At 52.7% G+C, this 57,671-nt stretch carries 44 protein-coding genes and 1 riboswitch (2 of these 45 cut by a window edge); of the genes, 24 read left to right on the top strand and 20 right to left on the bottom strand.

Annotation, left to right across the window (positions count from 1 at the left end; all coding sequences use genetic code 11):
- The 3 genes from WC593_10690 to WC593_10680 form a co-directional block, all read left to right on the top strand.
- Positions 1-5: the 3' end of a hypothetical protein gene (locus WC593_10690; protein MFA4825609.1), read on the top strand. The gene continues 199 nt to the left of window position 1, outside the view; the window shows 5 of its 204 coding nt (coding positions 200-204); the start codon falls outside the window, past its left edge; its stop codon occupies positions 3-5.
- A gap of 114 nt (positions 6-119) precedes the next feature.
- A complete protein-coding gene (locus tag WC593_10685; protein MFA4825608.1) occupies positions 120-458 on the top strand; it encodes a hypothetical protein in 339 nt (112 codons plus the stop codon).
- Positions 459-620: 162 nt separating this feature from the next.
- Entirely contained in the window at positions 621-1,691 is a 1,071-nt protein-coding gene (locus WC593_10680; GenBank protein MFA4825607.1) for a substrate-binding domain-containing protein, read from the top strand.
- 177 nt (positions 1,692-1,868) lie between these two features.
- Here WC593_10680 and WC593_10675 read toward each other — a convergent pair whose 3' ends face one another.
- Entirely contained in the window at positions 1,869-2,990 is a 1,122-nt protein-coding gene (locus WC593_10675) for a putative sulfate/molybdate transporter (GenBank protein ID MFA4825606.1), read from the bottom strand.
- Between the two features lie 249 nt (positions 2,991-3,239).
- Entirely contained in the window at positions 3,240-4,130 is an 891-nt protein-coding gene (locus WC593_10670; protein ID MFA4825605.1) for a 4Fe-4S dicluster domain-containing protein, read from the bottom strand.
- Positions 4,131-4,266: 136 nt separating this feature from the next.
- On the opposite strand from WC593_10670, the gene hisD reads away from it, so the two are divergent.
- The gene (gene hisD, locus WC593_10665) at positions 4,267-5,520 is read left to right on the top strand and encodes a histidinol dehydrogenase (protein MFA4825604.1); all 1,254 of its coding nucleotides are present in this window, start codon (positions 4,267-4,269) and stop codon (positions 5,518-5,520) included.
- Between the two features lie 449 nt (positions 5,521-5,969).
- Here the strand turns inward: hisD and WC593_10660 are convergent, their stop codons facing one another.
- From WC593_10660 to WC593_10610, 11 genes are all read right to left on the bottom strand, one after another.
- Complete coding sequence (locus WC593_10660; GenBank protein ID MFA4825603.1) at positions 5,970-6,503, bottom strand: hypothetical protein; 534 nt, start codon at positions 6,501-6,503, stop codon at positions 5,970-5,972.
- 52 nt (positions 6,504-6,555) lie between these two features.
- On the bottom strand, positions 6,556-7,857 hold the full coding sequence (brxD, locus tag WC593_10655; GenBank protein ID MFA4825602.1) for a BREX system ATP-binding protein BrxD: 1,302 nt from the start codon (positions 7,855-7,857) through the stop codon (positions 6,556-6,558).
- The gene (locus WC593_10650; GenBank protein MFA4825601.1) at positions 7,838-9,664 is read right to left on the bottom strand and encodes a hypothetical protein; all 1,827 of its coding nucleotides are present in this window, start codon (positions 9,662-9,664) and stop codon (positions 7,838-7,840) included. The genes brxD and WC593_10650 overlap by 20 nt, the downstream gene beginning before the upstream one ends.
- Positions 9,661-10,365 (bottom strand): dolichyl-phosphate beta-glucosyltransferase, encoded by a 705-nt coding sequence (locus WC593_10645; GenBank protein MFA4825600.1) that lies wholly within the window; start codon positions 10,363-10,365, stop codon positions 9,661-9,663. The genes WC593_10650 and WC593_10645 overlap by 4 nt, the downstream gene beginning before the upstream one ends.
- Positions 10,366-10,494: 129 nt before the next feature.
- A complete protein-coding gene (locus tag WC593_10640) occupies positions 10,495-10,725 on the bottom strand; it encodes a hypothetical protein (protein MFA4825599.1) in 231 nt (76 codons plus the stop codon).
- 139 nt (positions 10,726-10,864) lie between these two features.
- Complete coding sequence (locus WC593_10635) at positions 10,865-12,397, bottom strand: hypothetical protein (protein ID MFA4825598.1); 1,533 nt, start codon at positions 12,395-12,397, stop codon at positions 10,865-10,867.
- Positions 12,394-13,344 carry a VWA domain-containing protein gene (locus WC593_10630; protein MFA4825597.1) on the bottom strand — a complete coding sequence of 317 codons (951 nt, stop codon included), beginning with the start codon at positions 13,342-13,344 and terminating at the stop codon, positions 12,394-12,396. Before WC593_10630 ends, WC593_10635 begins: the two co-directional genes overlap by 4 nt.
- Positions 13,328-14,221 (bottom strand): DUF58 domain-containing protein, encoded by an 894-nt coding sequence (locus WC593_10625; GenBank protein ID MFA4825596.1) that lies wholly within the window; start codon positions 14,219-14,221, stop codon positions 13,328-13,330. Before WC593_10625 ends, WC593_10630 begins: the two co-directional genes overlap by 17 nt.
- 49 nt (positions 14,222-14,270) lie before the next feature.
- The gene (locus WC593_10620; protein MFA4825595.1) at positions 14,271-15,257 is read right to left on the bottom strand and encodes a MoxR family ATPase; all 987 of its coding nucleotides are present in this window, start codon (positions 15,255-15,257) and stop codon (positions 14,271-14,273) included.
- A 164-nt stretch (positions 15,258-15,421) separates the two neighbouring features.
- Entirely contained in the window at positions 15,422-15,976 is a 555-nt protein-coding gene (locus tag WC593_10615) for a hypothetical protein (GenBank protein MFA4825594.1), read from the bottom strand.
- A 206-nt stretch (positions 15,977-16,182) separates the two neighbouring features.
- Positions 16,183-18,426: a beta-propeller domain-containing protein gene (locus WC593_10610; GenBank protein ID MFA4825593.1), complete on the bottom strand. Its 2,244-nt coding sequence runs from the start codon at positions 18,424-18,426 to the stop codon at positions 16,183-16,185.
- 166 nt (positions 18,427-18,592) lie between these two features.
- Here WC593_10610 and WC593_10605 point away from each other — a divergent pair, with 166 nt between their 5' ends.
- Together WC593_10605 and WC593_10600 are read left to right on the top strand one after the other, a co-directional pair.
- On the top strand, positions 18,593-19,072 hold the full coding sequence (locus WC593_10605) for a hypothetical protein (GenBank protein ID MFA4825592.1): 480 nt from the start codon (positions 18,593-18,595) through the stop codon (positions 19,070-19,072).
- 42 nt (positions 19,073-19,114) lie between these two features.
- Positions 19,115-19,939, top strand: a complete 825-nt coding sequence (locus WC593_10600; protein MFA4825591.1) for a winged helix-turn-helix transcriptional regulator — start codon at positions 19,115-19,117, stop codon at positions 19,937-19,939.
- Between the two features lie 139 nt (positions 19,940-20,078).
- Here WC593_10600 and WC593_10595 read toward each other — a convergent pair whose 3' ends face one another.
- Positions 20,079-21,542 carry a hypothetical protein gene (locus WC593_10595; GenBank protein MFA4825590.1) on the bottom strand — a complete coding sequence of 488 codons (1,464 nt, stop codon included), beginning with the start codon at positions 21,540-21,542 and terminating at the stop codon, positions 20,079-20,081.
- Between the two features lie 293 nt (positions 21,543-21,835).
- Between WC593_10595 and WC593_10590 the strand changes: the two genes are divergently transcribed.
- Positions 21,836-22,339, top strand: a complete 504-nt coding sequence (locus WC593_10590; GenBank protein ID MFA4825589.1) for a PaaI family thioesterase — start codon at positions 21,836-21,838, stop codon at positions 22,337-22,339.
- Positions 22,340-22,460: 121 nt separating this feature from the next.
- On the opposite strand, the gene WC593_10585 is transcribed toward WC593_10590, so the two are convergent.
- Positions 22,461-23,168, bottom strand: coding sequence for a tetratricopeptide repeat protein (locus WC593_10585; protein MFA4825588.1), 708 nt, complete (start codon positions 23,166-23,168; stop codon positions 22,461-22,463).
- Positions 23,169-23,360: 192 nt separating this feature from the next.
- Between WC593_10585 and WC593_10580 the strand changes: the two genes are divergently transcribed.
- The 8 genes from WC593_10580 to thsA all read left to right on the top strand — a co-directional run bounded on the left by WC593_10580 (position 23,361) and on the right by thsA (position 32,471).
- Complete coding sequence (locus WC593_10580; protein ID MFA4825587.1) at positions 23,361-24,941, top strand: CTP synthase; 1,581 nt, start codon at positions 23,361-23,363, stop codon at positions 24,939-24,941.
- A gap of 9 nt (positions 24,942-24,950) precedes the next feature.
- Complete coding sequence (gene guaA, locus WC593_10575) at positions 24,951-25,868, top strand: glutamine-hydrolyzing GMP synthase (protein MFA4825586.1); 918 nt, start codon at positions 24,951-24,953, stop codon at positions 25,866-25,868.
- A 35-nt stretch (positions 25,869-25,903) separates the two neighbouring features.
- Positions 25,904-27,040: an acetylornithine/succinylornithine family transaminase gene (locus tag WC593_10570; GenBank protein ID MFA4825585.1), complete on the top strand. Its 1,137-nt coding sequence runs from the start codon at positions 25,904-25,906 to the stop codon at positions 27,038-27,040.
- Positions 27,024-28,082, top strand: a complete 1,059-nt coding sequence (gene hisC, locus WC593_10565; protein ID MFA4825584.1) for a histidinol-phosphate transaminase — start codon at positions 27,024-27,026, stop codon at positions 28,080-28,082. The genes WC593_10570 and hisC overlap by 17 nt, the downstream gene beginning before the upstream one ends.
- A complete protein-coding gene (locus WC593_10560) occupies positions 28,079-28,588 on the top strand; it encodes an adenylate kinase family protein (protein ID MFA4825583.1) in 510 nt (169 codons plus the stop codon). The genes hisC and WC593_10560 overlap by 4 nt, the downstream gene beginning before the upstream one ends.
- Complete coding sequence (locus tag WC593_10555; protein ID MFA4825582.1) at positions 28,589-29,185, top strand: CDP-alcohol phosphatidyltransferase family protein; 597 nt, start codon at positions 28,589-28,591, stop codon at positions 29,183-29,185.
- Between the two features lie 123 nt (positions 29,186-29,308).
- Positions 29,309-30,031, top strand: a complete 723-nt coding sequence (locus WC593_10550; GenBank protein MFA4825581.1) for a hypothetical protein — start codon at positions 29,309-29,311, stop codon at positions 30,029-30,031.
- Positions 30,032-30,597: 566 nt separating this feature from the next.
- Positions 30,598-30,661: riboswitch (Fluoride riboswitch) on the top strand.
- A 166-nt stretch (positions 30,662-30,827) separates the two neighbouring features.
- Positions 30,828-32,471, top strand: a complete 1,644-nt coding sequence (thsA, locus tag WC593_10545; protein MFA4825580.1) for a thermosome subunit alpha — start codon at positions 30,828-30,830, stop codon at positions 32,469-32,471.
- Between the two features lie 117 nt (positions 32,472-32,588).
- On the opposite strand, the gene WC593_10540 is transcribed toward thsA, so the two are convergent.
- The 4 genes from WC593_10540 to WC593_10525 form a co-directional block, all read right to left on the bottom strand.
- Positions 32,589-33,551: an ATP-binding protein gene (locus WC593_10540; protein ID MFA4825579.1), complete on the bottom strand. Its 963-nt coding sequence runs from the start codon at positions 33,549-33,551 to the stop codon at positions 32,589-32,591.
- Between the two features lie 95 nt (positions 33,552-33,646).
- Positions 33,647-34,294 carry a TfuA-related McrA-glycine thioamidation protein gene (locus tag WC593_10535; protein ID MFA4825578.1) on the bottom strand — a complete coding sequence of 216 codons (648 nt, stop codon included), beginning with the start codon at positions 34,292-34,294 and terminating at the stop codon, positions 33,647-33,649.
- The gene (locus WC593_10530; GenBank protein MFA4825577.1) at positions 34,257-35,468 is read right to left on the bottom strand and encodes a YcaO-related McrA-glycine thioamidation protein; all 1,212 of its coding nucleotides are present in this window, start codon (positions 35,466-35,468) and stop codon (positions 34,257-34,259) included. The genes WC593_10535 and WC593_10530 overlap by 38 nt, the downstream gene beginning before the upstream one ends.
- A gap of 99 nt (positions 35,469-35,567) precedes the next feature.
- On the bottom strand, positions 35,568-36,233 hold the full coding sequence (locus WC593_10525) for an MBL fold metallo-hydrolase (protein ID MFA4825576.1): 666 nt from the start codon (positions 36,231-36,233) through the stop codon (positions 35,568-35,570).
- Positions 36,234-36,464: 231 nt separating this feature from the next.
- Between WC593_10525 and WC593_10520 the strand changes: the two genes are divergently transcribed.
- From WC593_10520 to WC593_10500, 5 genes are all read left to right on the top strand, one after another.
- A complete protein-coding gene (locus tag WC593_10520) occupies positions 36,465-40,568 on the top strand; it encodes a PAS domain S-box protein (GenBank protein MFA4825575.1) in 4,104 nt (1,367 codons plus the stop codon).
- Positions 40,569-40,649: 81 nt separating this feature from the next.
- Positions 40,650-40,790: a hypothetical protein gene (locus WC593_10515; protein ID MFA4825574.1), complete on the top strand. Its 141-nt coding sequence runs from the start codon at positions 40,650-40,652 to the stop codon at positions 40,788-40,790.
- Between the two features lie 24 nt (positions 40,791-40,814).
- Positions 40,815-42,080: a histidine kinase dimerization/phosphoacceptor domain -containing protein gene (locus WC593_10510; protein ID MFA4825573.1), complete on the top strand. Its 1,266-nt coding sequence runs from the start codon at positions 40,815-40,817 to the stop codon at positions 42,078-42,080.
- Between the two features lie 61 nt (positions 42,081-42,141).
- A complete protein-coding gene (locus WC593_10505) occupies positions 42,142-47,628 on the top strand; it encodes a PAS domain S-box protein (protein ID MFA4825572.1) in 5,487 nt (1,828 codons plus the stop codon).
- 55 nt (positions 47,629-47,683) lie between these two features.
- Positions 47,684-49,456 (top strand): PAS domain S-box protein, encoded by a 1,773-nt coding sequence (locus WC593_10500; protein MFA4825571.1) that lies wholly within the window; start codon positions 47,684-47,686, stop codon positions 49,454-49,456.
- On the opposite strand, the gene WC593_10495 is transcribed toward WC593_10500, so the two are convergent.
- Positions 49,434-49,607, bottom strand: a complete 174-nt coding sequence (locus WC593_10495) for a hypothetical protein (protein MFA4825570.1) — start codon at positions 49,605-49,607, stop codon at positions 49,434-49,436. The two genes, WC593_10500 and WC593_10495, sit on opposite strands and share 23 nt — an antisense overlap.
- Before the next feature lie 1,553 nt (positions 49,608-51,160).
- Here WC593_10495 and WC593_10490 point away from each other — a divergent pair.
- The 4 genes from WC593_10490 to WC593_10475 form a co-directional block, all read left to right on the top strand.
- Positions 51,161-51,343 (top strand): hypothetical protein, encoded by a 183-nt coding sequence (locus WC593_10490; GenBank protein ID MFA4825569.1) that lies wholly within the window; start codon positions 51,161-51,163, stop codon positions 51,341-51,343.
- Positions 51,344-51,488: 145 nt separating this feature from the next.
- Entirely contained in the window at positions 51,489-53,276 is a 1,788-nt protein-coding gene (locus WC593_10485; GenBank protein ID MFA4825568.1) for a PAS domain-containing sensor histidine kinase, read from the top strand.
- Positions 53,277-53,688: 412 nt separating this feature from the next.
- Positions 53,689-55,941 (top strand): MASE3 domain-containing protein, encoded by a 2,253-nt coding sequence (locus WC593_10480; GenBank protein ID MFA4825567.1) that lies wholly within the window; start codon positions 53,689-53,691, stop codon positions 55,939-55,941.
- A gap of 124 nt (positions 55,942-56,065) precedes the next feature.
- A protein-coding gene (locus WC593_10475; GenBank protein ID MFA4825566.1) for a PAS domain S-box protein crosses the window boundary here: on the top strand, positions 56,066-57,671 show its 5' portion. It continues 638 nt past the right edge of the window; the window shows 1,606 of its 2,244 coding nt (coding positions 1-1,606); its start codon is at positions 56,066-56,068; its stop codon lies beyond the right edge, outside the window.

Raw genomic sequence — 57,671 nt, 5'->3', positions numbered from 1 at the left:
ACTAACCTTTTTTTTTGAACAAAAATTCCAGCTGTGCTGGCAATGCAGAATTCTGATATCACGAGTATTTGCTAAGCCTCTTTATGGAAGTATGTACAATTATTCCATGAAGATCCACTATGGCCGCCCTTTCCGTTGATATCCTGTTTGACGCCGCAGTCCGGATCCAATTGCTGGAGCGCTCGATCACCGTCACCTATGCCGATAATTCCATCCGGCTGAAGTTCCCGACAACACGAAGACTTGCAGAATTTCTCAATGTCCAGCATTATTATGTCCTGCCCTATTTTGCCATGATGGAGCAGGACGAGCTGGTCACCCGGGCTGAACGGGTTGGGATCATTACAACCGCAAAAGGCAGCCGTAAAATGATAGGGCTCATGAAGGACAAATACCATAATGAATGCAGTGAAATTCTCGGCGCGGCAATTTTCGAAGAATTGCTCAAAAAATGCTGAAGAGATTAACCAACCCAGATATAATTTAATGTTAACAAATATCGAATGTCAATAATAAATCATTGAAACCATCTGATAACCAATTGGTAAGCAGATGTTTTTAACTCGTGCGAAAAAGAAACATTGAATAATGTTCCTATCGACCGGTATTCCGGTTTAACTATGACAAAAAATGTGCATGTAGGATTAATTGCAGCAGTATGCGTACTGTTGCTCCTTGCAACCTGCTTTGCAGGATGCACGAGCCAGACACCGGCCACCCCCGCTACCCCAACCGCGGTTGCAACGGCGGCTGCACCCCAGACGCTCCTCATCGCAACGACCACGAGCCTGTACGACACCAAGCTTCTCGACTATCTCCAGCCAATATTTGAGAAGAAGTACAATGTCCAGCTCAAAATAACCTCGCAGGGAACCGGCAAGGCAATCGAGCTGGCCCAGCGCGGTGACGCCGATGTCCTGCTCGTTCACTCGCCAAGCCAGGAACTGACATTCATGAAAAACGGCTATGGCCTGAACCGGCGCTCGTTTGCCTCAAACTCATTTATTATTGTAGGCCCGGCAAATGATCCCGCAGGGATCAAGAATATGACTCCCGAGAAAGCAATGACAACGCTGCGCCTGAAAGGCACCAACAAGACGGCAGGTATTTACTTCATATCCCGTGGCGATGGTTCCGGCACTCACTCTGCTGAGAAGACCGTCTGGTCCAAGGCCGGATACAACTACACAACACAGGTCCAGAAATCCGGGGACTGGTACATAGAAGCCGGCAAGGGAATGGGAGAGACCCTCCAGATGGCAAGCGAGAAAGGCGCTTACACGCTGACCGATGAAGGAACATTCCTTGCGTACAAGACCAACCTCAACCTGGTACCGGTTGTCAGCAAAGGTGCAAGCCTGTTGAACATCTACAGCGTGATGACCGTCTACAACGACAAGCAACCTGCTGATAAGATCAAGATGGCTAACAACTTCGTCAACTTCCTCATTGACCCGCAGACCCAGAAGGACATCGGCAGCTTTGGAGTCGACAAGTACGGAAAGGCCCTCTTCATCCCCATGAGCGTCGAAGTTCCGACTGCAACAGCAGGATGGGTAGGGGATTACAGCACGCCGGCAACCGCGATTGCACCGGCAACCGCTTCAGCAACCGGTGCATCTTCTGCAGCATCTCCCGCTGCAACAACGGCAGCGGTAACCACGGCAGTCCGTGCACCCGGGACAAACTAATCCTTTTTTTTAAAAAAACCCGCATGAAGCCAAAGACTTCGCACCAGAGCAATGAAAATATTGCTCTCCAAACTCAATTTCTATGTGTTTGCACTATCGTCAACAGATTTTAAAAATTTTCATGACAAAATGCAGATGCCCTGAATATTTTCCTATCTTGAAAGAAGACAGAAAATATCAGTTGATATCCTGTGAACCCTTCTTCTTAATCAAATCGGCACTATACGCAAGGACCATCCCCACAATAAAAGCCAGCGTCATCGAGCTGACCAGCGCGAGGATCCCGATGACCCCTGTGACAATGAGGGAATCAGTCTTAAAACTGTGCCGGCTCATCTCGATCCCGACAAAGATAAGGAGTGCCCCGAGCACACCAACCGCGATGATAGAGAGGACCTGCGGTGAGGAAAAGAAAAGGGCGAGGATGATGAAGATCAGGCCCGCATACACATTTGCCCCCCCGGTCCGTGCGCCGTACCGGTACTGCCCGGCCATCCCTCCGGCTCCATGGCACATCGGAAATCCGCCGAACGGGACGGAGAAGATGTTCATAAGACCAATGCTTGTCGAGAATTTCTTTGGCGGGACATCCTGCTTGAACAGATCTTTTGTCAGGAGAGTGGTTGCAAGGATGGCATTGGTGATGGTAAGAACAACCTGGGGTAGCACCAGGGTTGAAAAAGCAGATGAGAAATCCGCAGGCACGGGAATCACAAGCTGCGGGGCCGGGATCAGGCTGAGGGGAGGAACACCAGATAGTGCGATTCCTGCGACAAGACCAACACCTATGACCACGATCGCAGAGAGGTCCGGGATCGACCGGTAGCGTGCAAGGAGGTAAAAGCCGGCGATGATGCCGATACCAATCATAAAGAACAGGGGATCCTTCACCACGAACCCCAGGGATGAGCGGAACAGGAGCAGCGCCAAGCCGAGCTGGATTCCCCGCACAACACTCTGCGGTACCCATTTTTCGATAACTGCGAAGAACCGGCCATAGCCGAGTACGAGAAATATGACCCCGAGGATAATACCGGCTGCCGCGATCTCCCCGCTGCTGATGGAGCCGGCGATAACGATCACCGCAACTGCCTTCATTGGCTCCAGCGGAATAGGCAGACGGTAATACAGGCCGGTGAGAATGAACCAGATCCCAAAGAAGAGGAGGATATACCGGGCATTGACATCCGAGACCAGCGCAACGGCAAGGATGAGCGGGATGATCGTCCCGAAATCCCCGAGCGATCCCGCCAGCTCGGAGAGGTTGAATCGCAGGGGTGGCAGGGAAGTATCGGACACGGTTATCAGGGGCCTGGCTCACGTACGGGTATGCTTCTGGGTTCAGCCATTACAGGGCGGATAACTTGCTGGCAATCAATCATGATCAACTATTTTGCTAAACTTCTGGTTTCGTTCTAACAGTTGAATGATTTTTGCAATCTTTATCCTTTCTGGATCAGTCCATTGCATGTTACGGACGATAAACACCAAATCTCTTTTTTTTTATTATCCATCTGTCGATTTTAAAAAAAGAGGGACCCTGCACCCTTATCGTGTTTTTGCTGAAGTATTGTTTGCCGCAGGTTTTGCCTGGGTAATAATATCCTGCCGGAATTTTTCGAAATGGAGTTCATCGAGCTGCTCTGACAGGAGCCTTCCGCTCCAGGCACGGCGGTACACCCAGTTGACTATTTTATCAATGGTTGTCAGCACCTCTTCTTCAGTCTCTACCGTCAACAGTACCCTGCCGATCCGGGGATGTCTCCCTCTCCTCCCGCCAACCGTGATGAGAAAATGCCGGTGTTCCGCTTTCAGGAGATCAAAATGGCAGGACTGGATGCATACCCCGCACTCGACACATTTCGTTTCATCGAGTATCGAGATGCCGTTTTTAATCCGTATCGCCTTCTCTTTGCAATACTCGACGCAGGTCCCGCACCCGGTACAGAGACCGGGAGTCCTTAAGGGGCGAACTCTCCCAATGACACCGATCTCGTTGAGCATGGGACTTGTGCAGGCATTCGGGCAGGCCGACAAAGCGATGCGCATCTTTACCGGCATCTCCTTGCCAAATAATTTCTGGTCGATTTTTTTTGCGAGACTGATGGTGTCGATATTTGCAAATTTGCAGCGCTCAATCCCGGGACATGCGATGATATTGACAATCTCATCTTTTTCCGAACCAACCGGGGTTTCGTTCTTTGCAAGCGCTTTTTCGACTTTTTTTAGCAGAACCGGATTGACATGCGGGATCTCCAGGGTCTGGCGGGTGGTGCAGTGAACCGTGCCCGTGCCGTATTTTTTCGCAATGTGTGCAATCCCCCGTATCTGTTCAACGGAAAAAATACCCGCCGGGGCCCGGATGCGGATCGTGCAGAAATCTGCATCTCGTTCGGTGATGACGCCCCCTTTCATATGAATGCCAAAATCCGTGCGCATTGATCAGTATTAGGTAAAATCGGGTAATTAATGATGGGGTGTTGACACGAAATACTGCCACAGAACGGATTTCAGTCAATACCTGTTCTAACCTGACGAAACCTTAACAACCTTTCCTGCCGAAAATAATGGCACTATGTGGAAGGCAGTGGAGATCGATGCGTGGATCGCGGGGAGGCAGTCAAGCCTTGAGGATGTCCGGACCACCGTAACAGAGATCATCAGCCGTGTGCAGAACGAGGGGGATGCTGCACTTATTGACCTGGCAAAGAAGCACTGTGTACTGACTGACATCGCGGTGTCGGATGACGAGCGCGAGGATGCCTATGAGCAGGTCGATGCAAAGATTATCGAAAGCCTGATCGAGGCCCATGCACGCATCGAGCGCTTCCACGAACTCCAGAAACCCCGGGATCTCTGGCTGCAGGAGATGGAACCGGGCGTCGTGCTCGGTGTCAAAACCACGCCCTTAAACCGCGTCGGGCTCTATATTCCCGGAGGCCGTGCTGCCTACCCGTCATCTGCTCTCATGTGTGCGGTGCCTGCCCGTGTTGCGGGAGTAAAGGAGATCTGCGCCTGCTCCCCGCCACCGATCAAGCCCCTGACGCTTGTCGCCCTCGACATTGCCGGGGTCACCGAGATCTACAATGCCGGTGGTGCACAGGCCGTTGCCGCAATGGCACTCGGCACTGAATCCATCAGGCCCGTGCAGAAAATTGTCGGGCCCGGCAACGTCTATGTCACCCTGGCAAAGATGATGCTCCGTGAAAAGGTGGAGATTGATTTCCCGGCAGGCCCCAGCGAGATCGGGATCATTGCCGATGCAACTGCGGACCCCCGCATCATTGCTGCCGACATTCTCGCACAGTCCGAGCATGACCCCAATGCTGCCTGTATCCTGATCACCACCGACAAGTCCCTCCCTGCAAAAGTCGGCCGCGAAGTCGAAGCGATGACAAAGGTCGCCCCGCGAAAAGAGATCATCGAACAGGCGCTCAGGAACTCCGGGTATTACGTTGCAAGCACGATGGAAGAGGCAATTTTTGCATCGGATGCCGTTGCTCCGGAACACCTCTCGATACAGGTTGCCGATCCCTTATCCGTTGTGACGAAAGTGAAGAACGCGGGGGCAATATTTATCGGGCGTTACTCGGCAGTTGCCTGCGGGGACTATGCCGTAGGAACCAACCATGTGCTCCCGACCGCAGGGTACGCAAAAACCTACTCCGGTCTCGATGTGAATCACTTCTGCAAGACCGCATCGGTTGAGATCATCGACCGCGACGGACTCGAGGCAATTGGTGATATTGTCGAGACCATTGCCGATGCAGAAGGTCTTCACGCCCATGCTGAATCCGTGCGGGTGCGCAGGGAATCCGGCCGGAAGTGATTGCCAGGGGTTTTCCCTGATCTAATTTAATCTTTTTTCCGCTCTGGACTTTGTCGGAATCCTCTTTTAATGTAATACATTAATTTTCTCCTGTAACCAGGAGTGTGACCCCCTCTCTCCCCCAGAGGGGGAGGCATCCCAAGGGGAGCATCCCCTTGACCCCCTCAAGTTTTCTCATCAACCTTCTGACAGCTATCGCAACATTGGGGGATGCCCGAGCGGCGGGGGCGGAAGCACGATGTGCTGTAGCCCCCAAGAGCGACTCCTTCTTTCCCTCAAGGATTTCAACAGAGCCTGCTCTACCTTAAAATAGCAATCAAACCACCGCGGGGACGCCCCTTTGGGCGGCGGCGTTCATCATAGTTGGGGGTATGAGGGCATCAGCCCCCATCAATAAACCACTTCAACAAAAGTAACTCAAAATATTAACCGACGTTTCCCCTTTCAATCTAATCCCGCCGCATCTGACGATATCCCATTAATACAACTCCGACTATAACCAGTGCAGCAACCGGAATACAGGGTTCGAGCGGAATTTCATTGGGTGAGGATTCTGCCGGGTGGAAAACGATCTCGGTTGCAGCATACTCGTCTTTGACAGAGCGGAGCCGGTCTACCGGGGAACTGACAACATATATCGTATAGGTACCGGGCTTGAGATTGCCAAGGATGACAGAAGTATCCCATGTATAGGACCAGGTTCCATTCTCAAGATGCACCGGTGCCGTAGTGAACAAACCCCGGCCGGCCGGGATGTTGAGGTTGTCCAGGGTCACGCCACGGGGATCGAGATCAGGGCCGGTTACAAAGAGATACGCCGCAATCGTTTTTATTCCGGTCACTGAGCCGCTGAGAATGATCGTATCGCCGACATGCGCCACATTTTCTGAAGTATTGAGGGTGAGTGTCACGGCTCCTGCTGCAGGAATAAGTGCGCACAGCAGGGCTGCGGCAAGGATGAACAGGAGATAGACCCGGCGCATGCCGGTAGGGTGAGCTGTGAAAGGGTAAAACATTGTCTTTTTGACGAGGGGATCAAAACCTGACCACCATCACAGCCTCCTCTTCTTTTTTAAGGTCTCCTTTGAGATGCTCGGCATCAAAATCGTACGCATCACCGGGAGTATAATCCTCGTAGAGTTCGCACTTGTCCAGCACATCGACAAATTCTTTTAAGAATATCCGGGGAATAACATCGATCCGTCCCCCGAAACGCGTGGTGATTTTTTTGATCATAGCGCGGATGAAACGGTGCGAGACCCGCTCACGGTCCGGCTCCGAATACGCCTGTGCATAGACATCCACAACTTTGAGCGCCACCAGTTCGAGTTTTGAGGTATCAAACTTCCCGAGCATAATCTGCGGCTGGCGGGGGTTGCGGTAGGCATCGTTCTGCACGACACTGATGCGATCGTAGAGTGGCGGGACTGAGCGGATGCCACGTGAACCGTCATACATGGCGGGAGTGCCGGTGAAGAGGAAGAAACAGCGCGGCATATCGCCCCGGTCGAGCGCATCGATGATCCGGACGAGCGTGTGGTAGCCCTTCTCCCGCTGGTTGCGCTGGAGTCCCTGCGTGGTCTCCATCTCATCGACAGCGATTGCAATCCCGTTGTAACCTGCCCCGTGGATAATGGAGACAAGCCCCCGCAGGAAGACAAACGCGATGGTGTCATCGATCTCCCCCTTGATCCCTGCCTTCTGCTTGAAATCCCGCCCGATATTCGGTTCGCCGGCAATCCAGCCAAGTGCCGCCTGTGCCAGCTGGAAGTCCCCGGCGTTGTTCGCCCGGTAATAGGTGCGAAGGGCCGCAGCAAGGGCTGTGTTCACCTCGCTGATCCCGCTGAGCGCAGTTTCGATCTCCCGCTCCGTGGCCTCTTCAAGTACAGCGTCTTCAAGGCCTGTCCCGCTCACCGAGAGCAGCCGCTCTTCGATGGCAAAGAGCCAGTTGTCGAGAATAGTCTTGATCGCGTGCTCTTCGCCGCCCGTGCGGAGGTTTGCACAGACCTGCTGGTAGATACCTTTGATCTTATAGAGTGGTGTGGAGGATGAGATGATCACGTGCGAGGTGACAAAACCCTTGGTGCGGGCGATCTCAAGTGCCCGGGCAACCAGAAACGTCTTGCCGCTCCCGTACTCGCCCCGGATAAACTTGAGATCCCCGCCGCTCTGCGCAACGTAATCCAGTTGCCTGCTGATCACGCCCTCTTCAACATCGAGCCCGACGGCGATCCGCTCCAGCCCGCTTGCGGGAACTGTACCCCTGCGTAACGCATTGATGATGTTGATACTCTCGAGCCGGCGCTGGTCCATCCGTTCAGGTTCCGGTATATTCATACGCTTCTCCCTCCTCCCCAACTCCTTTCTTTGCGATCAGTAACAATCCCTGTGCTGTTGCTTTTTCGATCAGGCGGTTGACAATCCCGACTACCCTTCGGGTTCCCAGCACCTTCCTTAAGTCCATCTCATTTGCAGTCCGGTGCAGCCGGATAAACTCAAGGATTTTTGCCTCCTGTTCCGTAAGACCGAGCTGGTCGGTAATCACCTGTGCAGGGGGGCCACCTGCGACCCGTTTTTTTGCCTGCGGCACGTTCATGATCGGGCGATCGGCTACTGACTTCTCCTTACAGGCCCGGATCAGGGTGAGGAAATCCTCAAGGCGGATAGCCCGGCTGTGGGCCGGCATCACGTCCATCCCGCTCAGGCAGTAATACTTGCAGCCCGCATAGTCCTGCTCATCGTGTGCATTGGTGCCGGCAATGAAAAAAGCCATCGCGAGAAGCTCAAGGCCTTCGGAATTCAGGGTCGCCCGACGGGCTTCAAGTTTTACCAGCAACTGGGCCATCAGCCGCTTCAGGCGGTGCATGGTGCCGTGCCTGTCCACAATGACGGCTGCCACCCGGCTTATGTCTGCACTCTTTTTCACATTGGAGAGGATGTAAAGCATCACTTTCTCGCACTCGCGTTCTTCACCATGTGCATCGAGGAATTGTGCATAGACAAGACCCCCAGTGAGAAAATCAGCCCGGTACGCCCGGTAGTACCAGGAGCGGGCTTCTGCGGCATCGCCGATCTCTTCGTATAACCGGGCGGTTTCGAGCAGGCTTGCAACGTTCACATCCTGTGAAACAATCCCAAGGAACCTGCGCTTTGCTTCCTCTGCGGGCACCCCCATCAAGAGGTGCCGGCGGTACCTGCCAATGATAGTACCCAGCAGATCCAGATCGTTTTTCGTTGCCAGTTCATCCCTGATCAACTGCTCGTAGGCAGCAAGGGCATCGTTTCTCCCCTCGCCAGCATTTGCCCGGGCGGCGAGCAGATCGCACACTAAAAGGCGATACACCGGCTGGCGGGAGCGTTCAGCGAGGGCCCGGGCTGTATCGAGCGCTTCTTTGGCACTCCCCTCTGCCTGGAGAAGCAGTGCATAATCAAAAAGGATCTCCCCTTCGGTATCGGACTGGATGTGATCTGCATAGGCCGCAAGGGAAGCCGGTATATCGTAGCAGGAAAGGGCAGAAAGATATTTCCTGAGTACTGCGGGATCCCGGGTCTCTTTGTAGATCCGGTTCGCCAGTTCCGCAGCGGCAGGAAAGTTGCCGGTCTTTACCAGAGCATCAACATATTCATGACCCGGAGCAGTTCCGCCCCCCATCAGGTCATGCATCGAGAGTGCCTCTGCAGCCTCGCCAATCCCCAGGAGCGCCTGCATCAGGTGCCGGACATCTGCCGGTTTCTTACCCAGCTGGACAAGGCGCCTGAATACCGGCAGTGCAGCCCGGTAATCCCGGTGGGCGAGAAGATACTCTGCATAGCTCCGCAGGGCATCCTGGTTGGAGGGGTCAAGGTGGACGGCAGTTGCATACTCCGCAATCGCCCCTTCATCCCCCCGGGCTTCGAGCACTTTTGCCAGGTAACTGTGCACATAGGAAGAGTCCGGCATCTTCTGGGCAAGATCCTTAAAAAAGACTTCCGCATCGTCGAGTTTTCCCATATAGTAGAGGTTCGTTGCGGCGAGCACATCGATCGCGGAATCCTTTCCGGATTCTAAAAGGATGGTGCAGATCTGGCCGGATTCGATATACCGCCCGTCTTCAAAGAGCCGGAACGCTTCTTTCTTCTGCTCTTCACGCGATGATGGGATCATACATTTCCTGGACCAAACCGGATCGCAAACAGCCCCATAAGCATCCGGATCATATCCCGCTTCTGCACCCGCGAATCGCCCTTGTTCTGCCAGACAATAGGGACTTCAGTTACCGTGTAACCAGCCCGCTGCATCCGCCAGAGCAGTTCGACATCAAACTCAAATCCCCTCGAAGTCATCTCGGGAAGAACAGTGTCGACTGCGGCTTTTGTAAAGACCTTTGCCCCGCACTGGGTATCGCTGAAGTTGAGACCAAAGAGCAGCCGGATCAGGAGATTGAAACCCCGGCTCTCCATCCTTCGCAGTATCCCCTGCCGCACGCGAAGGGTTGAGCCCGGCACCCAGCGCGAACCGATTGCACCCTCAAAACGTGAAAGGTGAGAAAAAAGCCGCTGCATCTCAGCAATACTCGTAGAACCGTCCGCATCGAAGTATCCAACGAAGGGTGCCCGGGCAGCTTTGAGTCCTTCGATCACGCCACCTCCCTTGCCCAGCCGGTGATCGAACCCCAGACAGCGGATCGTGAGATCTTTTCTGCCGGCCGCAATCCTGCTGACACACTCCGCAGTCCTGTCAGTCCCGTCACAGACAACGATAAGTTCCCCGTCAAATCCTGCAATATCATCGAAGAGGGACTGGATCCGGTTCTCCTCGTTGTATGCGGGGATGACGAGACTGAACGATATGCCGGGGGGGGTCATGACGGGCTTGCTCCTGTTACCAAAGATGTAAGAGGTAAAGTATCAGACGGGATGGAGTATACGTGCGAACTCTTTTTGTACGGTCAGGATATATTGTACTATAACCGTGAGCAGAGTGTCCCAATAACATTACTGGTGTTTGAGCAGGTGCTGGCCAAGCACCGTTGCCGGACGGTACTTCTCTGCCATATGGAGCGCGGTTTTCTTAAGTTCATGATGTTCGGCAAGGCAACTCTCCGGTGGCGGGGATTTACGAAGAATTGCTGATGTGTTCTCGGTAATCTGGATGAGTTCTGTGGCAATTACCGCATTGAGCCAGATGAGGTCAGCGAGCATCTCTTTTGTTTCAGGGTCCTGCATGGTGAAAAGATGACATTTTCGGAATCTTAAGGATAGGGGTGAAACATAAGGAATCCTGTTCCAGATTCTCATAAAAAAGATTGTCGGCAACGAAACGGACTTATTTATAAAATAATTATCAGCCCAGCATAATTTCCGGTCAAGATGAGGCGATAATTTGCCGTATCTGTTGGATCATGGATAAAAATTCTGCGGCATCCGGCTCCCGTGTGGCAAAAACCACCTCATCACACAGCCAGAGCATACCTTCAATGTTCCTGACATCACGGCCAGAAGTGCGGAGGAGCGACACAATTTCCGTTGTGGTAACTTCGTCCTTGTTCCCGTACTCGTACGACAGGAATACCCTGAGGGCCCGGCCTGCCTGGCTGTACGCATCGGAGTAACGGTGCTGGTTAGATGCCCGCTCGGCATCGTTAAGGAGCTGCTCTGCCTCTTTTCGATGGTCAAAGTACAGCGTCGGTAAGCCGGCCCGGGCATCGGGTGCCGGAAGCACGCGTCGCTTGTATCTCCAGTACACGTACCCTCCGAAGATCGTAAGGATTACTATCGCCAGCATAAGGACGGGGACACGCGGAAAGCCGGCCGGCCCGGTCTCCAGATCCAGAGTCACCTGCACAACACGGTTGTCTTTCGTGGTCGCATTCATGTACGCTTTTTTTCCATCGGATGTGGCATACGTGATATTCGCCATTGCACTGGAGAGCGTGCGGTTGATGGAAGTCTCCTTATGATCATACTCCTGCTCTGCAAGTGTCCGGGCAAAGGACTGGAATGTCATATCGGCGTCCAGTGCAGGGTCAGCGGTGATCGCAGTATTCGCCACCTCGCGCACCGAAGGGACGACCCCGCCCTGCATTGAACCCTGCACGATGACCTGGTCTTCCGCTCCTTTCCGGTACACCATTGAGAACGTACCAGTATCATTACCTGCCGGCTGTGAATCCAATGTCTGACGGGTGAAGCCTTCGGCACCAAGACTGTCGTTCACTGCCATAAACAGCGGATCTGTTCCGAGCCGCCCGTCAAACTCCGATTGTTCCCGCTCCCGCTTCTCCTTCTCGCGCTGTTGCTGCTGTCGGGCAGCTTCCGTATCCATTTGCGGCTGGCCACTCGCAATTGATTGCTGCCCTGTGCTGTCAGATCCCATCTGCTGCCGGGTGCTCACCGTCTGCTCCACCATACTAACAGAACTTGCCGACGGGATCTCTCCGCTCTCCGGCCGGCTGGTGCTTTCCAGAAATACGGTGGAATTTTTCATGAGGCCGGAGTCTGATACAATGTGGACGAAGAACTCCGGCAGGCTCGTATTGACCGGGAACGGGGCCACATGATAGAACGATACATGCACCTTGTAATCCCGGGACACCTGTGAGGGGGCCATCGTGAGGTTTAAGAATGACTGGCCGGTCGGGATCGTCTGGGTGAAGACCCGGTTCTGGGTGCTGATCATCACAACACCGGTCTTCTGGAGTTGCATATCGGTGGAGAAACGGACGGTCCCGGGCATCTCATCCGGATAACTGCTGGTCACCGCAAGCGGGATCTCCACGGGTTGCCCGGTCAGGAAATAATAGTCCTGCTGGCCTGCGGTGAATGTGATATCTGCGGCAAGAGCTGTCGGGACGATGAGACAGAGCAAGAGAAACGCAAACAGGACCTTGCAACTCATTGGATGATCCGCCCCCGCCCATACCGCAGAAAGAGCTCGATGAGGATGAGGATGAGTGCCCCGCCAATAAAGAAGTCCCTGATGCTCGTCTCTTCCGGTTCGCGGACAATCACCTTATTCAGTCCGGTATAAATTTCAGACAATGTCTGTCCATCTACAGATTTGAAGTACCTGCCCCCGGTCTTTTCTGCAACCGACTTCAGGGTTGCCTCGTCGAGCTCGGCATTCTGCGGTTTGCCCAGCCAGTCATACCCGATCACCACCGGTTGTGACGATCCCAGCCCCACAGTGAAGACCTGGATATTGGCGTCCTGTGCAACTGCGACCGCTTCGTCAACGGTAACCATGCCGGTGTTGTTTACGCCATCCGAGAGCAGGATTACCACGCTTTTTTTGTTCGGTATTGATCGGGCCATGTCGATCGCAAGCATGAGGCCGTCGCCGATTGCGGTCTGTCCCGGTTTTGGTGTAATAGACCCGAGTTTCTGCCGGACCCGGTCCTTGTCGGGGCTCAGGTACGCCGCAGTAGTTGCGCCGGACTCGAAGATCACAACGCCGGCATTATCGGACGGCTCGAGGTTTTTGATAAGCGTGTCGGCCGCATTCTTGGCTGCTTCGAGCCGGGTGGGCGGGTAATCGCTGGCCTGCATGCTCCCGGAATCGTCAATGGCAAGGACGACATTGACCCCTTCTTTAGCCTGATCAAGGGGGATGTGGGGGTCTGCAAGACCGATAAACAGCAGGGCAATGGCAGCGAGGACGATTGCAAAGAGCAGGTGAGCACGCCGGGATTTCTGTTTGTCTCCGAGAGCAGATTTTACAAATGCAATGTTGGAAAAGACGAGCGCTTCCCGTTTCTTTTTCTTAAGTACAAAGTGATAGGCTGCGGCCAGGACAGGTATAAGAACAAGTCCCCAGAGCCAGACTGGGTTATAGAATCCTGCCATGGTTCCGCCTCCTCTTCATGCCCCGGAAGAACTGCTGCAACGGGATATCGTAGGGATCTGTTGTCAGGAGTGATACATTGCCGATTCCCGCCCGGGAAAGGCCGGCAGTGAGTGTCCTTTCCGCTTCTTCAACGAGTGCTGAATATCTCGTGCGAAAGCCAGCATCGGACGTGTCCACGAGAACCTGTTCCCCGGTCTCGGAATCCTCAAGTGCCAGGGTTCCGAAATCGGGCAGCTCCTGTTCCCGCACATCTGTAACACGGACTGCGATGACTTCGTGGCGCCTGCGGAGGGCCTTGAGCGCCCCCAGAAAATCCGGCGATACGAAATCCGACAGGATAATCACCGAACTTTTTCGCATAAGGATCGTGCCAAGGAACCTTGCTGCGACTGATAGATCGGTCTTGATCGAGACTGCCTTATAATCGATTAAGGTATTGAGGATCGAGACAAGGTGTTTTTTCCCCCGTTTTGCCGGCAGGAACTTTTCCACCCGGTCCGAGAAAAGGCAGAGGCCGATACGGTCGTTATTCCGCAGTGCTGCAAAGGCAAGGCTCGCGGTCACTTCAAGCATCTTCTTCTGTTTGGAGATCTCTGAACCAAACGTGCCGGATCCTGATATATCTACGACAAAGTAAAAGGTCTGGTCGCGCTCCTCGGTATATTCCTTGATAAACGGGCGGTTGTACCGGGCAGTGACTTTCCAGTCAATGGTGCGGACATCATCTCCGGGCACGTACTCCCGGATCTCGGCAAACTCGACCCCATGGCCTTTGAAGAGTGAGTGGTGGAGCCCCGACTGGAGCCCTTCCACCAGCGCATTGGTGGTGATCTCAATCTTTTTGAGCTGGCGGATCAGGTCGGTTCTGTTTTCCATGTGGTCACCCCCTTATCCGTGCAGCCTGCTCCCGTGGTCATGGCAGTCCTTACGGCACCGTTACTCTCTGGAGAATTCGATCGATGATCGCATCCGGCGTCACACCTTCTGCCTCACCCTCATACGTCAGGATGATTCGGTGCCGGAGCACATCGTGTGCCACCGCTTTGACATCCTCGGGGAGCACAAAACCCCGGCCGGCCAGCAGGGCCCGGGCCTTGGCACCGAGGATCAGGCTGATAGACGCACGCGGGGATGCACCATAGGCAACGTACTTTGCCGTGTCTATGGCATAGGCAGCCGGGTGACGGGTGGCATCCACGAGCTCCGTGACATAGTGCTTGATAGCAGCATCCGCGTAAAGGCTTCTTGTGAATGACTGGATGGCGAGGATCTTTTCTACACTCATCACCTTTTTTGGGGTGATGGTTGTACCTTCAGTGAACCGGTCGAGAATCCTGACCTCGTCTTCTTTATCCGGGTAGGTCATCAGTACCTTGAACATAAACCGGTCGACCTGAGCCTCCGGGAGGGGATAAGTGCCCTCTGATTCGATAGGGTTCTGGGTGGCAAGCACAAAGAACGGGTGAGCAAGCGGGTGTGTCTCACCCTGGATGGTCACCTGCTTCTCCTGCATTGCCTCTAACAGGGCGGACTGCACCTTCGGGGGTGCACGGTTGATCTCATCGGCAAGGACAAAATGTGCAAAGATCGGACCCCGGATAGTAGAGAAGCTGGCATCCTTCTGGTTGAAGATTTTCGTCCCCATGATATCGGCGGGAAGGAGATCCGGCGTGAACTGGAGCCTGACAAAACTGCAATCTATGCACTGCGAGAGTGTGCGGATCATAAGCGTCTTTGCAATGCCCGGCACTCCTTCTAAAAGAACGTGCCCGTCCGCACACAATGCGATGATGAGCCGGTCGATAACGTCTTCCTGCCCGACAACGACGCTCATCATCTCGCCCTGGAGCGCATTTAGTTCCGCAGCAAACATTTTTGCCTGATCGGTCAGTTGGGAAATTTCTGCATTCATCTCTGTCACCATGCACTCGCGATTTTTGCTGGACTTGTGGCATAGTCCCGGTCATCAAATGGGAATTTGCCCGTTGATCCCGCTTGTCCTACCCTCACACTATTGCGATTGATTATGCGGTTGTCCGGTATATGCATTGAACCTGACGGATTGTGTCTGCAGGCCTATATATCCCCGTTGATATTGATTTCACCCGACGGGAGGGAAGTAGATGCTGTTTTTATCATGCTACCATCCTTCCAGACCTCGACAACCAGTGCCTGTTTTGCGGAATTATCCTGTTTTTTAAACGAGACTGATACTGAAGTGCCCGGGTGTTCGATCTCAAACAGCCGCTCTCCCGAATTGTGGATCTCCTGCGTCTCACTCCCGGAAGTGTATGACCCTTCATACCCGCCGCGGTAGCTGACCTTAATAAAGATCCCTTTTACCGGTATTACGACCTGTGTGGGTTCATAGATACTTTCCGGGGCGACACCATAAGTCAGGACCCCCGGCTGCTGGGACGACGCCCTGACAGCGGACACTGGTATTCCCTGCACTGATGATGACTGCACTGGAGATAAACCGGGTGATGGGAGGCTCGTTGTTTCCCCATTGCCGCCCCAAAAATACACGAGCGCAATTACCACCACAATAATCATACCTGCGATTGTTGCGATGGATATCCATGGTTTTTTCCCCATGCTGTTGTTCGATCCTTTTCTTTCTGTTGCCATTTTTTTAACCTCTTATCCTGACACCGGTGAAATGTTCACCAGATGCTTACGTCAGAAGATTTAATTCTTGCATTTAAACGACTTATGAGCAAATTCTCTACATGTTGGGAAAAGACCGTGTGGTTGCGAACAAAATACCCCACGGTAATTCATTAAATGAAACGTGAACTCAGGTACCCGGACTAAAAAAAGAAAAAAATATGCGCCTATCTCAACCCGACAGCACCGATCAAGCGTGTGGCATTTCGTAAATCGCTCATGACAATTTTGTCCTGTGACATGGTATAGAGCGTATCTTCGATATAGAGCGCACGTTTTACTTCATGGTAGGATCCGTTCGTATCCCGGTAATGCACGACCGTCCCTTTCCGGGTGAAACCGTTGTCCGGATCTACGCCAAATACATATGCCCCGCCCCAGATTGAATGACGCCAGCCATTCACAGACGTTGCATCTTCCACGAGATGAACGGGCAGGACAAGGAGATCCTTTTCCCGGTCGAACAGGAAGGCCTTGTGATCCGTGAGTATCTCGGAATCGCTTCCGTATCCGCCCATTTTCTCCTCATCGATCAGTCGCGGATTGTGCACATCGGCAACATCAAAAAGTGCCAGTTTCAGGCCGCCCCATGTCGATTGCTTTCCGACACCGATGAGATGAGTGGCGTCATAAGGGTGCAAGTAACTGGAGTAGCCAGGAATATGCAGTTCACCCAGTACCATCGGACGCGCCGGGTCCGAGAGATCAATGACAAAAAGCGGATCGGTCTCCCGGAATGTCACCAGGTACAACCGGTCTCCCATGAACCGTGCAGCATAGATCCGCTCGCCGGGCGCGAGATTATCCACCGAGCCCATGATGCTCATATGGTTATCCAGGACCGATACCTTGCTGAACCGGGTGTTCCGCGGGCCGCCCCGGTCCTGAACGGTTGTCGCAATCCGCAGGTTTCCTTCGTATTCATCCATTGAGAACTGGTTGAGCAACGTCCCGTCAACCGTTCCGCGTGCTGCAAAGGATATCAGGCCATCGTTCAGCGCAAAGGCATACAGGTCGGTTTTATCCGGGGTGCGGTAATCTCCGGGCGAAGCGATCGCAATATACAAGCGGTCCGGTGACACGTATAGGGTTCCGGCCGATCCGATAAGGAATGTTTTTGCTTTTATCGGATCACCCGCAATGATATCAACAGCCCCGACGGTTGTTAAGGAATACTCCCGGTCTTTTTTATCGAAATAATAGACCGGGGGAACCGATGAACCCCTCCGGCTGTCATAGATCTCCGGAAAGGCCACATCATCGGCATACAGGTCGATGTAATCCGTCGTGACGAAATAGAGCATTGAGCCGATCATGCGGGTGTCCTTATACGCTCCATCCATCTCCATCTCGCGCTGGAGTGCCGGATGGGCCGGATCCTTTATCGAATAGACAAATACCCGTGTCTTCTGGACGGTTGGCATGGTGTTGCCGCAGGCGCCGGGCGGGCAATTCATGAAGGTACGTGGTTTATACTCAGAACTGATCAGAACGAGCCGGTCCCCGTGCAAGTACAATGACTGTGGGGATCCGGAAAACTGTAAGGTCGAGATAATTTCTGCGGTATTAGCAGGATATGCGTGAAGGATATGGACGTGATTGCCGGTAACGACATAGAGGTATGTCCCGTCAGTCTTGATGATATCCGCCTCGTCCACATCCTTTACCTGGACATTGGTGGTGGAATATTCCCGGTTCGTTTCCGGTGCCGGGGCTGTCATTGATACCGGTGCCGGTTGCGAGGATGACGATGCCCGGATGGTCCCGGTCGAACCGGAAAACTCCCCGCTCTGGCTCTTCTGGGTTGGCTTGAAGGAGGAAGAATAGACCTGCACAAGCATCTCGTCATCTGCCGCGAGGTTGGTCCGCCCGGTGATGGTGAACTTCTCACCCACATACCGGTCGCCGATAGGGTTGATGGTGATGAAATATTTCCCGGTGACGGGTATCGGCTGGAGTCCCTGCGCCCGCTGTGAGATCCTTCCCTGCGGCGAATCAAGAACATTGAAGAGGGCGGTGCCGGTCGCTTGTTGCAGGATTGCATCTGCCGTGACGATATACTCATCAGGTTTGAAAGTCGATGTATCGACATCGAACCTCCAGGTGCGGGTCCCGTTTGCCGTGGACCATTCGCGGGTATCCACAGGGCCGGTTACGTCTGTCAGGAGCTGCGGTTCATCATACCCCTCAGTATGTGTTCTGAGAAATGCCCGGGCATCCTCCTGTGACGAGAACTGTAGTGGTTCTTCAGCGCCGGGCATGACTTTTTGCTGTAGAGCGGGTTGGATCGGTAGTTGGCTACTACTGGTTTCCCCCATTTGCAGCGAGAATGCGGTCATCACCAGGTATGCAAGGATGATGCCGGAGATAATGCCTGACAGGATCAGAACGATTGTGTTTTTTGGTACCATACATGATCACCTCCGATCGCGAAACGACCACGACCGGGATTTGTATGGTCAGAAAAATGCCCCGTCTATATAAACGATTTATGAGCAAATGCTCTACATATCGAAAAAAAGACTCGACCGCAGACAAACGATAACACTGATATCATTCATGGGAGCAGCTCTTTATATGAAAGTCCTGTGGATTGCCGTGCTGCTTTGTGCCGGTGCAGTGCTCGTCCTCGCGGTTGCTTCCCCGGGTCCTCTACAGGCCCCTGGCAGGTACTGTGCAACTGCGATTACAGACAATCCTTTGGATCAATCCATGCAAAGCGGGATGACCGGGCTCCTGTCAGCAACAAACCGGACCGGGCACCAGGAACATACCGCATTGTTCTCAAAATACGTGTCTGCTGACACCCCCTATATCATTGTCTCACTCTATAGCGGCGATCTGGCCGATCCGCTTTCATTATCGGTCATTACCCCGGACAAAACCCTTGGCCCTTTTACTGATGGATCGGATGGCAGAATTGACGGGAGGATTGATTTAAAGATTAATAATCCAGTTGGTATGGTGCCGGGACTCTGGAAATTCCAGGTCCATAGTTTCAAGAATATTACCTCTGGCAGTCTCGAAAATCTTTCATGGATTAAGACCAGCACCTAAAGACCACAAGGCTGATGAGTAAACAAAAAAAATAAAACAGTTATGATAAGGAGGGAACTGATTTCTGTTGCGCTGCTCGCTGTTCTGCTCGCAGCACTTGCAGTACCAGTAATCGCTCTCCCACAGGGATATATCGTAGAACCGGCGTTCGGGGCAACCGGGAAAACCACCACAGATGTCATCCCCATTACATTCTGGGATCTCACGTTCCGCGAGATGGTTATTATAGGTGCCCTCGCCCTCTTCCCGGCTTTTGTTTTTCCGGTCGAGATTTTTTTTGCATTAAAATTCCTCTCCTTGTTCGGGTTTAAGAGGATAGCGAGAAACAATATCCTTGCCAGCACGGTACGAAATACGTTGTACACCCTCATCCGGTCCCGGCCGGGTATCAGTTTCGTTGAGTTATCCCAAGAGATGGGGATCTCCCGCGGTGCGCTCACCTATCACTTGACCCTCATGAGAATTTCTAAAAAAATTATTCTTCTCAAGAACCATGGGGCTCTCAGTTATTTTGAGAATTCCGGCAAATATGGCAATGGTGAACAGAAAGTGATGAAATACCTGCGTCAGGATACAGATAATAAGATCCTCCTCTCTCTTGCCCGGAATCCTCTGATGTCCCGCACGGACTTTGAAAAGATTCTCGGCGTGTCGGGTCCAACCGTTTCCTGGCACATGAAACGGCTTATCGATGACGGTATCTTAAACGTACGAAAGGACGGGCGTTTTTCCCGATATGCCCTCTCGGAAGCAACATGGTCATCCCTGCTAAAATATTGTGAGGATGTTTCTGGTTTGCCAGGACAGTCATCAGGTGCAGTCATTACGGTCCGCTATTCTGCCATGGCCGGAACCGCAGAACTCTAACCGGTGTTTTCTGGATTTTTTAAGGCAGCATATTCTGTAGTATTAGGCTTTACCGGGCCATTTTTAGATGGCGGAATGATTTTTTTTAGCGTGCTGTTTCCCCTACATCCAAAAATCCATCTATTGCCGGGGGATTCTGTTACGAGCATAAGCTGACGAATTCCTGCCGCACGCTCTGCCACACACACCGTTGTGGCACCCAGATCCCCCGGGGACATGGCATATACCATGCCTGCCCGGTCTCATCACTCGTCAGGGAAGCCGGGCAGGTCAGATCGCCAGTAGAACTACATGTTGAAAAAGCAGGGGACATCTGTGAAGTGAGATACAGGTAGGTTCCGGCCCGATCCTGCTCGTGCTTCACGATATAGTTGTGGATTCCCGTGTACGTGTAGTAGTTCTCCATGAGTGTCCTGTATCGGGAGGGACTATCCTGTGAGGTCTTTTCAAGATGCACCCTGAGTAATGCGATCCGTGCATCAACGGCTTTCTTCTGGAGTAAGATATATTCTGTTTTTTCCGCACTGGTGAACATTTTGGATCCTGAACCCACCCGGATCACCAGCGGAAGACTGGTTATAGGCGTCTTTCCCGGAACTTGGCCGGAAGGGACATATTTTACGGACTGGTTCAGTCCCCGTGGCACATCACCCATGAATGAAACGCCCGTAGTCTCGACATAAATGTACCCGGTGTCCCTGTACTGCATACGTTCACCACTTACACCGATCGCCATGTGGTGTTCCGGGATAAAGAGAAGGAGTGAGACGTTGTAACTTTCCCGTGAGAGGAGGCCGGCAAGTAAGACACTCTTATCATCGCAATCACCGGTCCCCTCAACAATGGTTTCGACCGGGAAACGAGAGGGATTATCGGGGTGTGCAGCAGATTCATTGTCGTAAGGAAGGCTCTGCACAAATACCGTGAGTAGTTCAAGATATTCGTCATCGGAATACTGCTGTTCCGTCCTGATGCTACGGAAACTTTGGATGAGGTCAGCATAGAGCGAGTCCTGGTGCGGATCGTCAACAAACGCCCGGTAGTAATCGGAAGCCATGGTTTCCGGTGCGGTTTCTTGTGATATTATTGCGAATTTATCCCCGTTTTTTGCCCCGTAATAGACGGCATTGCTTACATTGGTCGTGATGGTGATGTTCGACTTTTGGAAGGAGAAGGTGTACTGGCGGGAAATATTCCCCGGTGTACGGTTATAGGAAATAAACGGTAACGTGGCAGTATCCGTTATCCCGGCCTGGTTCGCAGGTATTGGTCCGTGCCCCGGTTCATTGTCGTCATTATCTGCCGGCTCTGTTGGAAGAACCGGTGTCCCCGCCGGATTGTCAGGTATCTGGAAAGCGGGTATCATGAGGGGAATACCTGTCGGTCCCTGATGACCATCACTATCCACAATGATAGCAGCAGTTGGCGGGATGAGCAGGATCGCCGCAATAAGAAAAAAGATTACAGTTCTGTAATAGAGCTTCTTACCTATCCGCTGCAATATTCCCCCGGTAAGTGATTCCGGGTCCGGGATGCCGATAGGAAAGCAGATACCGGGTTTTTTTTGTAGGGAGACTGCTGCTGCCTGGATACGCGGACTCATTTTTCCTGCCGGATTATTATCAGGTTATTGGGGATAGTGGGGAAAATGTTTTGGGATTTGTATTGCGGGAAATTCCTGACCTGAAGTGTCCACGGTGGTATGTGGGGATAAGGATTTTTTCTTACTCGTTTTCGATTGAATTTTCATGTGCCTAATTATCTGAAAAAAAAGTCAATGGGACGTTTAAAAATAAAGCAGTCTCATCTTTGCTTTTGAAACGTTTTGCCAATCGCGCTGTTCATAGGAATGGATCATTTTAATCGTTCAATAATCTGATAATCCTAAAGAGACTCATGTCCTATATAGAAAATATCCGGAAGCATGGCAGCAATGCCAACCCGTTCTTTTGTTTAATGGGGATTGATATCGTCAGTTATGAACCCGGAACGGCAGTGCTCAGGATGCAGATCCGGCCGGATATGCTCAACGGTGTCGGCTGGCTGCAGGGAGGAATGCTCGTTGCACTCGCGGATGAGGCGATTGCCCTTGCCCTCTACACCCAGCTAAAGGAGCACGAGGGTATTGCGACCATCTCCGAATCCACCAGTTTTGTCAAAGGTGTCCGGGAGGGTTTCATCGTTGCCGAGGCAAAGGTGATCAAGAAAGGAAGACGGGTTGCGTTTGCTGAAGCTGAGGTCTTTTTAGAAAGCGATGAAAAGACGATGCTTTCCCGTACTTCGTCAGCATTTGCCGTGACGGTAAAGGAATATAAAAAATGCTCTGTACAAATCATTGAGAAAACTCTGACGTTCCCGGGGGCTTCGCCCCCGCCACTGAGGCACCCCCCATTGCGATGACAACGTATTACCTGTAACCTTACTCGGGCTATCACACTGCGCCCGTCCCCCAACGGGGGACTGGTAGCGCAAGAGGGGGGCAATATATTACGTGAAAAACGATTTTCTACAATGCAAAAAATTATTTCTTCTTACCCGGGGACTTCTTCTCTTTAAGTTTCTCTTCAGGCTTTTTGCATTTAATATACCAGACCGCGCCACCAGCGACAATGATCACAAGGATAACAATCACTATCATGGATGCCGGTATTGTCGATGCAGCGGCCTGTTGTGCAGCGGCGAGACCCGCTGTTGCATCACGGTTGCCGGGATCAGATTCAAGGGCAATTTTATACGTATCAATAGCCCCGGAGTAGTCTCCCATCTTTGAGAGGGTGTCTCCCTTGTTGATCAGGGCAATCGTATAATTCTTCTCAAACAAGATGGCATTGTTATACGCTGCGAGAGCTTCAGGGTATTTTCCAAGGATATAGTTCGCATAGCCCTTATTGTTCCAGAGCATGTTGTCCTTGGGATAGAGTGCCAGTCCCTGGTCGAGAGTCTGGAGGGCCTCGTTGTATTTCTTGAGCTGTATCTGTGCGTAGGCTTTATCCCGGTACGTGTACAGCAGGCCATTGGATATTCCCATCAAGGTCGTATTGGAGGCAAGTGCCTGGTCAAAGAGGGCAATCGTACTCTCATAGTCATTCGTATCGAGGAGCAGTTCACCCCGGTTATAAAAGGTAGTTGCCTCATCTTTGGGGGCTTCATCCGCTGCCAGTACCGGCGGGACGAAGCAGGCAATGCATGCGATAATTGCCAGAATATGAATAATCTGCCTGAATTTCATATCATCTCAGTGAGATGTTTTCACAAATTAATCTTGCTTTTAAAAGAGCGTCACCACAGGTTCATAGCAATGGCTTTGCCGGGCCGGTGCAGACAGGCAAGAGGGAAATTTCCGGGTTTTCTGCCGTTACTTAAACGAAGATAACACTATTAGGGATTGTGAGCCAAATATAATGCAACTGGGGAGATTCTCGTGAAGTACATCATAATTACCGGCGGTGTGATGAGCGGCCTGGGAAAAGGGATCACGGCTGCATCGGTCGGACGTATCTTAAAGAACCGCGGCTATCAGGTGACAGCAGTCAAGATCGACCCCTACCTGAATATTGATGCGGGAACGATGAACCCGGCCCAGCACGGTGAAGTTTTTGTGCTCAAGGATGGGAGTGAAGTCGATCTCGATCTCGGCAACTACGAGAGGTTCCTTGATATCGAGCTGACGGCAGCCCACAATATCACGACCGGCAAGGTATACCGCACGGTCATCGATAAGGAACGCCGGGGCGATTTCCTCGGAGAGACCGTGCAGATTATTCCTCATATCACTGACCAGATCAAGACCTGTATCCGCCAGGCCGCAGAAGGGGAATTTCCCGACGGTACCAAGGCGGACATATGTCTCGTGGAAGTCGGGGGAACAGTTGGTGATATCGAGAGCATGCCGTTTTTAGAAGCGGTCCGCCAGATGCACGGTGAACTCCCCGAGCATGATATTGTGCTCATCCATGTCACCCTCATCCCTGAAGATACGATGGGGGACATGAAGACCAAACCCACCCAGCACTCGGTAAAAGCCCTGCGGGAGCTCGGGCTTCATGCTGACATCATTGTCGGCAGGAGCGAGAACCCGATTGGGGCCGGGACAAAACGCAAGATCTCAGCATTCTGCGACCTCCCCCAGACGGCCGTCATATCTGCTGCCACGGCTCCTGACACGTATGCTGTACCGATGGAGATGGAAAAGGAAGGCATTGCTGATGTGCTCTCTGCCCATCTCGGCCTGGATAAAAAAGAGCCCGACACCGCTTGGTACCGGCTGGTGAACAAGGAGTACACCAACCGGGTGACCGTTGCTATCGTCAGTAAGTACGGCATTGAGGATGTCTATATCAGTATCAAGGAATCGCTCAAGCATGCGGGACGGGCACTCTCGACGGAAGTAAAGATTGTCTGGCTGGATGCGGAACGCTACGAACGGAGCCAGCTCAAGGACTATGACGGCATCCTGATTCCCGGAGGATTCGGCAAACGCGGTATTGAAGGCAAGATCGAAGCGATCAAATTTGCCCGCGAGAACAATGTGCCATTCCTCGGCCTCTGCTTAGGGTTCCAGCTGGCAACCGTTGAGTACGCCCGACACAAGGCAGGGTTTGCCGATGCCACGAGTGAGGAGTTCGGAGAGGGCACCCACGTGATCGGGCTTTTACCGGAACAGGAAGGGATCAACGAACTCGGCGGGACAATGCGGCTTGGCAATTATACCGCTGATATCCGTGATGGCACGCTGGCGTTAAAACTCTACAAGGAGAAACAGATCACCGAACGCCACCGGCACCGGTACGAAGTGAACCCGAAGTATATCGGGGACCTGGAGAAGGCAGGGCTCGTCTTTTCCGCAACCAACAAGAACCGGATGGAGTGTCTCGAACTCCCAGGTCACCCGTTCTTCTTTGCCACGCAGTTTCACCCGGAGTTCCGTTCCCGGCCAACCCGCCCGTCTCCCCCGTATCTTGGGTTTGTTGAAGCATGCAGGGCGAACAAGAGGACAATATAGGAGATAAAGATGGTCAATACAGAGAAATTTATTACAAAATCCATTGCAGAGATCAAAACCGCAGCAGGTGACGACAAGGTGGTCATGGCCCTTTCAGGTGGCGTGGACAGTTCGGTCTGTGCGGCTCTTGCAGCCCGTGCAATCGGTGAAAATCTCATCCCGATCTACATCGATACCGGCCTGATGCGGAAGGGCGAGACCGAACGGATCCGCACGCTCTTTGGCAATATCCACCTCCAGATTGTGGATGCCGAAGACGAGTTCCTCGCATGCTTAAAGGGCATCACCGAACCCGAAGCCAAGCGCAAGGCTATCGGCGAGCGGTTCATCCGGGTCTTTGAGCGTGAAGCAAAGAAGGTCGGAGCCAGATGCCTGTTGCAGGGTACCATCTACCCTGACCGCATTGAGAGCGAGGGTGGGATCAAGAGCCACCACAATGTCGGGGGTATGCCGCTGCATATGGAGTTTGTGAAAGTGATCGAGCCGATCCGCGACCTCTACAAGGATGAAGTGCGGGACGTGGCCGGAGCCCTTGGTCTCCCTAAGGAGATCCAGCACCGGATGCCGTTTCCCGGCCCGGGGCTTGCGGTTCGTATCATTGGTGAAATTACCAAAGATAAAGTCGACATTATCCGCGAGGCAAACTGGATCGTTGAAGACGAACTGGTCGAGAAGTACCGGCCCTGGCAGTGCTTTGCCGCACTGCTCGGCCTTGGCACCGGCGTCAAAGGCGACAACCGGATTCACGGGTGGATCGTTGCCATACGAGCGGTAAACTCCCGTGACGGGATGACAGCAGATCCGCTCGATATCCCGTTTGAACACCTGGTAAAAATTGGTTCAAGAATTACCGCTGACATTCCCCGCGTTGCCAGGGTGGTCTACGATATCACGGCTAAACCCCCGGCAACCATTGAATATGAATAACGTGGGAACATAAGCAAACAAAAAAGAATACGGTGATGGAAATGGAAACAACAAGCCAGTTCAAAGCACTCGATGAACGCTACGTTATGCCGGCGTTCTCGCGGGATATGGCGATTGTAAAAGGCGAGGGATCAATTGTCTGGGATGCGGAAGGGAAACAGTATATTGACTGTGTCGCAGGCATCGCGGTCTGCAGTACCGGTCACTGCCACCCGGCCGTAGTAAAAGCGATCTGCGACCAGGCACACCAGCTGATCCACTGCTCCAACCTCTATTACGTGCCCCACCAGGGGGATCTTGCAAAGAAACTCGTAGAGATTACCGGCCTGCACAAGGCCTTTTTCTCCAACTCGGGTGCAGAAGCAACGGACGGGGCACTCAAACTGGCCCGGGTCCGGACCGGCAGGAAAAAATTTGTTGCCTTCACCCACGGCTTCCACGGCCGTACCGTAGGTTCCCTCGCCGTCACCCACAAGCCGGCGATCCGTGAGCCGTTCGAGCCGCTCGGCATGGTCAAGACCTTTGTCGAATACGGCGATCTTGATGCGCTGAAAAAAGTCGTGGATAACGATACAGCAGGGATCATCTTCGAACCGATCCAGGGAGAGGCAGGAGTCATTATACCACCAGACAGTTTCATCAAAGGCATCCGCGAGATCTGCGATGATACCGGCGCACTCATGATCGCTGATGAGGTCCAGACCGGTATGGGACGTACCGGCACATGGCTGGCCATGCAGCACACGAAGGTGATGCCGGATATTGTCACCCTTGCAAAGGGGATCGCCAGCGGGTTTCCAATGGGCGCACTGGTTGCCCGTGAAGACCTGGAGTTCAAAAAGAGCGAGCACGGGAGCACGTTTGCCGGGGGCCCGCTTGCCTGTGCAGCAGCGCTTGCCACGATTGGCGTCATAGAAAAGATCCTTCCCGATGTGGCCCGGAAAGGCGAACGGTTCGGCAGGGGTCTTGCCGCGTTAAACCCCCGTGTCCGCGGGCTGATGATCGGCATGACTATCGGGGACAAATGCCCGGATGTCCAGAAGAAATGCGCCAGCCAGGGTGTACTGGTCAACTGCGCTGCGGATGGGAACCTGCGGTTAGTCCCGCCGCTCGTAATTACGGATGCCGAGATCGACCGCGTGGTCGGAGTGATCAATGGAGCGCTTGGTTAGATCCTGCTATAAAAAAAAGAGCGGCTATGTCTTTGCCAAAAAAGCGGAGGATATCGCCCGCGAGTACGGTATCCGTAAGATAGCCCGGCTTGCCAGCAATGAAAACCCCGAGCCCCTTTCTCCTGCTGCGTTAGCTGCAGCAGAAGAAGTACTCAAAACCGTGAACCGGTATCCGGATGAGCGGGTCAATGTCCTGATGAATGCCCTGCGGGCATATTATGGCGATTATCACTTTGTGACGGGCGTTGGGATGGACGGTGTGATCGAGACTATCATCCGCACCCTTGTCGAGCCCGGGGAGACCGTAGCAATCTCCACGCCTACCTTCTCGTTCTATGCACTGGCGGCGATGGGCCAGGGTGCTGAAGTAATCACCGTACCACGGGAAGCAGATTTCTCGGTTGATTGCGGAAAACTGATTGAGGCAGCCAAAGAGGCAAAGATTACCTTTGTCTGTTCTCCCAACAACCCTACCGGGAATGCAATGCCGGTTGACACCGTTGCTGCGATTCTCGAAGGAATTGAAGGCGTCCTCTTTCTTGACAATGCCTATGTCGAGTTTGCCGGTATCGACTATCTCCCTCTCATGAAGAAACACGAGAACCTTGTATTGGGAAGAACTTTTTCCAAGGTTTACTCCCTTGCCGGCCTGCGGATCGGGTATGCATTCACCCCGCGATGGCTGCCGCCGTGGTACCAGCGGGCAGGGACGCCGTTCACCGTCAATTCGGTCTCCGCAGCAGCGGCAGCAGCGGCACTGCCGGACAAGGAGCGTGCAGAACGCTATATCGATCAGGTGAAGCGATGGCGCACACGGTTTGCCGATGAGGTGAAGTACCCGGTGCTCCCCTCGGATGCGAACTTTGTGATGATCGATGTCGCCCCGCACAAGAGCGATGCAGTTGTTGAAAACCTTGCCCGCAAAGGCGTTGTGGTCCGCTCGTGCAGGAGTTTTGCCGGTCTGCCTGACCATTACATCCGCGTGAGCGTCGGTGAGGACTGGGAGAACGAGTTGTTCATTGAGGAGATAAACAAACTATGATGTGCGGTATCACCGGCACTCCGGGCACCGGCAAATCGCTGATAGGCGAGGAGCTTACCCGGCGGGGGCACAAGGTCGTGCATCTTACCGATACCATACGCCCCTATATCACCGGTGACGATGAGCAGCGCGACACCGAGATCTTCGATGATGAGCGCTGGGCAGCGGAGTTTGTCCCGGTACACGGGTTTGTGGAAGGACACTTTGCCCACCTGCTTCCCTGCGATCGCATTATTGTGCTCCGGTGCCGCCCGGACGAACTGAAAAAACGGCTGGAACAGCGTAAATATCCTGCCGGCAAGATCCAGGAAAATGCGGATGCAGAAGCTCTCGATGACTGCCTGATCGAGACGGTGGACCTGCACGATGCCGCACATATCTTTGAACTGGACACCACGGGTCACGACCCGGTGTACTGTGCTGACCAGATCGAAGGGTTTGTTGCAGGAAAGCTTCCGGCCCAGTTCGGTCTGATCGACTGGTCCGGCTTTTTAGAGGTGCATTAAATGACGCTCGACCAGTACCGTTCCCATGTGAAAGTCTATTTCGATCCGCTGGTTGCGATTGCAATCCGGTGCCGGCTGACGCCGAACTTCTTTACGATCGCTGCCCTGATCGCATCTGCTGCAGCCGGCATCCTGTTTTACCTGCGGCTCGAACTCTGGGGCGTTGCAGCAGTCGCCCTCAATGCATTCTGTGACTCGATGGACGGAGCGGTTGCCCGCGAGATGAAGTGCCAGAGCAAACGGGGTGACTTCCTCGATCATGCGGTGGACCGGTACGCGGATATCTTCATTATCACCGGTATCTTTGCCGGGGGGATGGTGCCGTGGCAGATCGGCGTACTGGCACTCACCGGGGTGCTGATGTCCTCCTATCTCGGCACACAGGCGCAGGCGGTGGGTGTCGGGCGCTATTATGGCGGACTGCTGGGCAGGGCAGACCGGCTCGTCCTGATCATGGTTGTCGGCCTCATCGACCTCATCGCCCCTATAAGTCTCTATGGGCTCGGCTGGTTCGGCTGGCTGCTGTTACTCTTTGGTATCTTCGGGCATATCACCGCGTTCCAGCGGTTTGCGTACGTGTGGGCAAAGGTAGAGTGAGCTCCCCTGCAGGGGGATGCACCTGAAAGGGTAGTATTCCCACCTTTGTTTTTATTCAGAAGAAAAGAGCGAACATTTTCGCAGTCACCGTCGGTTTTATCAGGAGTACAACAGATTTTTAGTATGGACAAAAAAATACTCATGCTCCTTTTCCTCTGTATTGCTGCGGCTCTCCTTGCAGGCTGCACATCACAAACTCCACCCCCTGCAGCTCCAGTGATAACTACCCTGCCTCCAGCGGTGACAACCGTTCCTATTGATTCACAGACCTGCACGACCGATGCGGACTGTGTACCTGCCCCGTGCTGTCATCCGACCGGCTGTGTCAAACAGGCTGCAAAACCCGTGTGCGATAATGTGATGTGCACCATGAGCTGCGAAGGACCGCTGGACTGCGGCGCCGGCAGCTGTGGGTGCACGAACGGACGCTGTTCGGTTGTGCCGGCACAGCCCCCAACCTTATCGGTAGTAACAAAAACATCGGTAACCCTGACCGCAAGCCCGCAGTGGTACTCACCCATTATGTCTTCAACACCCGGGATTGGGATTACCGTTGATGGGAACGGTTTTGATGCTGCACGATCCCAATTTGTATGGAATGCAACGTATGGGAAATTCTTGTCGTGGGGCGCAGTAAATTATACAGTAAATGAGGTTGGAAACCCGGTTACCAATCATGGAGAGAAATTATACTGGTCATTTACCGAACAACCAGCATCTATCCTTGAACCGGTTATCATCACCGTAACTGCAACAGATTCCAAAACCGGTCGGATGCTGGGAAGCTCGAATGTGGTCCTGTTGTGGGACGGGAACAACGCGGTCAGGTTGAGGGATACAAAGTAGGGTTTTTCCCTGCACATTTTTTCATTGGAAAAAAAGACAATTTTAAAAAAAAAAATGTGTCCATTTGAAAAACTCTTGTTTGTTGTTCGTTTGTTTTCTCTCGGCAGCCAGGAGGGTGACCCCTTCTCTCCCCCAGAGGGTGAGGCAGCCCAAGGGGAGTATCCCCTTGACCCCCAATCTTCGAGTTTTCTCATCAACCTTCTGACGGCTATCGCAACATTGGGGGATGCCCGAGCGGCGGGGGCGGAAGCACGATGTGCTGTAGCCCCCAAGAGCGATTCTTTGGTGCCCCACAAGAATTTCAACAGAGCCTGATTTTCAAAAGATCCGCAATTTTTAAAAAGTGTAAAAAATTAGAAGCAGGGAAAGGATTTGATATTTAGTCGATGAGTATGGTCACAATTGATTGCGCTGATGACATGCATGCTACTAAAATGAATACCATATTGTCTGAAGCAGCGGTCACAATTTGAGAGATGCATAGTATTTTCCGATCGGTAAGACGGTTTTCCGCTGAAACACACCACACGATGGATACACATAAAACCGATGCAGGTCAATCTGTTTTATCATCTGGAGATGAAGTCCACCATCAAACGTCCGTTCTGGGATGATGACTTCTGTTTTACCGGCACCGGTATGCGCACGAAACCGTGCAATCCCGAAAATGGCATGCTACTGCCACCAATGGATTATCCGTAGTAATCCGTTATGGCTGACCGGTAATCATGCAGGAATGATCACCGGAACGGGTAAAATGACAATCGATGGAACAATCTAAAAAAAGAGGTACACAATGTCACAACAACTCGGGGGACAACCCATAATAATTATGAGGGAAGGATCAACGACAAGCCATGGGCAGGATGCCCAGAACAGCAATTTTGCCGCTGCACGAGCTGTTGCAACAGCGGTCCAGTCGACCCTCGGTCCCAGGGGTATGGACAAGATGCTTGTCGATGGTATAGGGGATATCACCATCACAAACGACGGTGTCACTATCTTAAAGGAGATGGATATCGAGCACCCTGCCGCAAAGATGATGGTCGAGATTGCAAAGACGCAGGATGCTGAAGTCGGCGATGGCACGACAACTGCCGTAGTTATTGCAGGTGAACTCTTAAAGAACGCAGAAGGGCTTCTTAAACAGAAGATTCACCCGACCAGTATTGCTGAGGGTTACCGGATGGCAGCAGAAAAAGCTCTCGTGCTGCTCGACAAGTACGCCATCACGGTCAAGCCAACCGATACCGCGATGCTCAAGAAAATTGCAGAGACAGCACTCACCGGCAAGAACTCGGATGTAGCAAAAGGCCACCTTTGCGATATCATCGTCAAGGCAGTCACGTTTGTCACCGACCCCGATGGTACCGCAGATCTCGCCCATATCAATATCGAAAAGAAGGTAGGCGGCTCAATCGATGACTCGGCCCTCATTGAAGGTATGGTTATCAGCAAGGAACGTGCGCACCCGAGCATGCCCAAAATTGTCAAGGATGCAAAGATCCTGCTCCTCAATGCGGCACTCGAATACAAAAAGACCGAAGTGAACGCAAAGATCAATATCTCTTCTCTCGGGCAGGCTCAGGCATTCCTCGATGGAGAAGAGCAGATGGTCCACGCGATGGTGGACAAGGTCATAAAGAGCAAGGCAAACGTTGTCATCTGCCAGAAAGGTATCGACGATGTTGCCCAGCACTACCTTGCAAAAGCCGGCATTCTTGCGGTCCGCAGGGTCAAAAAAAGCGATGTCGAAAACCTTGCCCGGGCAACGGGTGCACGGATCGTCAACAGCGTCGATGCTATTACGGCTAAGGATCTCGGTACAGCCGGCCTTGTCGAAGAGAAAACACTTTCCGACGATCAGATGATCTATATCTCGAAATGCAAAAACCCCAAAGCGGTCTCCATCATTGTCCGCGGCGGAACGGAGCATGTCGTAGATGAACTCGAACGGGCCATCCATGACGCCCTCATGGTGGTCAGTGTTGTCGTTTCGGGAAAGAAGATTGTTCCCGGCGGCGGAGCGCCTGAGACAGAACTCTCGTTAAGGCTCCGCGAGTATGCTGCAACCGTCGGTGGCCGTGGCCAGCTTGCCATCGAAGCGTTCGCAAGCGCAATGGAGATCATCCCCCGCGTTCTTGCCGAAAATTCCGGGCTTGACCCCATCGATATGCTTGTCGACCTCCGGGCAGCCCACGAAGCAGGCAAGAAAACCTACGGCCTTGATGTAGTGGCCGGCAAACCGGCTGACATGCTCAAGGCAGGAGTTGTCGAACCGCTCCGGGTCAAGACCCAGGCAATCTCCAGCGCTGCAGAAGCAGCAGTCATGATCCTCCGCATTGACGATGTCATCACATCGTCAAAATCCGGTGCTCCGGGCGGCGGTATGCCACCCGGCGGAATGGGTGGAATGCCCCCCGGCATGGGCGGCTATTGAAGCAATAATTTTCTTTTTTTTTAAGGGTTATATACCAGATAACTGCTATTTGACCGGTTGTCTCCGCATTCAAGCATGAAAAAGTTCCTGACTAAAAGTAAGGATGCAAACGCTATTTTAACCTGATGAAAACCTTGTGAGAGTATAACGAGTCAGGGTTTTTCCGGTAATGGCACGGGTGGAGGCATCGACCCGGATAAAAAAAATTTCGTCAGTACCGGAGTCAACAAAGATCGGTTTATCAGAAGGAGTAATATGCAGGTGACAGAGAGTTTTTCCGGATACTACCGGAAAAGAGATGTGGATAAATCTGCTTGCGGACTCAAAGATCTCCGGAAGATATTTCCGGATCACTGAGTCGACAATCATCCTCCGGTACCCGTCAGGATTCCGGTCTTCCTCATGCATATGGGGATAATCGTTTTCGATGCCGGTAACCGTGATAGTGTTGTGATGCCGGTCTTCCCGGATCCCGATGATAAGCTCCCCGCCATCCGTATTCAGGAACCCGGCAATCGAGCGGGCGATGATAAACTTCGAAGCATTGGTCCGGTACTTCCGCACTTCCGGAGATTCGTTGGTACTGATTTCTTCCCTGGTAAAGCCAGCACTCCAGAGGGACTGGAGCTTGAATTCCACGTGATCGTTCTCGCCGGTTTTGATCATCCCCTGTATTGCACGGGTATCATCTTTGGGAATGAGATACGGGGAGAAATCTCGTGACCTGATTATGTACCCTGACCCTGCTGCAATGCCGACAAAGAGCAGGGCCTGGAAGATTATCCCGCCGATGTTCATGAATTCGGGACTGACAAAAGAGAGGGTGATGAACAGGTAGGCTGCTGCACAGCTGCATGCGACATACAGGCCCCGTTCAGGATAAAAATAGGTGGTATAGAGAATGGGAAAATAGAAGAGCTGCGGGACGAGTGCTCCGTATCCGGTAGCCCTGGAGAGATACGTAATGCCAATAATCGAGAACGTGATGGAGGTAATCACGCAGAACCTGACCAGATCGGTAGGGGAGAGACGGAACAGGGATAAACCTCCAAATCCCGGCAGGCTGGGAGACATCGTCATTGATGATGCCTTAGTCTGGAGGCGTAATAAATGATTGCCGGTTCAGCTGGAATGATATTTCCCTGACAGTCCCATTACAATCTGCCATTGGATGATTACCTCTGGCTGATGTTTGCTATATACCTGAGAGCTTCAACCGCATCCTCCCGCTTCTGGTCGCAGGCATGGAGTTTCACCCATGATAAGAACCGCTCCTGAGTCTCCGGAGTAATTGCCGCACCCGCTGCCGCCATGATCCGCCCGTAGGTACGCTGGGGGTAGAAGACGGATTGGGCCGCCGAGAGTAAGACTGCGTGATCCGGTGCCGTGATGATTCCCTGCCGTTCCGCTTCTTTAAAGGTGACACGGATATTGATGAGCGGTTCAGAAAGGGATAACCCCGTCTCGGGATCAAAAACAAGGGCGACTTCGTCATCGGACTCAAGTTCGCCACTCTTATACATCCGGTAAACCTCGCCGATACCGACCATCCCCAGCGTATCCATCTCAGCAGCCCGGAGTGCACCCATGCTCGATGCACCGACAACCCGGATGCCGCCTTTCACCGCGGCAAGGATCTCGCGGTGGGCGACTGCCGATTCCTGGTGGAAAACACCATCGATCAGGCCGATGATTGCAGCACCATCCCGCGCTGCGGCGATAAGATCGCCCCGTTTTGCCGGAGGCCGGTACTCGGCAGCGAGGATCTGTTCGGCCGAGGTTACATCAAGGCTTGGCCCGAGAAAGACGATGATCTTTGGCATGCTTCACCCGTTCTCCCCGGCGCTCGGGGTCCATTGCAAAGACTTCAAGCCCCGGGACAATCACCCTGACGACAGGGATGCCGATCTCTTCCCGGGTCAGGTCGATGACAATGACCCGGTCGAGCCCCTTCTTTTTGAGTGCCGTGATGATATTTCCGATATCTTTTAAGAAATCATCGGTATCTGATGAGGGGATCGTTGCATAATCCACCGTCCCGTTATTGCGGTACCAGTACCCGTTGATCCGTTTCGCCCGCTCGTACCCCATCTTTTTGCGGAGATCGGCAAGCGTTGTGTCTTCCCGTGCCCCGTGGATCTGGGTGAGCCGGCTCTGGGCTACTTCGGTGAGTGCCCGCATCACGGCAATCCGTGCGCTGGTATGCGTCCCGATACCAATAGTGAGGAGACTGGGGTCTTTTAAGAGCACATCATCTGCAACTGCGGCGATCGTCGGGATGCCGATGTCGCTGGTAATATCCCGAATCGTAACCTCGACCTGGGCATCGGTAAACTTCTTCTGCATGTCCATAATTGTCGGGTCATCGATACCGACAACCGCAGGGCCGGTGTCCCGGGTCGATTCCACGAGCGACCAGGCATCCCGCTCGATGACTTCGGAGAGGGCATGGAATACTGCCTCTTCGATCGTGTTTCCGGAGGCAAGGCCGTTCGTGTTCGTGCGGGAGGGTCCCCGGTGCCGGGGGGGGACCGGGTGAAATATCGCATAGGCCGGGACCCAGACCGTCTCGTTATTGACAATATCGTACCCCTGGTACCAGGACATGAACCGATCCGTTGCTGCACCTTCCGGCAGGATCAGGTCATTCGGGTTGATGACCGGCTCGCGTCCTTCCAGTTCCTGGAAGAGGGCGACCCGTATGTCCCGGTCGTGCGCTTCGGCCGAATACCGTTCGATCCCTTCCATGATTGCTGATATCCGCGACTCCTCTACCGTAGCTCCTTTGCCGTTGTACACGGTAATCGCACCGTCTTCTGCTGTGGGGCGGATACAGGAGAAGACCGGTATCCCGATCCGGTCAAGGTTCGTGATGTCCGCGACACGGGTGATGCCGGCTGCGGGAACTTTGGGTTCAATGCGGGCAAGGGTCTCATCGAGCGGGATGGCCCGCTGCGTCTCATTGTTGTAGGTCTTTTTGCAGGAGTGGAGCTGCATGGATATATCTCTTAAGTAGTAGGTGGGCACTTTTCGGGTTTATACATGCCCATAAGTGATGGCCAGGAAAAAAATGAACGGGTGAGCTACGTGGTGATTTCACAAGGAGGAGGGGGGTAGTGTCGCTGCAAACTCCTTAACTTTTGCCGATGCACCGTCCCTGACCGGGACTCCGTGACCGGGGAGCAGGAGATCAAAATCGAGGGAGGCGAGCTTGCGGATTGACTGGTGCACACTATCCCTGTCCATCGTAAACAGAGGGGGTCCCCCGGTGATGGATGTCCCGTCATACCGGAGAATATCACCGGCATACAGCGTTTTTGTCCGTTCATCGTAAAACCCCATGCTCCCGGGAGTGTGGCCGGGGAGGTGGATGCACAGCAGCCCGTCAATATGATCCCCATCGTTCAACAGGATATCTAAGGAAAAGACGCCGGGGTTCATGATCGCACCAGCGATTCGCAGCAGGAAGCCCCGTAAGCCCGGATACACCGGCAGCGGGATCTGTCCGGTAACATACCCTGCATCCGCTTTCCCGATCGCAACCTTTGCACCGGGGGCCGCATTTTTCAGGATCGCGACACCTCCGATATGATCGATGTGAAAATGGGTGAGGACGATGGTTTTGATCTCAGTCGGTTCCCGGTACATTGTATTCCGTATATAGGAGAGGATCTTCTTCCCGCTGCCTGCGGGCAGGCCGGTATCGATCACCGTCAGGCCATCGCGGACAAGGATGTAACAGTTGCCATTGACTCCGTCCACCTGGTGGATGCCCGTTATTATCTCTATGGTATCACCGGATAGGCATTAGGTATTCCCATGGTATGAGTGTTGCCTTCTCAACCACCATCTCCACCGTCTATGTATAGTTCGCGATATCCGTGGCGGATTACTCATTCCTGTCGGTTGAAAGCGGGTAGATCTGTTCGTGAAATAACCTTATCAGGTAAAAACCCAACACAAGAACCATATCGGAAACACGCGGGTATCGCAATGGCTGTTCGAACCTCTGCAATGCAGGAAAAATTAAAAACACTCTTTAGCCCTGCCAATATCCTTCAGCTTGCCTTCATCGTAGTTATCCTCACTGCCCTCTACCTCATCAGCACCGTGAACTATCTTCTCTTTCACGGCATTGTTGAACTCGCCGGCATTGCCGTTGCCCTTTCGATTTTCATCATCGTCTGGAATACCCGAAGGATGATCACGGACGGGTTTTTCTTAATTATTGGAATCTCGTTTCTCTTCTTTGGCAGTATCGATCTCGTTCATACTCTCGCATTCAAAGGAATGGGGGTATTCTCCGGCAACAGCCCGGACCTCCCCACCCAGCTCTGGATTGCAGCACGGTATTTCCAGAGTGTCACGTTCCTTGTAGCAACGCTCTTTATTGGCAGATCAATAACCAAAGACCGGAAGTACGATGTGGGTATCATCATCGCAGCCTGCACCGCGGTATGTGCCCTGCTCTTTGCCAGCATCTTTGTCTGGCAGATCTTCCCGCACTGTTTCATTGAGGGTAGCGGGCTTACTCCTTTCAAGATCGTGAGCGAGTACATTATCTCACTCATTCTCATTGCCACTATTGTCATTCTGTACCTGAAACGGGAGCACTTCGATCCCACCGTCTGGAGGTTCCTCATCGCTGCACAGGTGTTCCTTATCCTCGGTGAACTGGCGTTTACTTCCTACATATCGGTGTTCGGGTTCATGAACATGCTCGGACACCTGTTCCGGCTCGTCTCGGTCTACCTGTTCTACCGGGCTTTTGTTGTCGTCAGTCTTACCCGGCCGTATGATCTTCTCCTGCGTGAACTCAAGATAAACGAGGACAATCTGAAGGAGAAACGCGAATTGTACCGCACGCTCGTCGAGAACATCAACGATGTAATCTTCTCTCTTGACCTGCAGGGAAAATTCACGTACATCAGCCCGGTCATCGAGCGGCTGTATGGGTATACTTCGGATGAGGTGATCGGACAGGATTTCTTAAAATATGTTCATCCCGATGATCATTCCCACGTTATCAAAGAATTCAGTCGGAGACTGAAGGGGGATTATGGAGGGGATGAGTTCAGGATCCTCGCAAGATCTGGTTCGATTCATTATGTCAGTGTCTCGCCACACCCAACGATAACCGATGGCAGGGTCGTCGGGTTCAACTACATCATGACCGATATCACCGCCCGCAAGCGGGCGGAAGAGGGCGTACAGGCTGCCGTAAAATTAAACCAGCTGATCGATACAATGTCGGTCAGCGAGAGTATGGGGTATACCCTCGATGAGGCAGAACGGCTGACCACAAGCAAAATCGGGTTCTTCCATCTCATCAATCCCGATGAGGAGACAATCCAGCTGATCGCCTGGTCAACAGAAACAAAGAAGCACTGTTTTATCCCCAAGGAACCTGAGCGACACTATCCGGTATCAAAAGCCGGTGTCTGGGTGGATTGCATCCGTCAACGAAAACCAGTCATTCACAATGATTATACCAGCCTGCCCCATAAAAAAGGCCTGCCGGAAGGCCATGTCCCGGTGATCCGTGAGATGGTCGTTCCCATTTTCGATGAAGACAGGATTGTCGCAATCATCGGTGTGGGCAACAAGGCAGCGGATTACGATGAGAAAGATATCAACGTGCTGACCCTGCTGGCAAAGAATGCATGGACGTTAATCCAGCGCAAGCATGCAGAAGAAGAACGGGAGAGGATCCGATTGTGGCAGGCAGGGGTGAACAGGATCTTAGAGTCTGTTCTTGCTCCCATCTCACTCGATCAGAAATTAAAGATCATCACTGATGGTGTTGTTGAAATATTCGGTGCAGATTTCTGCCGGATCTGGCTGATCGAAAAGGGAGACCGGTGCACCACGGACTGCATGCATGCCGAAGTTGCTGAAGGCCCGCATATCTGTCGGTTCCGCGACAAGTGCCTGCACTTAAAAGCCAGTTCCGGCAGGTATACCCATATTGACGGGAAAGGCCACCGCCGTGTACCGTTCGGTGCCTACAAGATCGGGCGCATCGCATCCGGAGAGGAAACGAAGTTTCTCACAAATGATGTGGAGCATGATCCCCGGGTCCATGATCATGCATGGGCCAGAAGCCTTGGGCTCGTGGCGTTTGCAGGATATCGCCTGAAACCTTTGGATGGTGATGTCCTCGGGGTCTTTGCCCTGTTTGCGCGGTTTCCGATATCGCCGGATTTGGATGCGATCCTCGAGGGACTGAGCCGTGCCATCTCCCTTGCCATCCAGAAAGATATTGCGGAAGAGTCCCTCCGCGAGAGCCGCGAGATGTACCGGGAGCTCATCGAGAACATCAATGATGTGATATTCTCGATGGACCTGCAGGGAACATTTACCTATATAAGCCCGGTCATTGAGCGGTTGTATGGGTATCACCCGGACGAAGTGATTGGGCAGCACTTTACAAAATTCCTTCACCCGGATGACCACCCGCAGTGCATCGAGGCGTTTAAGAAAAGACTGAAAGGCGAGTATGGTATCAACAACTTCAGGATCCGGTGCAAGGATGGCAGGGTGGAGAACGTCTGCGTCTCCCAGCGACCGATGATTAAGGATGGTATTGTCACCGGGTTCAACTACATCATGTCGAATATCACCGCCCGCAAGCAGGTGGAAGATGCCCTAAAGGCGAGCGAGGAGCGCTTCAGGACCATGATCGAGCAGTCCCCGTTAAGCATCGAGGTGATGTCCCCGGATGGCCGGACCCTGCAGGTCAATCCTGCCTTTGAAAAACTCTGGGGAGTGACATTAGAGGATCTCAAAGATTACAATATGCTTAAGGATGAACAACTCACCCGCCTTGGAATAATGCCCTATATCCAGCGGGGCTTTTCCGGAGAGGCGGTTGCGTATCCCCCCCTGGAATACGATGGCAGCAGGACCCTGGGATTCGGGGAGAAACGGTGGGTTCAGGGCAGTATCTACCCGGTCCGGGATGCAGCCGGCACTATCCGCAATGTCATTTTGGTGCATGAAGACATCACTGAGCAGAAGAAGGCGGAAGGAGCACTCAAAGAGAGCGAGGAGAAGTTCCGCGATATTTTCAACAATACCACCGATGCAATCCACATCCATGGGATCAATGATGACGGGACTCCCGGGAAGTTCACCGATGTCAACGATGTTGCCTGCCGGATGCTGGGATACACCCGGCAAGAGATGCTGGCAAAAACCCCGGTCGAAATCTCCACGGGTTACCACAACCCGCCGATGGAACGAGTCTTTGAAGAACAGCGGACTGCCGGCAGCGCAAGATTCGAGACGGAGCACCGGGCAAAGAACGGCACGATCATTCCTGTAGAAGTCAATACCCATGTCGTTACCATACGGGGAACAAAAGTGATGCTCGGGGTAGTCCGGGATATCACGGAACGGAAGAAAGCCGAAGTGTTGCTGAAACATTATAGCGAAGAACTCGAACAGGAAGTGAAGGTCCGGACCGAAGAGCTGAGCGCATCGCTGGAGGAGAAAGTCGTCCTCCTCCGCGAGATCCACCACCGGGTCAAGAACAATCTTCAGATCATCATCAGTCTGGTCAACCTCCAGATGCGCCAGATCGATGATGAACGATTGAAACAGGTCATGGCAGAAACCCAGAACCGGGTGCGGGCGATGGCCTTTGTCCACGAAAAACTCTACCAGTCCGAGGATATCTCCCGCATCGATCTTGCCAGCTACACCCGGTTTTTAGTAACCCAGCTTTTCTCTTTCTATGGTGTTGATTCCCGGCAGGTGACCCTGAACATTGACATCGGGAAGCTTATGCTCAACATCAACACCGCAATCCCGCTCGGCCTCATCATCAACGAACTGGCAAGCAACGCGTTGAAACACGCATTTCCTAACGGGAGAACAGGAACGATATCCATCACGGCACGGGAAGAGGACAAGACACTTCACCTCACCGTTAAGGACGAGGGTATTGGAATACCTGCGGATTTCGACTGGAGGAATGCAGAATCGCTGGGGCTCCGGCTGGTGATCTCGCTCGTGGAGCAACTGGACGGTACTATTGAACTGGACCGGCGTGAGGGTACCCGGTTTACTATTATTGTGCAGGAGAAAGAATGATCGTCATGCATGAGTATAGTAAGGAGAACTCTTTGGTACTGGTGAAAATCCGCCGCAGATCGCGGACAGAAGGAATTGATTATGGGCATAACACTCAAATCACTGGATAGTCCGGAGCTGAAGATCACCTACGGGAAAAACGCTCTGGATTTTTTTATCACTTGCACGGAATGCGATGAACGATCCCTGCATGGCGACCAACCCGCGACAACCCCCCCTTAAAAGATATCGAACGGATCTGTGAAGATGCACTCTGAAGAAACGCCCGACTGGCAAAGCCAGAGGAACAAGATCATCGGTCTTGGGGAGTCCTCCATCCGGAAGAGTTACTACCCTGAGCTCCAGCAGAAGATGGCAGAGCTGGAGAAGAAGAACAAGGACTTAAAGGCGGCATACGAAGATCTTTCCTCCAATGAGGAAGAACTCCGGCAGAATTATGAGGAACTGGCCCATAGCGAGCAAAGGACCCGGGAAAGTGAGCGGCGCTTTGCTGACATCATCAGTTTCCTTCCTGATGCAACCCTTGTTATTGACAAAAACGGGACGGTTCTTGCATGGAACCGCGCAATGGTGGAGATGACGGGAGTTCCGGCAGAACAGATGATCGGGAAAGGAGATTATGAATATACTCTCCCGTTCTACCATGAGCGGCATCCGATCGCGATCGATCTCGTCCTCCACGATGACCCGGCAGATGTAGAAAAATATCCGGTCATAAAAAAGGAAGGCAGAACCCGGATCGCTGAGATATTTATTCCACACTTCAATAATGGCGTGGGAGCTCACCTCTGGTTTATCGCATCCCCCCTCTATGATGCAGACGGGTATCTTACGGGAGCAATTGAATCCATCCGCGACATTACCGGGCAGAAACACGCCGAGGATAAAATTAAAGCATCGCTGGACGAGAAAGTCCTGCTCCTCCGCGAAATCCACCACCGGGTCAATAACAATCTCCAGATCATCATCAGCTTAGTCAACCTCCAGATGCGCCATATCGATGATGAAAGATTAAAACAGGTCATGGCAGAAACCCAGAACCGGGTGCGGGCGATGGCCTTTGTCCACGAAAAGCTCTACCAGTCCGAGGATATCTCCCACATCGATCTAGCCAGCTACACCCGGTTTTTGGTAACCCAGCTTTTCTCGTTCTATGGTGTTGATTCACGGCAGGTGACCCTGAACATTGACATCGGGAAGCTCATGCTCAACATCAACACCGCAATCCCGCTCGGCCTCATCATCAACGAGCTGGCAAGCAACGCGTTGAAACATGCGTTTCCCAACGGAAGGACTGGAACATTGTCCATCACGATTCGGGAAGAGGACAAGACACTTTCAATAACTGTAAAGGATGATGGTGCTGGATTACCGGCGGATTTCGACTGGAGGAATGCAGAATCACTGGGGCTCCTGCTGGTGATCTCGCTGGTGGAGCAACTGGACGGCACCATTGAACTGGACCGGCGTGCGGGTACCCGGTTTACTATTATTGTGCAGGAGAAAGAATGATCATGCCGGAGATGTATATGAGGATTGAATCAGGAGCGTTCTGACATTGACATAGGGATGGGTGAATATCGTGCTCGCCGAGCAGTTCTCTGTATGGATACGGAAAAAAACTTCCCGCGATCTTATTGGTATATCCGTTGCCATTCTCGCGATAATACTGTTTTTGATCTATTTCAGAATCGGCGAATCTGTCCATACAGCACTTATGACAATACAGCCCGGCTTTGTGGACAGTATCCTTATGGCAGTTCTCATTTTCCCAGCCCTCTTTGCCGTATATTTTTTTAAAAGAAAGCGCGAGACTGAGGCGGAAATGCAGCACCGTAAGGAGGCGGAGGAAGTGCTGAGGGAGCGCGAGGAGAGATTCCGTATCGTGTTTGACTGGGCAAATGATGCGATTCTGTTACATACTCTTACCGTCGAGAGGGCGCCGGGTCATTTCATCGAGGCGAACATTGTCGCGTGCCGTATGCTCGGGTACAGCAGGGAAGAGCTGCTTGCCATGGGACCAACGGATATTGTCCTTCCTGAACTTCAACCCCAGCTTTGGGATATTATCCGGCAGGCACAGACAAAGGACACCTTTCTTTTTGAGACACGGCTCCTGCGTAAAGATGGCACAACCTTTCCGGTTGAATCCAGCGGCCATCTTGTGAATTACGACGGAACGAGGATCTGGATCTCCCATATCCGTGATATTACCGAGCGCAAGAAATCGGAAGAGTTGCTGCGACAAAGCCGTGCAAAATACAAGCAGCTTGTCGAGAACATCAGTGATGTTATTTTCACGCTGGATCTGACAGGAACATTCACGTACATAAGTCCTGTTGTCCAGCGATTGTATGGTTATACGGTAAGAGAAGTGATCGGCCAGCACTTCACCCGGTTTGTTCATCGTGAAGACATCCCCAAGGTCATCGAAGGGTTCAGGCGCAGGGTGGCTGGGGAGTATGAAGCAAACGAATTCAGGATCCTTACCAAAGACGGTCGGGAGCGGTATGTCCGCACCACTCAGACGCCGATAATGAAAGAGGGCGTGACCACCGGGTTCAATTACACCCTGACAGATATTACCGAGCGCAAAAATGCGGAAGAGGTGCTCACGATAAGCGAGGAGCGTTTCAGGCAGGTAGCTGAGAGTGCCGGTGAATGGATCTGGGAAGTGGATGCTGACGGTCTTTATACCTATGCCAGTCCTGCGGTGGAGAAGATGCTGGGTTACAGGCCGGAGGAGATCATTGGCAGGATGCACTTCTACGATCTCTTTGCACCAGAAGAAAAAGAGGAGTTGAAAAAAACAGCATTGGAAGCATTCGCCACAAAGGAGCCTTTTAAAAACTTTGTAAATCCAAACCTGCATAAAAACGGCACCCGGGTCATCCTTGAGACCAGTGGTGTCCCCCACCTGGAGGAACAGGGCAGGATTATCGGTTACCGTGGTGCGGATACAGATATCACCGAGAAGAAGCGAACCGAAGAGGCGCTCAAAGAGACCGAGAGAAATTACCGGACCCTTGCCGAAGCAGCGCCCGATCCGATCTTTATCATAGGCCGGGACGACACGGTCCGGTTCGTCAACACCCGTGCAGCACAGGTGTTGAATCTTTCAACCGAACATATTCTGAATAAACCGCGAAAGAGCCTGTTCCCTCCGGATATCGCTGACGAGCAGGGCTATGATCTCCAGACCGTATTTACTACCGGAAAACCGCTCCGTAAAGAGGCAAAAATCCGGTATGGCGACCGCGAGTTCTGGCAGGATAATTCCCTTGTCCCGTTAACCGATGAGGACGGGGACGTGTATGCAGTTCTTGGCATATCACACGACATTACCGAGCGTAAATTGGCAGAGGATGCGCTCATGAGGAGCGAGGAGCGGTTCCGGAGCATGGCTGAACGGGTCTCAGATCTCATAATGCTCACGGATGAAAAAGGCCGGGTAACCTACATCGCCCCCTCGGTGAAAAGAATTCTCGGATTCGATCCAGATGAGATCCTCCGGAAAGGACCCGAGGACTTCATACATCCCGATGATCTGGAAATCGTGTATGAACACGTCAAAAGAAGTCCGGACTGGCAGGGTAGTGAAGCGAGGTTTGAGGCACGTATCCGAAAAAAAGACGGCAGTTATGCTATCCTGGAATTTACTGGTACTCCGATCCTGAAAGATGACTCGGCCATGCAGGTGATTGCCCGTGACATCACAGATCGGAAAAAAGCCGAAGAAGCACTCTGGGAGAGCAAAGAGAAGTATCGCCAGCTTGTAGACAATACCGATACGGGTTTCGTGGTGATTGATGACAAGGGAACCGTCATAGAGGCAAACGAGCCGTACATGCGCTTGATCGGTGCGGAAAAAAGAGAGGAGATTATCGGACATTCCGTGATTGAGTGGACCGCCCCCGAGGAACAGGACAGCAACGCCGCAGCGGTGGCCCTCTGTTCCCGGCAGGGCTTTATTCAGGATTTTGAAACGATCTACCAGCACCGGGACGGGACGCACATCCACATCATCATCAATGCAACAACCAATGAAACGCCCGGTGGGAAACGTATCGTCTCGTTCTGCCGCAATATTACCGAGCGCAAGAATGTGGAAGAAGCACTCAACGAGAGCGAACAGCGATACCGGTCCCTCTTTGAAAACGCAAATGAAGGAATTCTGTTTGCCGACATTGAGACAACGAAGTTCGTGCATGCCAACCGGGCCATATGCAGGATGCTGGGATATTCCAACGAAGATCTCATGGCCATGAGTGTTGCGGATATCCACCCAAAAGAGAGTCTTGACCATGTTATAAGTGAGTTCCAGAGACTTGTGACGGGTGAGAAGGGTAATCTCACGGATATCCCGTGCCTGAAAAAAGACGGGACGATCCGGATGATGGATATCGCCAGTTCCACGGTGATGATGCAGGGAAGGATGTGCATGGTCGGGCTCTTTACCGACATCACCGAGCGGAAAAATGCTGAAAAGGCGCTTAAAGAGAGCGAGGAGAAGTTCCGCAATATATTCGACAATGCAAACGATGCGATCGAGATCATTGAAATCATGGACAACGGGTTTCCCGGCAGGTATCTCGACATCAATGATGTTGCCTGCCGTATGCTGGGGTACACGAGGGAAGAACTGCTTCAGTTCGGCCCGCTGAAGATTACCACGGATAATTTCAGCCGTCCGCACGATGAAATCATACGGGAATTACGAGATGTCGGCCGTGCGATATTTGAAACGGAACACCGGAGAAAAGACGGGATAATAGTTCCGGTGGAGATCAATGCTCACAAGATTACCCTCGTTGGGAAAACAGTTTTCCTGTCAATTGCCCGGGACATCACCGAACGTAAAAAAGTGGAAGATGCACTGCGGGAAAGCCACGCGAAGTACCGGCAGCTTGTCGAGAACATCAGCGATGTGATCCTCACGCTGGACCTGAACGGGACGGTCACCTACATCAGCCCTGTTGTCCAGCGATTGTTCGGCTATACGGTACCGGAAGTTGTCGGGCAGCATTTCAGCCGTTTTGTTCATCCGGAAGATATCTCCCGGGTCCTCGAAAGGTTCAGGCACAGGGTAAAAGGGGAGTATGGCGCAAACGAATTCAGGCTCCTGACAAAAGACGGTCAGGAGCGGTATGTCCGCACCAACCAGACGCCCATGATGGCGGATGGCGTGGTCACCGGGTTCAATTACGTGATGAGGGATATCACCGGGCGCAAACAGGCAGAGGATGCACTCAGGGAGAGTGAGGAGAAGTTCCGGCTTCTCTACGAAAACTCCATGGATGCCATCTTCCTGACAAGTACTGACGGCAGTATCCAGGCAGCAAATCCTGCTGCCTGTACCATGCTCCAGCGGACCGAAGACGAGATTATCAGAATAGGCAGGACCGGGGTTGTCGATACGACTGATCCCCGGCTCGCCATCGCCATACAGGAGCGGGAACGAACGGGTAGATTCGAAGGCGAGCTGACGTTTGTACGGAAGGACGGGACACGATTTTTCGGAGAAATTACCTCCAGCGTCTTTGCGGACCGTAACGGTCAGAAGCGGACGAGCATGATCGTCCGGGATATCACCGAGCGAAAGCATGCGGAGGATGCGCTACGGGAGAGCGAGAACTATGTGAAAACGGTCCTCGATTCGATTGATGTCGGTTTTGTTATCATCGATCCGGCAACGCACCGGATCCTCGATGCAAACACTATTGCAGTAAATCTCATTGGTGTCGCAAAGGAGAAGATCGTCGGGTCCGAATGCCACCGGTTCATCTGTCCTGCTGATAAGGGGAACTGCCCGATCACCGATCTTCACCAGACAATTGATGATTCCGAGCGGATCCTGATAAGATCCGGCAATGAACAATGCCCGATCATCAAGACGGTAATTCCTCTTATGCTCGGAGGAAAGCCGGTCCTTCTTGAGAGTTTCATCGACATCACGCTCCAGAAAGAGGCTGAAAATATTCTCCAGGATTTCAACAAAAAATTACAGCAGGGGATCGAGGAAAAAACGGCAATACTCCGTGAGAGCGAACTCCGGCACAGCAGGTTGTTTGAGTCTTCGCACGACGCCATCATGACCCTGGAACCCCCGGACTGGCGGTTCACGTCCGGCAATCCCGCCACCATCGCAATGTTCCGCGCAGATGATGAGTCTGGTTTTACATCGAAAGCACCGTGGGAGCTCTCGCCGGAATTCCAGCCGGACGGGCGGCCATCGGGCGAGAAGGCAAAAGAGATGATCGGGACCGCGATGCGGGATGGATCCAATTACTTCGAATGGACACACCGGCGCCTCACGGGGGAAGACTTCCCGGCAACCGTCCTCCTGACAAGGTTCGAATGGAAGGGAAAACCGATCCTCCAGGCAACGGTCCGGGATATCTCTGAACAGAAAGATGCAGAGGATAAAATCAGGGCATCTTTAGATGAGAAAGTCCTGCTTCTCCGCGAGATCCACCACCGGGTCAAGAACAATCTCCAGATCATCATCAGCCTGGTCAATCTCCAGATGCGCCAGATTGATGATAAACGATTGAAACAGGTCATGGCAGAGACGCAGAACCGGGTCCGTGCGATGTCCCTTGTGCACGAAAAACTGTACCAGTCCGAGGATATCTCCCGGATCGATCTCGCCAACTACACCCGTTTCCTTGTTACCCAGCTCTTCTCGTTCTACGGAGTAGATACCCGGCAGGTGACCCTGAACATTGACATCGGTAAGATCAGGCTCGACATCAACACGGCAATCCCGCTAGGCTTAATTATCAACGAACTGGCCAGCAACGCGTTGAAACATGCGTTTCCCGATGGAAGAACAGGTACATTGTCTATTACGGTAATTGAAAAGGGTACAACACTTCTCCTCACGGTAAAGAACGATGGGGTAGGAGTACCTGCGGATTTCGACTGGAGGAATACAGAATCGTTAGGGCTCCGGCTGGTGATCTCGCTTGTGGAGCAACTGGACGGCACCATTGAACTGGACCGGAGTGCGGGGACGGGATTTACGATTGTCGTGAAAGAAAAAGAACAAAAGGGGTAGGGAATATGCAGCCTGAATTACTCCTGGGCCCCTGTCACGGCAGCGGGAGACCGCCATGAACGGGTCACAAGAAGACGGGCCGGCCGTGACCGAAGCGGTGTGGATGGTTTCCATTATTGCCATCACCGTTGCCGTCATTGCCATAACCATATTCTTCCTTTCCGCTGGCACGACGACAATCTTTATGCACCTCTACTACCTCCCGATCGTCCTCCTCGCCTACCATTACCGGAAAAAAGGGTTTTACTGGTGTGTCCTACTCAGTCTTCTCTATCTCTCCCTTGTCATGGTATTTGCGCCGGGTAACACTGCGGTCATCGGTGATGCCGGGATCCGTGCAGCCATATTCATTGGTATCGCGGCGCTCGTGGCGTACCTCTCCGGGCGATTGTTCCGGATGAATGAAGTTCTTGCCGAGAGCGAGGGGAAGTACCGTGCTTTTTTTACCACCTCGGCTGATTGCGTGTTCATCACCACTCCCGACGGGAAATGGGTTGATTTCAATGATGCAGCCGTCAGCCTTTTTGGATATGACCGCCGGGAAGAACTGATGGATGTCAGGATCAGCTCCCTGTATGCCAACCCGGCTGAGCGGGATGCCCACATCCATCACATCAGTGAGAAGGGATATTCCCGGGAATACCCGGTAAATTTACGGAAAAAAGACGGTACTATCATCAGCACCCTCATAACCTCGGTTCCACGCAGGGATCCTGAAGGAAACATCATCTGTTTCCAGGGAACAATCCGGGATATCACGGACCGGAAGAAGGCTGAAGAACGCTTAAACCAGCAGTTCCGGTTCCTCCAGCGCCTCATCGACACCATCCCGAACCCGGTCTTTTACAAGGACCGTAACGGGTTCTACACCGGCTGCAATATCGCCTTCGAAGCATATGTCGGGCTTCCCAGGGACCAGCTGGTCGGCAGATCGGTGTATGACATTGCACCAAAGGACCTCGCCGACATCTATTATGCAAATGACAAAAAACTCTTAGACAATGCCGGTACCCAGACCTACGAGTCGCGGGTGAAATATGCCGACGGTTCCATCCATGATGTCATCTTCAACAAGGCTGCATTTACCGACCTTGAGGGAAATGTCGACGGGCTTGTCGGGGTCATCCTCGATATCACGAAACGAAAAAACGCAGAAGACGCCCTGCGGCAGGCCAATAAGAAACTGAACCTGCTCTCAAGCATCACCCGGCATGACATCAACAACCAGCTCCTTTCATTAAAGGGATTCCTTGAACTCTCAAAAGAGTCGCTCGATGATCCCGCCAAAACGTCCGGGTATATCATCAAGGAGGAACGGGCGGCAGATGCCATCGAGCGCCAGATCGCTTTCACGAAGGAGTACCAGGACCTTGGCGTGCAAGCCCCGGCATGGCAGAAGGTGGGGGATGTGATTCGGAAAACGACGGCCACTCTCCTGATGCGGGATATCCGGCTTGTTGCCGACCTTGCGGGCCTTGAAGTATATGCAGACCCGCTTCTTGAGAAGGTCTTCTATAACCTGATCGATAATGCGCTGCGGTACGGGGGAGCCCGGATGACGGAGATCCGGATCTCTTCGGCCGTGACGGATGACGGGCTGATAATTGCGGTGGAAGATGATGGTACAGGAATATCCGCAGAGAACCGGAAGCGTCTCTTCGAGCGGGGGTTCGGCCAGCATACCGGTCTTGGCCTCTTCCTCTCCCGCGAGATCCTTGCGATCACCGGGATAACCGTTGCAGAGACCAGTGAACCCGGAAATGGGGCGAGATTCGAGATCCATGTGCCGGAAGGCGGGTACCGCTTCACTTCCCGGAACCAAACCTGAACCGGACTCCCGGGTGCATACCTGACAGCAACACTTTGCCTGTTCTTTTTAGAAGAGCGATTGGCATATAGCCGGCCCGGATCCTGCGGAACGCAGAATCGCTCGGGCTCCGGCTGGTCATCTCGCTGGTGGAGCAACTGGACGGCACCATTGAACTGGACCGAAATACCGGGACGGCATTTACGATTATGGTGAAAGAAAAGGAATGAACGGGATTGGATCAAAAATTTAATCCGAGTCGGATGGAATTACCTCCGATAATGGTGGATATACCGTGAAGTGAAGCAGATCAGAAGGACGTTGATGGGAAGCGAATGGAACTGAGAATGAGCGGAAAAAAACTCTGTCAACAAAACGGACATTCATTGTGGCACTCTACACTTAAGAAAGAATGAGCGGCTTTGTTTTCTCATCTATTGACCATGTGTGTGAAAAAAACCGTTCATCCTTTCTGCATCTCACGGATCGGGTGAGTGAGAAAAAAGACTACGGTTTTTGTCGCTTCTTCTTATTGTCTTCCGGCACCGGTTTCATGTAGACAATCGTTGCACCGGCTTCTTTTGCAATCTGCTCGATCTCGAATTTCCGGAAGTGTATCGCTACCATCTGAATCTGACCATCTGTCACCGCAACGACACGGAACTTTGGCGATTCAACACCCTCGCCTACTTTCTGGCGTGTTCCCGTACGAAAATTTTCATATTCTTTAGTCTCCCCGCCAGTTAATCATCCACAAGGTCTTTTTTCTGGACACTGTACAGGTAATTAATGGCAGATATGCCTGTTGGTTTATATTCAATGATATATTTTTCTCTCAGATGCCTGTCTGGATGACCCCCTTGTCCGGAAAGGGATACACCTGAAGAGAATGACAAGGCCATGGATTTCCATCGTAACGGATGTGAACGTCGTTACGACAGGCAGAAACACGGCTCCCGCTCTGCAACTGGCTTCCCTATTCCACGTTTGAATCCGGTTTTTTCAGCACCCCGAAAAAAACGACCCTCACATTCGCCTTCCGGCAGGGTTTCCGGGGTCCGATGGAGTAAACTAAGTGGCGAAAAATGCCTCGATTTAAAGGCCTTTGGCGGGCTTTTGGCGAGTGGGTTTCCGCCCGTATTTTGGCAAACGAGGCGAGAATTGGGCTTATTCTCCACAGGAAACAAAAGGGTGCATTTTTCAGGGTTTTCCAGCATTGGCCCGGGTAAGAAAATGGCAAACGGAACCCGATTCGGGCGTATTTTCTCCCGGCGTCTATACCCTCAAATTCCCGGTCTTTCCTACGAGAAGATACCTGGTGCGAGGAGGGAGTATGAGAATTTCGTTCATATCTCATGGAAATGGAACATGACCCTCATCTTGCCCGGAATGTCTTTGAAATCATTATGATGTGAATACGGGAGAGCGGTGAACCGGGCACAGGAACACGGTTCGGGATGACGGGGCCGAAAGGGGCGTGGCGGATGGCCGGGGAGAGAGAATGATACCAGGTATTCTTTTCACTTCCGTGATGTCGATGACGACTACCCCATCGACCGGTTCAGCGGGGGCTGGCAGGACGATATCGCAGTTGCATTAAGAATAGCCCTCTCCCGCTACCTCGCCAGACTCCACCAGGTGCACGAGTCCGCCTTCCTCATCTTCTTTCGGGATCTTCGCAAGCCAGGACGAGGAGCGGAGGAACAATGTCGAAAGTCTTCAGACTTGAGACATGAGAAGACCGCAGGTCTTGAAAGAAACCTTAACCGTGCTGCGAATGCAGGAGTCCCGCTTCACGCAGGACTCCTCCTCATCTCCCCTATCGCGGGGATCCAGGGCGGGTTTGCGAACGCGCTCAAGGTGGAGATGGGTGCCGACAACGCGAGCCGGGTAAAAGAAGCAGAGTGAGAGACCGCAACACCACGGCATACCTGCGGGGCACCGGCCATCACAACCCGCCTGCACCTCCCGCAAAGATGCCGGGACAATTATCTGCACGGCTGGCTGGGTAAGGTTTATACCCGCGGGCAGGGATTGGAATAATGTAAAGCATATGGCACTACCACCCGGATCATCCCATGGACTACGGCAGGATCGAGCGGATTTCCTGCACCGTCATATAACCTATGGTATCCGGGTCCACCACCTCATCCTCACTGCCGCCTTCCTTCTCCTGATCGCGCTCGGGGTCTATTTCATCACCAGCGAGAGCCAGGCCGTCACCCGCACCGCAGTCTCCTCCTACCAGCAGACAGAGCTCGAGATTGTCCGGGACGCGGCACGGAGCTCACGGGAGTACGTGTATGTCCAGACCGTTGTCCTGAACCGGAGCGATGCCGGGAACATCGAACAGGAGATCTTCAAAAAATTCATCGAACCGATCCATCTCTTAAAGAACGGGGACGCCTGGATCTATGCTCCGGACCACGTGGTATTCGACCTCAGCTCCGACTTCCCGGACGAGTACCGCGGCAGAAGCATGGCCCAGATCTTTGAGATCCAGAAGGGCGCCGGTGCAAGCCATTACGAGGAGATGACGGATGACGTCATGCATGCCCGCGAGGGTGTCGGTTACTATATCTGGCTCCCGGAGAAGGGGGAGGAGATCGCAGCATGGACACCGGTCACCGTGAATAATTATACCTGGACGATCGGGCTCTCCACGCCGCTTCCCGAGATCCTCGATGCAACAGGTGCCTCCGCTACGACAAGGACTTCATCCTGGGTCTTTGTCCTGGGCATCAGCATTGCCATAATCCTCTTCATCGCATGGCTCCGGGAAGATATCCGGCGCTTGAGGTTCGAAGAGATTCTCCGCGAGAGCGAGGAGCGGTACTCGGCAATGGTGAACAATGCCCCGGGCCCGGTCCTGATCGTGAAGAAAGGGGAGGTCAGGTTCATCAACGATGCCGGCGTACGGGCATCAGGCTATCTGCGGGATGAGATTATCGGGAAAAACATCCTTTTATTCCTGACAGAGGACTCGCAGAAAACCGCCCGTGAAGAAGCACAGTTCCGGGCGGGCCGGGACCATGTCTCGGAATACGAGACCGAATTCATCCGGAAAGACGGCCAGGTTATCCAGCTGATCGTCCGGGCAATAGACATTTCGTTCCAGGGAGAAGAAGTCACCCTTGCCCTCCTTGTCGACATTACCGGGCGGAAACGTGCTGATGCAGCCTTAAAAACAGCCAATAAAAAACTCAGTCTTCTCTCCGGTATCACCCGCCATGATATCAGGAACAAGCTCCTGATCCTCTCCGGTTTTGTTGCCCTTGCCAAAGACAGTACCGGGGACCCGGCCCGTATGGCAGCATTCATCCGGAAAGAAGAAGACACGATCCGGAACATCACTAACCTGATCACCTTCACCAAGGATTACGAGGAGATGGGCATCCATTCCCCGGCATGGCAGAACATCCATGCGGTCACGGGCAGGATCATCCCGCAGCTCCCGGTCCGGGATATCCGCATCGACACCGGGGACAAAGCCCTTGAGGTGTATGCCGATCCCCTGCTGGAGCGGGTGTTCTACAACCTCATCGACAATGCCCTCCGGTATGGCGGGGAGATGATGACCGTCATCCGGATCACACACAAAAACGATAACGGGAACCTTGTCATCGCGGTGGAAGACGATGGCACCGGCATCGCTCTCGACGATAAATCAAAGCTGTTCACCCGGGGTTTTGGTAAAAACACGGGCCTTGGCCTCTTCCTCTCCCGGGAGATCCTTTCGATTACCGGCATCACCATCAAAGAGACCGGGGAGCCGGGCAAGGGTGCCCGCTTCGAGATCACCGTGCCAAAGGGGTTGTACCGGTTCACGGACATAAAGTAAAAAATCCCTTTTCCCAACATTCCGGAAAAAACGACCTCCATATTCGCGTTCCGGCAGTCATTCGGGCTCCGGATGGGGTAAAATATAGGGTAAATACCGGCACGATTTAAATGCCTTTGGCGGGCTTTTGGCGAGGGGGTTTCCGCCCGTATTTTAGCGAACGAGGCGAGAATTGGGCTTATTCTCCACAGGAAACAAAAGGGTGCATTTTTCAGGGTTTTCCAGCATTGGCCCGGGTAAGAGAATGGCAAACGGAGCCCTATTTGGGCGTATTTTCGATGAGCCCTTGTTATGAATAACAGCATTCCCTGTAAAAACAAGAATAATTTCCCTCCTCGAATATCCCCGCCGGAAATACCTTTATCTGGTAAAAGCCCAATTCAGGCATATCAGGAACGGGCCTCGTGCTGAAATGCCGGATATTCACACCACACTGCAGGATGATCTGAAAACACTTCTTAGCCCTGCCAATGTCATTCAGCTGGCCTTCATCGTAGTTATCCTCATTGGCCTTTACCTCATCAGCACCGTGAACTACCTCCTCTTTCACGGCATCATTGAAGTCGCCGGCATTGCGGTTGCATTCTCGATCTTTATCATCATCTGGAATACCCGCAGGGTGATCACGGACGGGTTTTTCTTAATTATTGGGATCTCGTTCCTCTTCTTCGGAAGCATCGATCTCGTCCATACCCTCGCTTACAAAGGAATGGGAATATTTCCCGGCAACAGCTCGGACCTCCCCACCCAGCTCTGGATCGCAGCACGATATTTCCAGAGTATCACATTCCTGATAGCAACCTACTTTATAGGCCGATCGATTACCCGTGACCGGAAATATGATGTTGCTATTATCATTACTGCCTGCACCGCTGCCTGTGCCCTGCTCTTAGCCAGCATCTTTGTCTGGCATAACTTCCCGCACTGCTTCATTGAGGGCAGCGGACTTACTCCGTTCAAAATCGTGAGCGAGTACATTATCTCGCTCATTCTCATTGCCACAATTGTCATTCTGTTCCTGAAACGGGAGCACTTTGATCCTACGGTCTGGAAACTGCTTATTGCTGCGCAGGCATTCCTCATTCTCGGAGAACTGGCGTTCACGTCTTACATCTCGGTGTTCGGGTTCATGAACATGCTCGGCCACCTGTTCCGGCTCCTCTCGGTCTACCTGTTCTACCGGGCATTTGTTGTCATCAGCTTGACCCGTCCCTATGACCTGATCCTGCGGGAACTCAAGTTAAACGAAGAGAGCCTGCGGGAGAGTGAGACAAAATACCGCACGCTCTTTGAGAATATGTTAGAGGGATTTGCGTATTGCCGGATGATCTATGATGACAAGGGTGAACCCGCTGACTGGGTGTATCTTGATGTGAATGCTGCGTTTGAACGGCTGACCGGCCTGAAAAATATTGCCGGGAAACGGGTTCTCGAAGCAATCCCGGATATCCGGAAATTAACTCCCGGGCTCTTCGACACGTACGGGCGTGTGGCATCAACAGGCACACCGGAAACCTTCGAGATCGATTTCTCACCGTTGAATAAATGGCTGAAAGTCTCGGTCTTTTCACCCGAAAAGGGTTTTTTTGTTGCAGTTTTTGAAGATGTCACCGAACACAAACGGATTGTAGCGGAAGTTCGGAAAGCCCGGGATTTTTACCTGAAAATACTCGATGATTTTCCTAATCCGATCTGGCGGGCAGATATCCATGCAAAATGTGACTATTTCAACAAGGACTGGCTGGAGTTTACCGGGCGCACCCTCGAACAGGAACTCGGCGACGGGTGGGTTGAGGGGGTTTTCAAGGATGATTTCGACCGGTGCCTGAAGACCTACCTGGATAATTTCAATGCACGAACACCCTTCGAGATGGAATACCGTCTCCGGTATCACGACGGAACCTACCACTGGCTCAATGACAGCGGGAAACCGTTTTATACAAATGGGGAGTTTGCCGGCTATATCGGCTCATGCTATGATATCCAGGACCGCAAGCAGGCTGAAGAGGCACTGAAGCAGGCCAACAGAAAGTTAAACCTGCTTTCCAGTATCACACGACACGACATCAACAACCAGCTCTTTTTGTTAAAGGCATTCTTAGAACTCTCGAAAGAATCGCTTGGCGATGCTGCAAAGACTTCGGAATATATCATTAAAGAGGAGCGGGCGGCAAATGCCATCGAGCGCCAGATCATATTTACGAAGGAGTACCAGGATCTGGGCGTGAAGGCTCCGGACTGGCAGAACGTGGAAGCTGGAGTGAAAAATGCTTATGCGTCGCTGCCGATGCGGGATATCAGGCTTACTCCGGAGGTCAATAATCTCGAGGTGTATGCCGATCCGCTGCTTGAAAAGGTGTTCTATAACCTGATCGATAACGCCCTGCGGTACGGGGGGCAGAAGATGACTACGATCCATATCTCCCTCAAGGATGCTGAAACGGGGCTGGTGATTTCCGTTGAGGATGATGGTGTCGGGATATTGGCAGAGGACAAGAAGCGACTGTTCGAACGGGGGTTTGGCAAACATACCGGTCTTGGCCTCTTCCTCTCCCGCGAGATCCTCTCGATCACCGGCATAACGATCACAGAAACGGGCGAACCCGGAAAAGGGGCGAGGTTCGAGATTTTGGTGCCGAAAGGGGGGTACCGGTTTTTAGCGTGAACATTATCTACCGGTCCGTTTCTCGGTGTCCATGAGGAAGTATGGTTGCTTAATGCGGACAGGATTTCGCCGGTAAATAAACTATATCAGGTTTCTCCCCCCATGTCTCATCGGGAGGGGGACTATGGAGCAGAGATCGATCCTGATTGTCGAAGATGAGCAGATCCCGGCAATTGATCTCAGAGAGACCCTCATAACACTCGGTTACCGGGTTACCGGCATCGCATCATCCGGTGAACGGGCGATTGAGATGGCGGATGAGGGGATCCCCGACCTTATCCTGATGGATATCCGGCTGGCAGGTAAACTCTCCGGGATTGAAGCCGCAGAGCAGATCCTGAAGCACCATACAATTCCCATTATCTATCTCACGGCGTACGCAGACCCTGAACTCGTGGAACGGGCAAAGCGGACCCGCCCCTATGGATATATCATCAAACCGTATGATGAACGGGGGATCCGGACCGAGATCGAGATCGCGCTTTACAAAGCGGAACTGGACCGGAAGCTCGAACAGGAATATGCAAACCTTGAGCAGCGGGTTATCGATCGGACGAATGAGCTCACACGGATAAATGCGGCATTACAAAAAAGCGAAACCCGCTACCGGCTCCTCTTCGAACGATCCGGCGAGGGAATTTTTATCTTCGAAGCCCAGGGGAAAGACCAGGGGAGAATTGTCGAAGTAAACAATGCCGGTGCTGCCATGCATGGCTACACTTCAGAAGAACTCCTGACGATGAAGATTGCGGATCTTGAGGTCGCGGAAAATCTTACGGATACTCCGGCCCGGTTTAAGGAAATTCTCAGCGGGAAATGGATCGGGGGGGTGATCAACCATAAACGGAAGGACGGGTCTGTCTTTCCCCTTGACTTTCACGCCGGCCTGTTAGAACTGGAGGGGCATACCTATGTCTTTTCAGTCATGCATGACTTCAGTGAGCAAAAACGTGTGCACGATGAGGTTGTGAAGGCACGGGATGAATGGGAACGCACGTTCAATGCGGTCCCGGACCTGATCTCCATCATTGACAAAAATTTCAGGATCGTCCGGATAAACAAGGCGATGGCCGAGCGTATCGGGGTTTCTGCGGAAAACGCAATCGGGCTTCGCTGCTATGAATCGGTCCATCATACCTCCAATCCACCTGACATCTGTCCGCACCAGCGCCTCCTTGCTGACGGCAAACCTCATACCGTGGATATCCATGAAGATAACTTAAACGGTGACTTTACCCTCACCGTTTCACCGATCCTCGATCCCTCCGGAACGATAGCGGGAAGCGTACATGTTCTCCACGACATTACCCTGCGTAAGCGGGCGGAAGATGCGTTAAAGGAGAGCGAGGCAAATTACCGGACCATTTTAGAGGATATGCAGGATATGTTCTACCGTACGGACCTGCAGGGAAAGATTACGATGCTGAGCCCCGCAGGTGTACGTCTTGCCGGGTATGATTCACCTGATGATCTGATCGGATTGGACGCAGCTTCAGTGTACGCAGAACCCGAAGAACGCAAACAGCTTCTTTCTGTCCTTGCGGAGAAAGGGGAGGTTTCTGATTATCCTATTACCTTAAAGGTCCGCGACGGATCGCTCCGGTATGCGACTACGAGCAGCCATTTCTATCGCGATGCACACGGGAAGGTTCTCGGGGTTGAGGGAATCATCCATGATATCACCAGTCTCCGGCAGGCCGAAGATACCTTAAGAATGGTAAATAAAAAAC

The organism is Methanoregula sp. (genome assembly GCA_041645435.1).
GTDB lineage: Archaea > Halobacteriota > Methanomicrobia > Methanomicrobiales > Methanospirillaceae > Methanoregula.
This window is presented reverse-complemented; position numbering and strand designations above follow the sequence as displayed.

Bases quoted from the DNA above. Each gene is read 5' to 3' on its own strand.
- WC593_10590 (MFA4825589.1), top strand. From the start codon at position 21,836: ATGTCCTATATAGAAAATATCCGGAAGCATGGCAGCAATGCCAACCCG.
- WC593_10610 (MFA4825593.1), bottom strand. From the start codon at position 18,426: ATGGTACCAAAAAACACAATCGTTCTGATCCTGTCAGGCATTATCTCC.
- WC593_10605 (MFA4825592.1), top strand. From the start codon at position 18,593: ATGAAAGTCCTGTGGATTGCCGTGCTGCTTTGTGCCGGTGCAGTGCTC.
- WC593_10540 (MFA4825579.1), bottom strand. From the start codon at position 33,551: ATGACGATGTCTCCCAGCCTGCCGGGATTTGGAGGTTTATCCCTGTTC.
- WC593_10485 (MFA4825568.1), top strand. From the start codon at position 51,489: ATGGCACTACCACCCGGATCATCCCATGGACTACGGCAGGATCGAGCG.
- WC593_10510 (MFA4825573.1), top strand. From the start codon at position 40,815: ATGCACTCTGAAGAAACGCCCGACTGGCAAAGCCAGAGGAACAAGATC.
- WC593_10585 (MFA4825588.1), bottom strand. From the start codon at position 23,168: ATGAAATTCAGGCAGATTATTCATATTCTGGCAATTATCGCATGCATT.
- WC593_10615 (MFA4825594.1), bottom strand. From the start codon at position 15,976: ATGGCAACAGAAAGAAAAGGATCGAACAACAGCATGGGGAAAAAACCA.
- WC593_10685 (MFA4825608.1), top strand. From the start codon at position 120: ATGGCCGCCCTTTCCGTTGATATCCTGTTTGACGCCGCAGTCCGGATC.
- WC593_10495 (MFA4825570.1), bottom strand. From the start codon at position 49,607: ATGGTGCCGTCCAGTTGCTCCACCAGCGAGATGACCAGCCGGAGCCCG.
- guaA (MFA4825586.1), top strand. From the start codon at position 24,951: ATGGTCAATACAGAGAAATTTATTACAAAATCCATTGCAGAGATCAAA.
- WC593_10560 (MFA4825583.1), top strand. From the start codon at position 28,079: ATGATGTGCGGTATCACCGGCACTCCGGGCACCGGCAAATCGCTGATA.
- WC593_10500 (MFA4825571.1), top strand. From the start codon at position 47,684: ATGAACGGGTCACAAGAAGACGGGCCGGCCGTGACCGAAGCGGTGTGG.
- WC593_10645 (MFA4825600.1), bottom strand. From the start codon at position 10,365: ATGACCCCCCCCGGCATATCGTTCAGTCTCGTCATCCCCGCATACAAC.
- brxD (MFA4825602.1), bottom strand. From the start codon at position 7,857: ATGAATATACCGGAACCTGAACGGATGGACCAGCGCCGGCTCGAGAGT.
- WC593_10620 (MFA4825595.1), bottom strand. From the start codon at position 15,257: ATGAATGCAGAAATTTCCCAACTGACCGATCAGGCAAAAATGTTTGCT.
- hisD (MFA4825604.1), top strand. From the start codon at position 4,267: ATGTGGAAGGCAGTGGAGATCGATGCGTGGATCGCGGGGAGGCAGTCA.
- WC593_10680 (MFA4825607.1), top strand. From the start codon at position 621: ATGACAAAAAATGTGCATGTAGGATTAATTGCAGCAGTATGCGTACTG.
- WC593_10635 (MFA4825598.1), bottom strand. From the start codon at position 12,397: ATGAGTTGCAAGGTCCTGTTTGCGTTTCTCTTGCTCTGTCTCATCGTC.
- WC593_10530 (MFA4825577.1), bottom strand. From the start codon at position 35,468: ATGCAGCTCCACTCCTGCAAAAAGACCTACAACAATGAGACGCAGCGG.
- WC593_10550 (MFA4825581.1), top strand. From the start codon at position 29,309: ATGGACAAAAAAATACTCATGCTCCTTTTCCTCTGTATTGCTGCGGCT.
- WC593_10630 (MFA4825597.1), bottom strand. From the start codon at position 13,344: ATGGCAGGATTCTATAACCCAGTCTGGCTCTGGGGACTTGTTCTTATA.
- WC593_10515 (MFA4825574.1), top strand. From the start codon at position 40,650: ATGGGCATAACACTCAAATCACTGGATAGTCCGGAGCTGAAGATCACC.
- WC593_10640 (MFA4825599.1), bottom strand. From the start codon at position 10,725: ATGCAGGACCCTGAAACAAAAGAGATGCTCGCTGACCTCATCTGGCTC.
- thsA (MFA4825580.1), top strand. From the start codon at position 30,828: ATGTCACAACAACTCGGGGGACAACCCATAATAATTATGAGGGAAGGA.
- WC593_10600 (MFA4825591.1), top strand. From the start codon at position 19,115: ATGATAAGGAGGGAACTGATTTCTGTTGCGCTGCTCGCTGTTCTGCTC.
- WC593_10570 (MFA4825585.1), top strand. From the start codon at position 25,904: ATGGAAATGGAAACAACAAGCCAGTTCAAAGCACTCGATGAACGCTAC.
- WC593_10595 (MFA4825590.1), bottom strand. From the start codon at position 21,542: ATGAGTCCGCGTATCCAGGCAGCAGCAGTCTCCCTACAAAAAAAACCC.
- WC593_10625 (MFA4825596.1), bottom strand. From the start codon at position 14,221: ATGGAAAACAGAACCGACCTGATCCGCCAGCTCAAAAAGATTGAGATC.
- WC593_10650 (MFA4825601.1), bottom strand. From the start codon at position 9,664: ATGATCCCATCATCGCGTGAAGAGCAGAAGAAAGAAGCGTTCCGGCTC.
- WC593_10520 (MFA4825575.1), top strand. From the start codon at position 36,465: ATGGCTGTTCGAACCTCTGCAATGCAGGAAAAATTAAAAACACTCTTT.
- WC593_10535 (MFA4825578.1), bottom strand. From the start codon at position 34,294: ATGCCAAAGATCATCGTCTTTCTCGGGCCAAGCCTTGATGTAACCTCG.
- hisC (MFA4825584.1), top strand. From the start codon at position 27,024: ATGGAGCGCTTGGTTAGATCCTGCTATAAAAAAAAGAGCGGCTATGTC.
- WC593_10670 (MFA4825605.1), bottom strand. From the start codon at position 4,130: ATGCGCACGGATTTTGGCATTCATATGAAAGGGGGCGTCATCACCGAA.
- WC593_10660 (MFA4825603.1), bottom strand. From the start codon at position 6,503: ATGCGCCGGGTCTATCTCCTGTTCATCCTTGCCGCAGCCCTGCTGTGC.
- WC593_10555 (MFA4825582.1), top strand. From the start codon at position 28,589: ATGACGCTCGACCAGTACCGTTCCCATGTGAAAGTCTATTTCGATCCG.
- WC593_10480 (MFA4825567.1), top strand. From the start codon at position 53,689: ATGCCGGATATTCACACCACACTGCAGGATGATCTGAAAACACTTCTT.